Genomic DNA, 41,707 nt, shown 5'->3' with positions numbered 1-41,707 from the left:
CCGCTACGCCAAACGGGCATCCCTCTACCGAGCCAGCCTGGTCCTCGTCGCCGCTGTCATCTGGCTTCCATGATCGACAGGACAGGCCCTAGGCGACCGGCTGCCCGTGCCGGCGGGCCAGCGCGGTCAGGTCCGGCTCGCCGAACCGCTCGACGAGCGCCGTGAACCGGGCGACCTTGTCCGCCCCGAACCGCCCCACCGTGGCGGCGTAGCCGGCCGCCGAGACGAACGTGGGCGGGGCGGTCTTGCTGTGGAACTTGTCGGCGTACATGACCAGGTGTTCCTCGCCGGTGCCCGGCGTGTGGTCGGCCACCGGGAGCGGCAGGCGCTGCCGGAGCACGTCCTCGCGGGTGATCCCCACCCCGGTGTGCCGGGAACAGAACCGGCCGAGCGCGTCGGGCAGGCCGGCGTCGCGCAGCAGCGCGTGCCCCAGCACCCCGTGCCGGACGTAGTTCCGCTGGTCCAACCGCCCGTCGGCGTCGTACAGGCGGTAGACGCCGATGTCGTGCAGCAGGCAGCCGGCCCGCACCAGCGCGCGGTCGAGGCCGGTGTCGTGCCGGTCGAGCAGGTGTTCCGCGATCTCGCAGACGATCCGGCAGTGCGTCCAGACGAGCGCGAACGCCTCCGCCGTCGGCGCGTACCGCTCGTGCAGGGAGCGGATCCGCTCGTCGGTCGGCACCGCCGTCCGGTGGTCGATCGTCACGTCGGCGCCCCTTCCACGGGCGGGGCCCGGCGCCCCCGCGGGGATGCCGGGCCCGACCGGGTCGTTCCGGGGGTCACCAGCTCAGGTAACCCGCCTGGGTCTGCACGTTCAGCTCGGGCACCCGGATGAGCTGGGCCAGCCAGGTGCGCGGGTCACGCAGCTCCAGCACGTCCAGTCCCTTCTGGATGTCGCTGGAGTAGATGTGGCCGTTGTACCAGTAGGCCGACCAGGAGCCGCCGGTGCGCAACTGGGCGGCGTCCAGCGGACCGCGCTCCCAGTAGGCGATCTCCTTGGGCTTGGCCGAGTCGGTGAAGTCCCACACCGAGATGCCGCCCTGGTACCACGCCTGGACCATGATGTCGCGGCCCGGCACCGGGATCAGCGAGCCGTTGTGCGCCACGCAGTTCTCGGTGTCCGCGTTGATCCGCGGGATCTTGTAGTAGCTGCGGAACGCCAGCTTGCGGGCGTCGCCGCGGCCGGTGATGTCGTAGATGGCGTCCGCGCCACGGTCCGGCCCGACCACCTCGTTGCAGGTCGCCGCGCCGCCGCCGCCCAGCTCGTCGGTGAAGACGACCTTGGTGCCGGCGTTGTTGAACGTGGCCGAGTGCCAGAACGCGAAGTTCACCGCGTCGGTGACCCGTTCGATGACCCGCGGCGCCTCCCGGTCCTTGATGTCGAGCAGGATGCCGTCGCCCATGCACGCGCCGGCGGCCAGGTCCTTCGACGGGTACGCGGTGATGTCGTGACAGCCGGTGGTGGCGGACGTCTGGCCCGGGATGCCCGGGTAGCCGCCGTCCGGGAAGAGGTTCGGGGTGGCGACCACCGAGGCGGTGGTGGGGTTCTTCACCGGCACCTTGACGATGGAGATCGAGTCGTGCGGCGGCTGGCAGTCCGGGAACTCGGCGCGCGGGCTGTACGAGGAGACGTACAGGTAGAGGTTGCGCTTGTCCTTGCCGGGCACCAGCGTGTGGGTGTGCGAGCCGCACGCCGTCTCCACCGACTTGATGTAGCGCGGGTTGCGCTTGTCGCGGATGTCGAAGATCTTGATGCCCTCCCAGGACTCCTTGACCGACGCCGGCTGGGCGGTGCTGGCGCAGGAGTCGTCGCTGCGGGAGGAGTCGGTGGACAGGAACAGCAGGTTCCCGCTGACCGAGATGTCGTTCTGCGAGCCGGGGCAGAGCACCTGCGACACGATCGTCGGCCGGCTCGGCCGCGACACGTCGTAGATGACGAATCCCTCGTAGTTGCCGGCGAACGCGTACCGGCCCTGGAAGGCGATGTCGGTGCCGAGGGCGGTCGTGGTGTCGAACGGGGCCTGCTTCGGCAGGTTGGCCACCTGGCGCAGGTTGGGGCTGCTGGAGATCTCGTCGACCCCGGGGACGGCGCTGTCCACGGTGGCCGGCGCGGCCTGGTTGCGGGGGATCTCCTGGGCGCTGCTCGGTGGCGCGGCGATCACGCCGGCGAGCAGCAGGCCGGCGGCGGCGAGGCTGACGGTCCGGGCATGGGACATGTGGATGTTGATCATCGGCAACACCCTTCGAAAGGGGATGATGATTCGGCACACCTTACCGACATGTGACCGTCATCAATGTGACGCCGATCACATCCGGGAACTTTCGTCTATGGATAGGATCGCTGTCACCTCGACCGGAGGGAGGGCCGTGTGACCGGTCGACCGGCACGTGCGTGGCTTCCCGTCACAGTCCTGGCCGCGCTCCTGACGATCGGCGGCCCGGCGCTGGCCGGCTGCGACGACGACCGCCGCCCGGCGGCGGACGAGCCCCGTCCGAGCACCGCCGCCCCGGCCACCCCGAGCCCCACGGGCACCGTCTCGGCGCCGCCGGTGCTCGTCCCCGGCCGCCCCGGCGAGCCGGCGGCCACCCGCCCCGGCGGGCAGGTCCGCGACGCGGCGAAGCCCCGCTACAACGGCCTCGACGTCTGGTACGTCCGGATGATGATCCCGCACCACGAGCAGGCCCTGGAGATGGCGAAGCTCGCTCCCGACCGGGCCGCCGACCCCCGGATACGCGCCGTCGCCGACCGGATCCGGGCCGCCCAGGGGCCGGAGGTCGGTGTGCTGCGTGCCTGGCTCGGCACCCGCGACCTGCCCGCCGAGGTCGCCGGGCACGACCACGCCACCATGCGCGGGATGCAGTCCGCCGAGGCGATGCGACAACTCTCCGACGCGCGCGGCGCGGCGTTCGACAGGCTCTTCGTGCGGATGATGACCGCCCACCACGAGGGCGCCGTGGTGATGTCCAGCGACCTGCTCAAGGTCGGCGTCGACCAGACCCTGCAGGAGTTCGCCACCGGGGTGGCCGTCGAGCAGTCCGCCGAGATCACCCGGATGCGCGCCCTCGTCACCCCCTGACCGGGCCGAGGAGACACCGGTCACCCCCGTACGCTGGGTGACCGTGGACCGCCTGATCCTCGGCCGCCCGCTACGGGGCGTCGCGTTCGACGCCGCCGTCTCCGGGCTGGTCGCCGTCTTCGCCGTGCTCGGCCTCCTGGCCGAGCAGGGCGGCCTGCCGGCGTTCGCGGTCGGCGTGGCGATGGCGGCGGCGCTGTTCTTCCGGCGCACCCACCCGTCCGCGGTCGCGGTCGCGGTGGCCGCGCTGGCACTGCTCCAGGTGATCGTGGGCTGGGGTCCGCTCGGCTACGACATCGGCGTGCTGATCGCGCTCTACAGCGTGGTCAAGTACGCCGCCCGGTCGCGCGACGGCATCCTGGCCGGCATCGGCGCCGCGATCGGCGTGTTGCTCTCCGCGCTCTCCTGGCCCGGTCCGTCGCCCTGGTGGGCCGGCGCGCTCTACTACGGCCTGATCACCGGCGCGGTGTGGCTGGTCGGGCTGAACGTGCGCACCCGCCGCCTCTACGTGCTCAGCCTGGAGGAACGCGCCGCGACGGCGGACCGGGAACGGGAGGCGGAGTCCCGGGCGGCGGTGGCCGAGGAACGCACCCGCATCGCTCGCGAGCTGCACGACGTCGTCGCGCACAGCCTGGCCGTGATGATCGTGCAGGCCGACGGCGTGCGGTTCACGCTCGACCGGGACCCGGCCACCGCGCGGGAGGCGGCCAAGGTGGTGGCGGACACCGGCCGGCAGGCGCTGGAGGAGATGCGGCGGCTGGTCGGGGTGCTCCGGGAGCCCAGCCGGCCGGAACCGGTGGCGGTGGCCGAGGAGCCCGCCGGCGAGCCGGCGCACCGGCGGCCCGCGCTGGTGGAGCTGCCCGCGCTCCTGGACCGGTTCCGGGCCGCCGGGCTGCGCGTCGACCGCGGCGGCGCCGGTGACCCGGTGGCGCTGCCACCCGGTCTGGAGCTGACCGTCTACCGGGTGGCGCAGGAGAGCCTGACCAACGCCCTCAAGCACGCCGGGGTGGGCGCATCGGTCGAGGTGACGCTCGACTGGGGCGCCGACGCCGTCGCGGTCCGGGTCGTCGACGACGGTCGCGGCCGTCCGCTGGTCCGGCCGGCGCCGTCCGGCGGGCACGGCCTGGTCGGCATGCGGGAGCGGGTCGGGGTGTACGACGGCGAGCTGACCGCCGGACCCACGCTGGCCGGCGGCTGGCGGGTCGAGGCGCGCCTGCCGCTGCCCGAGGCGACCGGCACCGAGGAAGGGAGCGCGGCCGCGTGACCGTGCGCGTGATGATCGTCGACGACCAGGCGCTGGTGCGCGCCGGCTTCCGGATGGTGCTCGACTCGCAACCCGACCTCACCGTGGTCGGCGAGGCGATCGACGGCGCGGACGCGCTGCGGGTGCTGGACCGGGTCGAGGCCGACGTGGTGGTGATGGACCTGCGCATGCCCACCATGGACGGGGTGGAGGCGACCCGGCGGATCTGCGCCCGCTCGGCCGGCACGCGACCACGCGTGCTGGTGCTGACCACGTTCGACACCGAGGCCGACGCGTTCGCCGCGCTGCGCGCCGGGGCGAGCGGCTTCCTGCTCAAGAACGTGCCGCCGGAGGAGTTGCTCGCCGCGATCCGGGTGGTCGCCGAGGGCGACTCGGTGGTGGCCCCGTCGATCACCCGGCGGCTGCTCGACCGGTTCGCCGGGCAGCTCGGCCCGACGCCTGCGGAGGACCCGCGGCTGGCCCAGCTCACCGAGCGGGAGCGGGAGGTGCTGCTGCTGGTGGCGCAGGGGCTGTCCAACGCCGAGATCGCCGCCCGGGTGCACGTGGCGGAGGCGACCGTGAAGACCCACGTCGGGCGGATCCTGGCCAAGCTCCAGCTCCGCGACCGGGTCCAGGCCGTGGTGCTGGCGTACGAGAGCGGGCTGGTCACCCCCGGCGACTGAGCCGGCGTACGCCGCAGGTCGTACGGGTCCGCCCGGTCGGGGACGACCGGGGGAGTACCGAGGTCGAGCGCGCAGGTGGAGATCGCCGGCCGGGCGCCGGCCATAGCGTCGGAAGGGTCCCCAGACCGCCTCCGACGGGAGTTCCACAGTGTCCGCAACCCCGACCACTGGCGTCGCCCTGGCCGCCCGTGACCTGCGCCGGGAGTACGGCGTCGGGCAGTCCCGCGTCGTCGCCCTCGACGGCGTCGACCTCGACCTGGCCGCCGCCCGGTTCACCGCCGTCATGGGCCCGTCCGGCTCCGGCAAGTCCACCCTGCTGCACTGCCTCGCCGGCCTCGACCGGCCGTCCGCCGGCACCGTGCGCGTCGGCGAGGCGGACCTGGCCGGGCTGGACGACCGCCGGCTCACCCGGCTGCGCCGGGACCGGATCGGCTTCGTCTTCCAGAAGTTCAACCTGCTGCCCACGCTGACCGCGGGAGAGAACATCGTCCTCCCGCTGAGCCTCGCCGGCCGGCGGCCCGACCCGGCCTGGCTGCGGCAGGTGGTGGCCGCGGTCGGGCTGACCGACCGACTCGGGCACCGCCCGGCCGAGCTGAGCGGCGGCCAGCAGCAACGGGTCGCGGTGGCCCGGGCGCTCGTCACCCGCCCCTGGGTGGTCTTCGCCGACGAGCCGACGGGCAACCTCGACTCCCGGGCCGGGGCGGAGGTGCTGCGGCTGCTCCGCGAGGCGGTGGACACCCTGGGTCGGACCGTCGTCATGGTCACCCACGATCCGGCGGCCGCCGCGTACGCCGACCGGGTGGTCTTCCTGGCCGACGGCCGGCTGGTCGACGAGCTGCACCGGCCGACCGCCGGCGCGGTCCGCGACGCGCTCGCCCGGCTCCACCCGGCCACGGCCGGAGCGCGGCGGTGACCGGGATGCTGCGCCTGACCCTGCGCCAGGTCCGCGCCGACGGCCTGCGCCTGCTGCTCTCCTCGCTGGCGATCGTGCTCGGCGTCGCGTTCGTCGCCGGCACCCTGATGTTCACCGACGGCATGCGGGCCGGCGCGTACCAACGGGCCGGCGCGTTCGACAGGCACACCGACCTGGCCGCGTACGCCGGCGCCACGCCCCTGCCGCCGGCGCTCGTCGACCGGGTGCGCGCGCTCGACGGGGTGGCCGCCGCCGCGGGGGAGCTGACCGGCACCGCAGGCGTGGTCGGCGCCGACGGCCGTCCGGTGCTCGGGTACGCGGTCCTCGCCGCGATCCCCACCGAGCCGGCCCTGCAGTCCTACGACGTGGTCGCCGGCCGGCTGCCGCAGCGCCCGGGCGAGGTGGTGCTGGACGAGCGGACCGTCGCCGAGCAGCGCTTCGCCGTCGGCGGCCCGGTGTCGGTAGGCGGCGCCGCCGGCGCGGCCCGGTCGTACACGCTTGTGGGCGCCGTCGACGTGGCCGGCAGCGTCCGCGACGTCGGCGGCCCGTTCATCGGCCTGACCGGCGCGGACGCCCTCGCCGTCGGCGGCGGGCGCGGCTACGGGCGGATCATGGTGGCCACGCGGCCCGGCGTGGACGTGACGGCGCTCGCCGAGCGGGTGCGGGCCGCGGCGGAGCCGGGCGTCACGGTGCGGGACCGGGCCGCGATCCTCGACGCGGCGGTCACCGACGCGGTGCGCGACCTGCGCCAGTTCGAGTTGATGCTGGGCACGTTCGCCGCTGTCGCGGTGGTGGTGGCCGGCTTCGTCATCGCCAACACCTTCGCGATCGTGCTGGCCCAGCGGTCCCGGCGCACCGCGCTGCTGCGGCTGGTCGGGGCGACCCGTGGGCAGGTCCACCGGGCCACGCTTGTCGAGGCGGCGCTGACCGGCCTGGCCGCCTCCGCGATCGGCGTGCTGGTGGGGACGGCGCTGGCCGCCGCGCTCGGCGCGCTGCTGGGCGGCGTCGGGGCGCCGGCCGGCGGCGGGGTGACGGTGACCCTCCGGACCGTGCTGCTCTCGCTGGCGCTGGGCACGGCGCTCACCGTGGGCGCCGCCGCGCTCCCGGCGTGGCAGGGCACCCGGATCGCGCCGGTGGCGGCGTTGACCGACGCGGCGACGCGTCCCGCCCGCCCGGCCGGGCGGGTCCGGCTCGTGGTCGGCGCGCTGGCCCTCGCCGCCGGGGTGGCGTCGTTGTGGGGCGCCGGCGCCACCGGCCAGGTGCCGCTGGTGGCGGCCGGCGGGCTGCTCGCCTTCGGTGGGGTGGTGGCGTTCGGCCCGGTGCTGGTGCCGGCACTGGTCCGGGTGCTCGGCGTGCCGGCCCGCGCGCTGTTCGGCGCCCCGGCCGCGCTGGCGGTGGCGAACGCGGTACGCAACCCGCGCCGGGTCGCGGCCACCGCCACGGCCATGGTGATCGGGATCGGGCTGGTCTCCTCGTTCGTGGTCGGCGCGGGCAGCGTCAAGGCCGGCATCGAGCGGGCGGTGGACGCCCGGGTCGGAGTGGACTTCCTGGTCACCGGCATCGGCGGGGACCTGCCCGCGCCGCTCGCCGCGGAGTTGGCCGCCCGACCCGAGCTGGGCGTGGTGCACGAGCAGCGCAGGCGGGTGACCGACGGCGTCGAGGTGCGGGCCGCGCACCCGGCGTTGGTCCGCCGCACCCTGTCCGGGGTGGACGCCGGCGACCCGGGCGCGCTGGGGCCGGGCGCGGTGCTGGTGCACCGCGAGCTGGCCGCCGCCCGGGGCTGGGCCGTGGACGACACGGTGACCGTCGCCGGCCGGCCGTTCCGGGTCGCCGCCGTGGTGGCCGACGACCGGCCGGTCCCGGGCGGCGGCCGGGTCCGGCGAGGGTTCGTGGTGGAGATGGCGGACGCGGACTTCGGCCGCCTCTTTCCCGCCGAGCGCGGCTACCTGGCCGAGGTGGACCCGGCCGACGGGGTGGGCGCGGACGCCGCCCGGGTCGCGGTCGAGTCGGTGATCGCGCGCTATCCCACGGTCAACCTGATGGACCAGGCCGCCTACAAGAGGATGCTCACCGGCACCGTCGACATGGTGCTGGGCTTCGTCACGGCGCTGCTCGGCCTGGCCGTGGTCATCTCGCTGGTGGGCGTCGCCAACACGCTCAGCCTGTCGGTGGTGGAACGCACCCGGGAGAACGCGGTGCTGCGTGCGGTCGGCCTGAGCCGGGCCGGGATGCGCGCGACGCTGGCGGTCGAGGCCGTGCTCACCGCGCTCGTCGGCACCCTGATCGGCGTCGCGCTGGGCATCGGGGTCGCGGCCGGGGCGATGGCGGTGGTGGCCCGCGTCGGCGGTGAGTTCACGCTGGTGCTGCCCTGGGGGCGGCTCGGCCTGATCGTCGCGGTGGCGGGGCTCGCCGCGCTGCTCGCCTCGGTCCTGCCGGCGCGGCGCGCGCTGGCCCGGCCGGTGGTGGCGTCGCTCGGCGCGGACTGAGCCCGCCCCGGCCCGGTCCCGCCTCGCGCGGGTCCGGGCCGGATTCGGTCAGGGCAGGGTGACCGGCTGGCCGCCGGTGTCGCCGCCGCCCCCGTCGCCGCCGGCCGGGGCCGTCGTGGTCGTGGTGGTCTCGGTCGGCGCAGTGGTCTCGACCGGGGGCGCGGTGGTCGTCGGCGCGGTGCTCGGCGCGGTCGGCGCCGTCGACGGAACCCGGGACGGGCTCGGCTGCACCGATCCGCTCGGCGAGGTGCTCGGCGACACCGAGGTCGAGGCCGAGGGTCGGCCGCTCGACCCGGCCGGCCGCCAGTTGTTGTCGTCGACGCTTGCCGGCGGCTCGCCGGTGACCGCGGTGTCGGCGACCGAGTTGCTCGGCGCCACCGCCGGCCTGGTGGAGTCGATCTGGGTGGCCGGGGCCTCGGCGTCCTTGGCCGCGGCGAGCATCGCGCCCAGCGCGGTCATCGCCACCAGCACCGCGCCCAGCGCGCCGACGAGCGCGCCGCGTCGACCCCGGCGGCGGGGGGCCGGGGCGGCGGCCGCCGACCGCACCACCGGCTGGTCGCCGCGGGTGGGCGCCGGAGCGGCCGCGCCGCGCAGCGCCGCCGGCACCGTGGCGGTGGGTGAGACGGTCCGCGCGGCCCGGGCGGCGTCGGCCATCGCGGCGGCGCTCGGGTAGCGGTCGGCCGGGTCCTTGGCCAGGGCCCGGGCCACCAGCTCACGGACCGGGGCGGGGATCTCCGCCGGCAGCTCCGGCGGCTCGTCGTCGAGGTGACGCACGGCGACCTGGAGCGGGTTGTCGCCGGTGAACGGCGGGCTGCCGGTCAGGCAGCAGTAGGCGACCGCGCCGAGCGCGTAGACGTCGGTGGCGCCCGAGACCGGCCGGCCGGCGGCCTGCTCGGGCGCCATGTAGAGGGCGGTGCCGGGCACCGCGTTCGTGCTGGTGATGCTGGTGACGTTCGTCGAGCGGGCGACCCCGAAGTCGACCAGGACCACGGTGCCGTCGTCCTGCACGAGCAGGTTGCTCGGCTTCACGTCGCGGTGGACGATGCCCCGGCCGTGCGCGCCGTGCAGCGCCTGCGCCACCTGGGCCACGATCGACATGGTCTCGGCGACCTCGAGCTGGCCGGCGTCCTCGATCCGCCGGGACAGCGGCTCCCCGTCGACGAACTCCATGACCAGGTAGTCGGCGCGGCTGCCGTCGGGCAGCTCGTCCTCGCCGCAGTCGAAGACCTGGACCACGCCGGGGTGACGCAGCGAGGCCATGATCCGTGCTTCGGAACGGAACCGGGCGATGAAGTCGGGGTCGTTCACCAGCGCCGGCAGGAGCACCTTCACCGCCACCTGACGGCCGAGCACCAGGTCCTTGGCACGCCAGACGTCGCCCATGCCGCCGGTGGCGACACGGTCATCCAGGCGGTACCGACCGCTGAGTACGACGTCGGAGGAGAGCATCCCCATACCGTACCCACAGCGGTCCGGAAGTATTTCCGGCGATCTCTCCGGTCACGCTCGGCGAGCGGTTGCGGACCGCTCCGCCGAACGGCGGAGGGTGAGGCGGCCGGTGGGCTGACCGTAACCGACCGGGTACGATGGGCCAGAAAATGCCGGCGTGCCGACGGGTGTCCGCTTCGCCGGCAGGAATCCGCCCCCGTTGTGACGGGGTGCAGCGCCCGCGTGGTGTCCTTCGTTACACCGACACGCCGAGAGCGCGGGTAGACATTTCTCTCGCTTTTCCGCCGGTCCGGGCCCCGTGGGCAGGCTGTTCACCCCGCGCCGGACGGCCGGGCTCCCGGTCGTCCGACGACGCCGGTACGGTATGTCCCGCCCCGGCCGTACCGGCGGCGATGTCCAGTGGCGCGCCGGTCCGTGAGGCCGGCGCCGATCAGCTCGACGGGGGGCCGTGATGCGGATGGCGGTGTGGTCTCCCGCGTCGGCGAACCGGCGGCCCGCGCCCCAGGCCCACCCCGGGCGGCGACCGTGACCGGAGAGCTGAACGAGGCGGTCGCCGCGGCGCAGGCCGGTGACGAGGAGGCGTTCCGCTTCCTCTACCGCAGCCTGCAACCGGCCCTGCTGCGCTACCTGACCGCGCTGGTCGGTGGCGACGCCGAGGACGTGGCCTCGGAGACCTGGCTGCAGATCTCCCGGGACCTGCCGTCGTTCACCGGTGGCGAGTTTCGGGCCTGGTCGGTCACCATCGCCCGGAACCGGGCCATGGACCACCTGCGCCGGCAACGACGGCGGCCGGTGGTCCCGGTGCCCGTGCAGGCCCTCACCGACCTGGCCGCGGACAGCGACACCGCCGACCATGCCGGTGAGGCCATCGGCACCGAGAGCGCACTGGCGCTGATCCGCACGCTGCCGCCGGCCGAGGCCGAGGCGGTGATGCTGCGGGCCGTCATCGGCCTCGACGCGGAGACCGCCGGGCGGGTGCTGGGCCGCCGGGCCGGCGCGGTACGCACCGCCGCGCACCGCGGGCTGCGCCGGCTGGCGGCGATGCTGGAGCGCACCGCGGAGGGCGCGCCGGAGCAGGCGGGCGCGCTCCCGCCGGAGACCCGCGATGCCGCACCGCCCCGGCCCCGCACCGACCGCCCGGCGCCGCACGCGCCCGAGGCCGAGCCGGCGGAGGGCTGACGTGAGGGGAAACGGCATGAACTCTCCCGGGCCCGCCGACCGGGCCGAATCCGACCGGCGCCTGGACGCCGCGCGCGCCACGACGCCTGCCGACGCGGACGCGCTGACCCGGCTGCTCGCCGCCGCGGCGGCGCCGCCCACCGGGCGCGAACTCGACGGTGAGGAGCGGGCGCTCGCCGCGTTCCGGGCCGCCCGCGCCGCCCCCGCGACCACCGCCCCGGCGTCCGCGCGTCGCCCGCGCCGCCGCCTGCGACTCGCCGCCGCGTTCTCCGGCCTCGCCGCCACCGCGGTCGCCGGGGTGGCGTTCGCCGCCGTGCGGCTGGACCGGAGCCCGGAGCCGGTGGTCCCGCCGGTGTCCACCACCGCCGGCACCGGCCCGACCGGCGCCGGGCCGTCGCGCCCGGCGCCCAGCGGCCCGGCCGGCGAGGCGAGCGCCGCGGTGCCGTCGCCCACCCCGCCGTCGACCGCCCCGTCGCCCTCGGCCACGCCGACCGGCGGATCCACCACCCCGCCGGTCGAGGGCAAGCTCGCCGGCCAGTGCCGCGCCTACCTGGCCAAGCCGGAGCGGCAGCGGGCCAAGGCCCTGACCAAGCCGGGCTTCGCCGACCTGGTAGCCGCCGCCGGGGGCGCCGACCGGGTGGAGAGCTACTGCCGGGGGAGCGAACCGACGCCGGCGGCGCCGATCCCGCCCGACCCCAAGTCGAAGAAGTCGCCGGGCGACGAGGCGCGCAAGCCCGGCCCCGGCGACGAGGACGACGACTGAGCGGTCCGGCACGCCCGGATTTCGGACAAAAATTCATCTCACCGGGCGCGCGATTTCCGTCTGCTAGACAGAGGATGGGGGGACGCGCGGACCCGCGCCGTCCCACCGGGTCCCGGGCGACGCCGTGGTCGCCCGTCTCCGCGAGAGGAGCCGTCACGTGGTGATGTCGCCGGAGCTGGACCGCGCCAGCGTCCTCGGGGACGAGGCGGCGGCCCGCGGGCACCTGGCCCGCATCTGCTTCAAGACCGGTCCGCCCACCCTCACCGGCGTCGAACTGGAATGGACCGTGCACGACGCCGCGGACCCGACCCGCCCGGTCGGCCGCGAGCGACTGTGCGAGGCGCTGGGCCGGCACCGCCCGGTCACCCTCGACCCCACCAGCCCGGCCGACGAGCTCCGGCACGGCGGCGCCGTGACCGTGGAGCCCGGCGGGCAGGTGGAGATCTCCGCCCCGCCCCGACCGTCCGTCGGCGCGCTCGTCCGCGCCACCGAGGCCGACGTCGACGAGCTGCGCGCCCTGCTGGACGCCACCGGCCTCGTGCTGGGTGGCACCGGGATGGATCCCTGGCGCGCACCCGAACCGGTCGTCGACACCGCCCGCTACCGCGCCATGCGCCGGGTCTTCGACAGGCGCGGTCCGGCCGGGCGGGCCATGATGTACAGCACCGCCGGGCTCCAGGTCTGCCTGGACGCCGGCGAGCCGGACCGGCTGGCACAACGGTGGGCCGCCGCGCACGCCGTCGGGCCACCACTGCTTGCCGCGTTCGCCACCGCCGACCGGCACGCGGGCCGGGCCACCGGCTGGGCGTCCGCCCGGATGGCCACCTGGCTGGCGATCGACCCGGCCCGCACCCGCCCGGTCTGGTCACCGGCCGCCGCCGACGAGGACCCGGTGACCGCCTGGACCGGCTACGTGCTCGCCGCGCCGCTGCTCTGCGTACGCGGCGACGGCCCCGACTGGACGCCGCCGGAGGGCGTGACGTTCGCCGACTGGCTGGCCGGGGCGTTGCCCCACCCGCCCACCACCGACGATCTGGACTATCACGTCAGCACGCTCTTCCCGCCGGTCCGCCCGCGCGGCTACCTGGAGCTGCGCTACCTGGACGCCCAGCCGGGCAGGGAGTGGACCGTACCGCTGGCGGTGTTGGCCGCGCTCTTCGCCGACCCGTCGACCACCCGCGACGCGCTCGCCGTCGCCGCTCCGGTCGCCGACCGCTGGCAGGCGGCCGCCCGGCGCGGGCTGGCCGAGCGTCCGCTGGCGAGCGCCGCGTCGGCCCTGCTCGACCTGGCGCTCGCCGCCCTGCCCGAGCTGGACCTGCCGGCCGGGACCCACGACCAGATCCACCGAGCGATCCGGCGGCGCCGCGCCGCCGCGGAGAGGGGACACCGGTGACCACCACCGAGCAGCCGGGTACGGACGCCGAGCGGCTCCGCGCCCGGATCGCGGCGGAACTGGCGCGCACCCGCGCCCGCACCGCGTCACTGACCGACGCGGTCGACGACGCCGACCTGGTCCGGCAGCACTCCACCCTGATGTCGCCGCTGGTCTGGGACCTGGCGCACGTCGGCAACCAGGAGGAGCTGTGGCTGGTGCGCGACGTCGGCGGGCGGGCGCCGGTGCGCCGCGACATCGACGACCTCTACGACGCGTTCAAGCAGCCCCGCAAGGACCGGCCGGCGCTGCCGCTGCTGCCCCCGGCCGAGGCGCGCGCCTACGTCCACACGGTGCGCGACAAGGTGTACGACCTGCTGGACGGCATCCGCTTCACCGAGCGCCGGCTGGTCCACGACGGCTTCGCGTTCGGCATGATCGTGCAGCACGAGCAGCAGCACGACGAGACCATGCTCGCCACCCACCAGTTGCGCGCCGGTGAGCCGGTGCTGGCCGCCCCGCCGCCGCCCGAGCCCGCCGCGACCGTCGGCGGCGAGGTGCGGGTGCCCGCCGGGCCGTTCACCATGGGCACCTCCACCGACCCCTGGGCGCTGGACAACGAACGCCCGGCGCACACCGTGGACCTGCCCGCCTACCTCATCGACGCGGCGCCGGTGACCAACGGCGACTACCGCGCCTTCATCGCCGACGGCGGCTACGAGCGGTCGGGGCTGTGGAGCGAGGCCGGTTGGCGGCACCGGGTCGAGGCGGGGCTGTCCGCGCCGCTGCACTGGCGGCGCGACGGCGACGGCTGGGCGTACCGGCGGTTCGGCCGCTGGTCGCCGGTGCGCGACGACGAGCCGGTGGTGCACGTCTGCTGGTACGAGGCGCAGGCGTACGCGACCTGGGCCGGCAAGCGGCTGCCCACCGAGGCGGAGTGGGAGAAGGCGGCCCGCTGGGACCCGGAGACCGGCCGGTCCCGCCGCTACCCGTGGGGCGACCAGGACCCGACCGACGCGCACGCCAACCTGGGGCAGCGTCACCTGTGCCCGGCGCCGGTGGGCGCGTATCCGGCCGGCGCCTCGCCGCTGGGCGTGCACCAGTTGATCGGCGACGTGTGGGAGTGGACCGCCGACACGTTCCGAGGGCATCCGGGCTTCACCGCGTTCCCCTACCGGGAGTATTCGGAGGTCTTCTTCGGCGACGACCACCGGGTGCTGCGCGGCGGCTCGTTCGGCACCGACCGTTCGGCCTGCCGGGGCACGTTCCGCAACTGGGACTACCCGATCCGGCGGCAGATCTTCAGCGGCTTCCGCTGCGCCCGCGACGCCGGGGAGTGAACCGGCCCGATGTGTCGTCACCTCGCCTACCTCGGTCCACCGGTCACCCTGCGGAGCCTGCTGCACGACCCTCCGTACGGGCTGCTGCGCCAGTCCTGGGCGCCGCGCGACATGCGTGGTGGCGGCACCATCAACGCCGACGGTTTCGGCGTCGGCTGGTATCCCGACGGCGGGGACCCGGTCCGCTACCGGCGGGCCCAGCCGATGTGGAGCGACACCACGCTGCCCGAGCTGGCCGCCGTCACGTCCGCCCCGGCGGTGCTGGCGGCCGTGCGTTCGGCGACGGTGGGCATGCCCCTGCACGAGACCGCCGCCGCGCCGTTCGCCGAGGGGCGCTGGCTGTTCAGCCACAACGGCGTGGTCCGGGGCTGGCCGGACAGCCTGGCACCGCTCGCCGCCGAGCTGCCGGTCCGCGACCTGCTCACCCTGGAGGTGCCGACCGACTCGGCGGTGCTCTGGGCGCTGGTCCGGCACCGGCTGCGAGCCGGGGAGACGCCCGGCGAGGCGGTGGCCGGCACGGTCGCGCGGGTCGCCGCCGCCGCGCCCGGCTCACGGTTGAACCTGCTGCTCACCGACGGTTCAACGGTGGCGGCGAGCGTGGCCGGGCACGCGCTGTCGGTGCGGCGCGGCCCCGGTTCGGTGGTGCTGGCCTCCGAGCCGTACGACGACGACACCGCCTGGCAGCCGGTGCCGGACGGGCGGCTGGTGCTGGCTACCGCCGCCGGGCTGGACGTCCGCGAGCTGACCACCGCCTGACCCATCCGACCCATCCGCACAGCAGAGAGGACAGTCGATGAGCGCGGAGCCGCTGGAGATCCACCTGGAGGAGCAGGACCTGGACCGGGCGCTGCGGGAGGACGTACGGGTCGGGTTGACCGCGTCGCCGAAGTGGTTGCCGCCGAAGTGGTTCTACGACGCCCGGGGCAGCGAGCTGTTCGAGGAGATCACCAGGCTGCCGGAGTACTACCCGACCCGGGCCGAGCGGGCGGTGCTGGCCGCGCACGCCGACGACGTGGCGGCGACGACCGGGGCGAAGACGCTGATCGAGCTGGGGTCCGGCTCGTCGGAGAAGACCCGGCTGCTGCTGGACGCGTTCACCCGCCACGGCGACCTGGGCACGTTCGTGCCGCTGGACGTCTCGGTCAGCGCGCTGCGCTCCTCGACCGCCCAGATCGCCGCCGCGTACCCGGGCCTGCGGGTGCGGGGCATCGTGGGTGACTTCACCCGTCACCTGGACCGGCTGCCCACCGGCGGCCGGCGGCTGGTGGCGTTCCTCGGCGGCACGATCGGCAACCTGTTGCCGGCGGAGCGGGCCGGGTTCCTCGCCGCCACGCGCGCGGCCCTGGAGGCCGGCGACTGGCTGCTGGTCGGCACCGACCTGGTGAAGGACCCGGGTGTGGTCGTGCCCGCCTACGACGACGCGGCCGGGGTGACCGCCGAGTTCAACCGCAACGTGCTGCGGGTGGTCAACCGGGAGCTGGGCGCGGACTTCGACGTGGACGCCTTCCGGCACGTGGCGGTCTGGGACCCGGAGCGGGAGTGGATCGAGATGCGGCTGCGCGCGGAGCGTCCGGCCCGGGTGCGGGTGGCGGCGCTGGACCTGGACGTGGCGTTCGCGGCCGGGGAGGAGCTGCGGACCGAGGTCTCGGCGAAGTTCCGGCCGGCCGGGATCGCCGACGAGCTGGCCGCGGCGGGGTTCGCCCGCGAGGCGTTCTGGACCGACCCGGACGGCCTGTTCGGGGTGAGCCTGGCCCGCGCCGAGTGAGGCCGGGTGGCCCCGGACACACCCGGCGGGCGGGTCCGGCGGTGATCGGCTAGGCTGGTCGGCGCGAAGGGGAGTAGCCCCCAATGTCGTGGTCGACACACTGGTGCGTTCCGCATCCGGCCACGCGGCCCCGGTCCCCGGGGCGGGCGAGACCTTCGACTCAGGCTGTCGCAGCCGGGTCGAGGGCGCCCCTGTCTCTCCTCCCGGCTTGATCGGGAAGGTTCACATGGAGGGTTTCCTCGTCGCGCTGGTGATCAGCTTCGGCGTCATCTTCGTCGCCGAGCTGGGGGACAAGTCCCAGCTCATGGCCCTGACGTTCGCCACGCGTTTCCGCCCCCTGCCGGTGCTCATCGGCATCACCATCGCCACCGCGATCGTCCACCTGGCCTCGGTGGCCATCGGTGTCGGTCTCAACGCGGCCCTGCCCACGGGCTGGATCTCACTGATCGCCGGTCTGGCGTTCCTCGGCTTCGGCGCCTGGACGTTGCGGGGCGACAAGTTGACCGAGGAGGAGAAGCGCAAGGCCGAACGCAGCACCAAGTCCGCGATCGTCGCGGTCGGCGTCGCGTTCTTCCTGGCCGAGCTGGGCGACAAGACCATGCTCGCGACCATCACGCTGGCCACCAAGTACGGCTGGTTCGGCACCTGGCTCGGCTCGACGCTGGGCATGGTCGCGGCCGACGCGCTGGCGATCCTGGTGGGTCGGATGCTGGGGCGGCACCTGCCGGAGCGGGCGATCCGCTACGGCGCGGCAGTGCTGTTCGCCATCTGCGGCCTCTGGCTGATCTTCGAGGCGATCTCCGAGTTGACCTGAGCGTCGGCGATGATCGGGCGCGCTCGGTGTGGGTAAGGGACCTGGTGGTGGCGTCGTGACGCCGCCACCAGGATTCGGACGACCGGGAGGTTCCGCGCATGAGCAGGCACGACGAGCCCAACGAGTACGGCTTCGCCGGGGGCGCCACGGCGCCGGAGCCGCCGGCCGGCGGCCGCGCGGACGAGCAGGACCGCGCCGAGCAGGTCGCGGTGCCCGGTGACGACTTCACCGAGCCGTTCGCCGACGCGCTGGAGGAGACCGAGGACGAGCGCGCCGAGCGCCGCCGCTGACCGCCGGGCGCCGGCCGCCGCCCCCGACCGGGGACGGCGGCCGGCGCCCGTCCGTCTCAGGCCCGCCGCTCCTGGTAGACGTCCGGGATGCCGTCGCCGTCGTCGTCGCGGCTCTCCCGTTCGCTGATCCGTCGGTGGACCCGGTTGCGGCGCAGCAGCACCACCGCGGCCAGGGCGGCGGAGATCAGCGAGCCGGCCAGCACCGCCGCCTTGACCCGCTCGTCCTCCGGGCTGCCCGGGCCGAACGCCAGCTCGCCGATGAGCAGGGACACCGTGAAGCCGATACCGGCCAGCAGCGCCAGCCCCAGCAGGTCCGCCCAGGTGATCTCCTCGTCCAGCTCGGCGCGGGTGAACCGGGCGAGCAGGAACGTCGAGCCGAACACCCCGATCACCTTGCCGAGCACCAGGCCGCCGGCCACCCCGAGCACCACCGGGTCGCGTACCACCGCGCCCAGGTCGACGTCGACGAGCGAGACGCCGGCGGCGAAGAACGCGAAGATCGGCACGGCGAGGCCGGCGGAGATCGGCCGCCAGCGGTGTTCCAGCCGCTCGGCCAACCCGGGCTCGCCGGCGCGTCCGGCGAGCACCGGCACGGTGAAGCCGAGCAGCACCCCGGCCACGGTGGCGTGCACGCCGGAGGCGTGCACCAGCACCCAGGCGCCCACCGCGAGCGGGATGAGCGCCCACCACCAGGTGCGTCGCCGCTGCACCAGGAACGCGAACCCGGCGATCGGCAGCAGCGCGCCGAGCAGCGGCAGGGGGTGGAAGTCGGCGGTGTAGAACACCGCGATGACGGTGATCGCCAGCAGGTCGTCGACCACCGCGAGGGTGAGCAGGAACGCGCGCAGGCCCTGCGGCAGGTGCGAGCCGATCACGGCGAGCACGGCGAGGGCGAAGGCGATGTCGGTGGCGGTGGGGATCGCCCAGCCGCGCATCCCGGCGTCGCCGGCGCTCGCGGTCACCGCCAGGTAGACCAGCGCCGGCACCACCATGCCGCCGACGGCGGCCACCACCGGCAGCGCGGCCCGCCGGGGGTCGCGCAGGTCACCGGCGACGAACTCGCGCTTGAGTTCCAGCCCGACCACGAAGAAGAAGATCGCCAGCAGCCCGTCGGCGGCCCAGGCGCCGAGGTTGAGGTCGAGATGCAGCGCGGCGCCGCCGGGCCACGGCACCCAGTCGCCCACCGCCGCGTACGCCGCGCGCCACGGCGAGTTGGCCCAGACCAGGGCGAGAACCGCGCCGAGGAGCAGCAGCCCGCCGCCCACGGTCTCGGTGCGCAGCACGTCGGCCAGAAAGCGGGCCTCCGGCCAGGACCGCCGGGACAGCAGGCGGGAGCGGGGAGGATCGTGAGGCACGGGGTGTCCGTTCGGGAGAGGGGTCGGCTGATCGCATCGCCGACCAGGCTTCCCGGCACACCGTGGTCAACCCTACCGTCGCCGCCGGCCGGACGGCGAGTCGAACCGGTGCGGGCGCCACCTCCGCGCGCCCGCACCGCTCACGTGGCTCAGCGCTGCCCGGGCAGCGCCGGCGCGACCGCGCCGACCGTCTCGCAGAACGCCGCCAGCCGTTTGACCAGCTCGTCCGGGTCGGCGTACGGGTCCAGCCCGCGCACCTCGTCCGGGTCGAGCGGGGGCACCGGCACGTAGGAGATGAGCGGGTGCAGCGGGCGGGTGTCCGACTCGTCGGCGCCGAAGAGGTGCTCGTGCAGCTTCTCGCCGGGCCGCAGCCCGGTGTAGACGATGTCGACCGGGTGGTCCGCCTCGGCGGCCAGCCGGCGTGCCACGTCGGCGATGCGTACCGGCTCGCCCATGTCGAGCACCAGCGCCTCGCCGCCGCGGCCGATCGTGGCGGCCTGCAGGACCAGGTGCACCGCCTCCTGCACGGTCATGAAGTAGCGGGTCACGTCGGGGTGGGTGACGGTGATCGGCAGGCCGGCGCGGATCTGCGCCTGGAACGCGGTGAGCACCGAACCGCGGCTGCTGAGCACGTTGCCGAACCGGACGCTCAGGTAGGCGCCGCCGAGGTGCCCGGCCTGGTGGGCGGTGAGCCGCTCGGTGATCCGCTTGGAGTAGCCGAGGACGCTCGTCGGGTTGGCCGCCTTGTCGGTGGAGATGTTCACGAACTGGGCGACGTCCCGGCAGGCCGCCAACACGTTGAGGGTGCCCCAGATGTTGGTCATGATCGCCTCGCCGGGGTGGCGCTGGAGCATGGTGAGGTGCTTCAGCGCGGCGGCGTGGAAGACCACGTCGGGCTGCCGGTCGGCGACCACCCGGGCGATGCCCTCGGCGTCGCGGATGTCGGCCAGGATCAGTTCGGGGCCGTCCAGCAGTGCCCGGCCGTGCAGGGACATCTGCAGCGCGTGCAGCGCGGACTCGTCCCGGTCGAGCATCATCAGCTCGTCCGGCTCACACCTGGCGATCTGCCGGCACAGCTCGGAGCCGATCGAGCCGCCGGCGCCGGTGACCAGCACCCGGCGACCGGCCAGCCCGCCACGCTCGACGGTCAGCTCGGCGACCCGCTGGGCCCGGCCGAGCAGGTCGGTGATCTGCAGGTCGCGGACGTCGGTGGCGGCGACCGGCCGGTCGAGCAGTTCCCGCACCGGGGGCAGGACCTTGAACGCCGCGCCGGCCTCCAGCGTGCGGGTGCGCACGTCGCGCAGCAGGCCCGCGTCGGCGCAGCTCATCGAGAAGATGACGGTACGGGCCTGGGTGGCCCGGACGACGGCGCCGACCTGGTCCCGGCCGCCGAGCACGCGTAGCCCCTCCAGCCGGAGTCCCCGGCTGTCCGGGGCGTCGTCGAGCAGGCCGACCGGCCGGTAGTTGCTCTCCGGGTCGTGCAGGAGCACCCGGACCAGCCGTTCGCTTGCCGCGTCCACGCCGTAGACCAGGCACCGCTCGGCGTGCGGGGTGGCCGGGTGGCGCCGGTCGGCGTGGGCGCGCCAGAGCCCGCGGCCGGTCGCCATCAGCACCAGCGCGACCGCGCCGCCGACCAGTGGGGTGGTCGCCGGGACGGGGCGGTCGGCCCAGGGCAGCACGCCGACGAGCGTGACCAGGACGGCGATTCCGACGGCGCCGGCCAGGCCGCGGGCGTCACCGGCGCTGCCGATCGGGTAGCGGCCGTAGACCCGGGTCCGCACGAACGTGAGGAGCGTGTAGAGCGCGGCGCAGGCGAGCGCGACGCCGAGCACCCGGGCGCCCCGGGCGGCGGTCAACTCGAACTCGTAGCGGGTCCAGGCGGCGCCGAGAAATCCTCCGCACCACGCGGCCGTGTCCAGCGTTAACAGGGAGAGGGTGGCGGCGCGGTGGGTGATCCGGCGGCGGGGTCGCACGACGTCTTCGGCGGCGGTGGCTTCACGGTCCATGGTTGCCCTCGTCAGTCTCTCCGGAATCGGCGGATTCACATCTTCCGTGCACGTCTGTTCGTTTACATTCGTCTGGTCACCTAACGTGGCGAATAGGCGATTCGATCCTGGCACGGCGACTTGGGCTTTTAGGGGGCATTCGTGCAGTTTCATCGGCAGACCGGCGTGTCGCGAGGGGGAGAGTGATGGACGTTCTCGGCTACCTGCGCCTGGTCCGACGCCACTGGTGGATCGTGCTGGTGACGGTGATGCTCGCCGTGGGCGTCGCGGCCCTGGTGACGGTCCGCACGGCGCCCCGCTACCAGGCCTCGGTGACGTTCTTCGTCACCACCCCCAGCCAGGGGGTCACCGACGCCTACCAGGGCAGCCTCTTCCTCCAGCAGCGGGTCAAGTCCTACGGCGACCTGCTCACCAGCGACCGGCTCGCGCAGAGCGTGGTCGCGGACGCGCCGCTCGGCCTCACCGCCGACCAGGTCCGCAGCCGGATCACCACCGCCACGACGGTCGGCACGGTGCTGCTCAAGGCCACCCTGACCGACACCGACCAGACCCGGGCGCTGAAGACCACCGAGGTGCTCTCCGCCAAGTTCATCGAGCTGGTCCGCAAGGTGGAGACGCCCCCGGACGGCAAGGCGCCGCCCATCAAGATCGAACTGGTCAGCGGCCCCCGGGTCACCTCCAACCCGGTCTCGCCGCAGCCGGTGCGCAATCTGGTCGTCGGCGGCCTGCTCGGCCTGCTGGCCGGCGTCGGCCTGTCCGTGCTGCGCGGCCTGGCCGACGTGCGGATGCGCGACGCGGTGGCGCTGCAACGGGTGACCGGCAGCCCGCTGCTCGGCGAGATCCCGTTCGAGTCCGGGGCGAAGGCGGCCCCGCTGATCGTCGGCGACGCGGCCACCTCGGCCCGCGCCGAGGCGGTTCGCAAGCTGCGCACCAACCTGCGTTTCGTGGACGTGCACGAACCGGCCCGGGTCATCGCGGTCACCAGCGCCCTGCAGGGCGAGGGGAAGACCACCATGGCCTGCAACACCGCCATCGCGCTGGCCGAGGCGGGGTGGCGGGTGCTGCTCATCGACGCCGACCTGCGACGCCCCAAGGCGGCGGACTACCTCGGCCTCGACGGCGGTGTCGGGCTCACCGACGTGCTCGTCGGCGACGTGCAGGTGGGCGACGTGGTGCAGCGCTGGGGCGAGAAGTCGCTGCTCGTGCTGCCCAGCGGCGCCACCCCGCCGAACCCGAGCGAACTGCTCGGTTCCAAGGCGATGGCGGACCTGCTGGTGGCGCTGCGCGAGTCGGCGGACATCGTCATCATCGACACCGCGCCGCTGCTGGCGGTCACCGACGGCGTGGTGGTGGCCGTGCAGGCCGACGGCGCGCTGCTGGTGACCCAGCAGGGACGGACCTCGCGCGGTCAGGTGGCCGCGGCGGCCCGGGCGCTCAGCTCGGTCTCGGTGCGACTGCTCGGCTGCGTGCTCAACATGGCCAAGGTGGGCAAGGCGGACTCCTACCAGTACGAGACGTACAAGGTGGTGGTGCCGCCGGCCCCGGGCGCGGTGCCCGCGGACCGGGCCGAGGCGTCCCGGCGCGACGCGCAGGCTCCCACCGGGGACCGGACGCAGGAACTCACGCGGCTGTCGCGATGAGCGTGAGCACGGATCGGATCGACCGCTCGATCTCCTCGGCACACCGGCGGAAGTCGGCCGGGGAGCCGCCGATCGGGTCCCACAGGTCGTCCGCGCCGGGGGCGGCGGGTTGCATCCGCCCCCGGGCGCGGACGGCCGCGCCCAGCGCCGCGCGCAGCGGCGTCCCGCCGTCCGCGGCGGTCGGTGTGGCCGCCGCGGCGAGCCGGGCGAACTGGTGCAGCGTGAACGCGCGGCCCAGCGCGGCCGGCGCCAGCGCGGTGCAGACGGAGCGCTGCCGCCGGGTCGCGGTCAGCACGAGCGTGGCCGCGGTCAGGTGCTCCGGCCGCAGCCGGCGGGTGCGGAAGGCGGCGGCGTCCGCGCCGGCCACCTCGACCGCGTACGGGTGCATGGGGGCGCCGTCGACCGCGTCGGTGCCGGCGCTGGTCGCCACCACCGGCAGGTCGGCCAGCAGCCGGCGGGCGAGGAACTCGGCCATCGGTGACCGGCACATGTTGGCCTGGCAGACGAAAAGCACCCTGTCGAGCATCTGCACCCCTCTGGTCGGCGCGGTGGCGCCGGGTGGTGCCGCGACGGCGGACGTCCGCCGGTCGCGGCCGGTGGCAGAGGGGATGCCGGCATCGTACGCGGCGCCGGCCCGCGCGGTCCGTCCGGCCGCGCCGGGAGGCCGGCGATGAGGATCGGCATCCTGTCGTACCACTTCCCGCCGGAGCCGGCGTTCATCCCGGGCAGCCTGGCCGAGGAGTTGGCCGCCCGGGGCCACGAGGTGCGGGTGCTCACCGGCTTCCCGGACTACCCCGGCGGGCAGGTCTATCCGGGCTGGCGTCAGCGGTGGCGACACCAGACGCGCAGCGACCGGCTGACCGTCCGTCGGGTGCCCCGCTACACCGGCGGCGGCTCGGCCCGGGGCGCCACCTGGCTCTCCTTCGCCGGCAGCGCCGCGCTGGCGGGCCGCCGCTACCTCCGCGACCTCGACGCGCTCTACGTCTTCCAGCGCCCGGCGGTGACCCTGGCCGCCACCTCCCTGCTCCGGCTGCTCGGTCGGGTGCCGACCGTGCTGCACGTGCAGGACGTCTGGACCGGGGAGGACCCGGCCCGGCCGGCGGAGTCACGCCGGTGGGCGGGCCGGCTGGAGGCCGGTCTGCGCCGGTTGTACCGGGAGGCGGGCGTGGTCGTGGTGGGCGCACCCTCCATGCGCGAGCTGGTGCTGGCCGGCGGCGCCGAGCCGGACCGGGTGCGCACGGTGCTGAACTGGACCGACGAGCGCCTGTTCCGACCGGCCGAGCCCGGTCCGGCCGCGCGTCGGCTGGTCCGCCGGGACGACCGCTGCGTGGTGATGCACGCCGGCACGATCGGCGTACGGCAGGGTCTGGAGACCGCGGTCCGGGCGGCGGCCGCCCTGGGCGACCGGATGGACCTGGTCCTGGTCGGGTCCGGCAGCGAGGAGCGGCGGGTACGCGGGCTGGCCGCCGAGCTGGGCGCCGACAACGTCCGGTTCGTCGAGCGGTGCTCGCCGGCGGACATGCCGCAGCTCTACGCGGCCGCCGACTACCAACTGGTCATGCAGCGCGACCTGCCGGAGCTGCGTGGCGCGGTGCCCGGCAAGCTGCCGGCCGCGCTCTCCTGCGCCGCGCCGGTGGTCGCCTCGGCCGGTGGTGACACCGCGGAGCTGGTGGAGCAGGCCCGGGCCGGGCTGTCCTGCCCGCCCGAGGACTGGGCCGCCCTGGCCGACCGGTTCTGGCTGGCCGCGGCGATCCCGCGGGACGCCCGGCGCGACATGGGCCGGCGGGGCCGGGACGCCTACCTGGGACGGATGTCGCTGCGCGCCGGCGTCGACCGGATCGAGGACTGCCTGCGGGCGGTGACGTCAGATCGGATGAAAAACCTGAGAAACGGCTGAAAGCCGCGATCGGCGCAGTCATGATGTTAGCCGGAAAATGAACGGTAGATTGTGCTACAAACCAGGCTTATGTCCGATTAGCGAAGAGGGAGAGTGGTGTGACGCAACGCGATGCTCCGCATCGTCGGCACCGACGCTCGCGGCGCCGCCGTCGAGCCCGCGTCCGCCGGGTCCTGCTCGTCGGACTGGTCGTCGTCTCGGTGCTGCTGACCGCCGGCGGCTGGGTCACGCTGCGGGGCTGGCAGGCCCGCTCCCACCTGGTGAACGCCGCGGGGCTCGCCAAGGACCTGAGCGCCCAGGTGCTGGACGGCGACATCGAGCGGGCTCGGCGGACGCTCTCCGCGTTGCAGCAGCAGGCGACCGCCGCCCGCGGGGCGACCGGGGACCCGGTCTGGTGGCTCGGCCAGCGGACCCCGTACGCCGGGGACGACCTGACGGCGGTCCGCCAGATCTCGGTGGCCGTCGACGACCTGGCCCGGCTGGCCTTTCCCACCCTGCTCCGGGTCGACCTCGCCTCCCTGGTGCCGACGCAGGGGCGGCTCGACGTGAACCGCCTGCGCGAGGTCTCGGCCGAGGTGTCCCGGGCCGACCAGGCGGTCCGGCGCAGTTCCGAGCGGTTGCGGGCGGTACCGACCGGCGGCCTGGTGGCCCAGGTGCGGGACGCGGTCACCGCCCTGCGGGCGGAGCTGGACCAGCTCGGCGACCTCACCTCGGCCGCCGACCGTGGCGCCCGGCTGTTGCCGCCACTGCTCGGGGCCGACGGCCCGCGCAGCTACCTGCTCGTCTCGCAGAACCCGGCCGAGTTGCGCGCCACCGGTGGCATGTTCGGCGCGTACGCCGTGCTGCGCGCGGACGACGGCCGGATCCGGCTGGCCGGGCAGGGCAACTCCAGCCAACTGCCGCTGTTCGACCCCCCGCTCAAGGTCGATCCGGAGGCGCGTCGACTCTGGTCCGACCTGCCGGGGATGTATCCCGCGGACGTCAACCTGAGCCCGGACTTCCCGACCGCGGCGGCGCTCTACCGGGAGATGGTCCGCCGACGCACCGGCACCAGCGTGGACGGTGTGCTGGCGGTGGACCCGGTGGTGCTGTCCTACCTGCTCGGCGTGATCGGCCCGGTCACCGTGAAGGACGGGCCCGCGCTGACCGGCGCCACCGCGGTGCGCACGCTGCTCAGCGACTCCTACCGGGACTTGGACGCGGACGCGCAGGACACGTTCTTCGCCCGGGCGGCCGCGGGCGTGTTCACCGCGCTGTTCACCAAAACGGTGGACGCGAAGGCGCTTCTGACCGTTATCAGGCGCTCAATACAGGAACGTCGGATATTGTTCTGGAGTGTCCGATCTGACGAGCAGCGCGCGCTGGCCGGCACCCGGCTGGCCGGGCAGCTCCCGGAGCAGGACACCGTGCCCACGGTCGGCGTGTTCCTCAACGACGGCAGCGGCGCGAAGCTCGGCTACTACCTCAGGTTCTCAGCCACCCTGACGGTCGGCGCATGCCAGCCGGACGGGCGCCGGGAACTGCGGCTGCGGGTCACGGTGCGCTCCACCGCCCCGCGGTCGGGCCTCACCGAGTCGGTCACGGGCCTGGCCCTGTCCGGCGACAAGTACACCGCGCGCACCTTCGTCTCGGTGCACACACCGAGCGGAGGCGCTGTCCTCGCCGGCCGACTGGACGGGCGGGACACCGCGATGGGCGGCGGAACCGACCGCCGCCGCCAGGTGGCGGTGGCGAACGTCGAGGTCGCCCCGGGGCAGACCCGGACCCTCGACGTCACGCTGCTCACCGGCCAGAACGGCGCGGGCACGGCCGACCTGGTGCTCACACCCACCGTCACCCCGTGGACCACCCAGATAGTCACCGCACCCAGATGTGAACAGTAGGAGGGAAACCATCATGCGGCTATCCCGCATCATCATGGCGCTCACGGTGGGCCTGGCCGTCGCGGCCGCGCCGACCGCGGCCGGGGCGGCGCAGCCGCAGCCACCGGTCTACCCGCCGCCGGTCGTCTCGCTGACGCTCGACGACCCGACCATCGTCCTCGGTGAGACCTTCACCCTGCGGGGCCGCGGCTTCGGACCCAACGAGACGGTGTCGATCGACGTCACCATCTCCGGACTCCCGGCCGCCGCTCCGGCGGAGGGGACCGCGCGGCGCAGCGACGGCAGCACGGTGGCGATGGCGGCCGTGGCGTACACGCCGAACCGGGCCGCGCCGCAGCCGGCGCCGACCCACTTCACGGTGCAGGCGGACGCCAGCGGCAACTTCACCGTCACCTACCGCCCGACCCGCCCCGGTCGCTACACGTTCACCGCCACCGGTGAGACGACCGGCCGGACCGCGAGCACGACCGGCACCGTACTCCCGGTGCGAGGCACCCAGTCGCCGCGCCCGCCGCACCACGGCGGACACCTGCCCGTCACGGGCGGCAGCATCGGCACGCCGCTGAAGCTCGGCGGCGGCCTGGCCGGCGCCGGCGCGGTGCTGCTCCTGGCCTCGCTGGCCTGGCGCCGCCGTCGCCTCGGCTGACCTGAGGCGCACGCCGGGGTGACCCGGTATGTCGTGAGTGCCCGCCGGACCTCGTCCGGCGGGCACTCACGCGTCCTCGGGGTGCCCGACAATGACGTGATGGACCCGACGACGCCGTGGACGGACCCGGTCGGTCTGCTCACCCTGCCCGGCGGCGCCACGGTGCGCGGCCGGCGGGTCGCCGCGCCGGCCTCGCCCGCCGACTTCGCGCTGGTGCTGGCGCCCGGGCCCGACCCGGGGTGGCCGGCCCGGCGGATCCGGTGGCCCGACTTCTGGGTGCCGACGGACCGCGCGGACGCGCTCGACGCCCTGCGGGAGGCGTGGCGACGCGCCTACGCGGGCCAGCGGGTCGAGGCCGCCTGCCACGGTGGCGTCGGCCGGACCGGCACCGCGCTCGCCGCGCTCGCCGTGCTGGACGGGCTGGACCCCGGCCCGGCGGTGGCCTGGGTGCGCGCGCACTATCACCGGCGCGCGGTGGAGACGCCCTGGCAACGGTGGTGGCTGCGCGGCGTCCGGTGACCGCGCGGGGCCACCGGATCGGCACAGCGTCACCGGGTCGGTGAGCCACGCCGACCCGGGCGCCGCGCTCGGTATGGTGCCTCTTCATGAGAGACCGGGTCCTGGCCGCCATCACCGCCGTCACGCTGCTCGTCGCCGGGACACCCACCCCGGCCGCCGCCGCGCCGCCGGCCGCCGCGGCCCCCGGCGTCGCCGCGCCCTGCCCCCGCCTCCCGGCGGCCAAGGTCACCCGGCCGCCCCGCCCGGTCCCGCCGCCGTCGGTGCCGGAACAGCAGGTGGTGGGCGGCGAGGCGCTTGCCGCGCCGGGCCTGGTCACCCCGCCCGGCGCGCCCCCGCCGCCGGCGCTCACCGCCACCACCTGGCTGGTCGCCGACCTGGACAGCGGCGCCGTGCTCGGCGCCTGCGGGGCGCACGTGTACGGCACGCCGGCGAGCACCCAGAAGCTGCTGCTCGCCGCCACCATGCTCAAGCGCCTGGACCCCAGACAGGTGGCCGTGGCCACCCGCGAGGACCTGGACATCGAACCGGGCAGCTCGGCCGTCGGCCTGCTGGTGGGCGGGCGCTACGCGGTGGAGACGCTCTGGCTGGGGCTGCTGCTGCAGTCCGGCAACGACGCGGCGAACATGCTGGCCCGGCTGGGCGCCGGCAACGCCCGGGCCGGGGTCGCCGAGATGAACGCCGAGGCCCGCCGGCTCGGCGCGTTGCAGACCCACGCCGTCACGCCGTCCGGCCTGGACGGCCCGGGGCAGTTCACCAGCGCGTACGACCTGGCGCTGATCGCCCGGTCCTGCTTCGCCGACCCCCGCTTCGACAGGTACGCGCTGACCGAGCGGGCGCAGATCCCGGCCCAGCCCGCGCTGAAGAAGGGCGGGTTCCAGATCCAGAACGAGAACCAGCTCATCTACCGCTATCCCGGGGCGCTCGGCGGCAAGACCGGCTTCACCGAGTTGGCCCGGCACAGCTACGTCGGGGCCGCCCAGCGCGGCGGACGCCGGCTCGTGGTCACGCTGCTCGGCGCCGAGGCCCGGCCGGTCCGGGGCTGGCAGCAGGGCGCGCAACTGCTCGACTGGGGGTTCTCGCTGCCCCGGGACGCGTCAGTCGGCGAGCTGGTCGAACCGGGCGAGCTGGACGCCGCGAGGGCCGAGCCGGCCCGGAAGGCCCCGGAGGCCGCCGCTCCGGCCCGACCCGACGCGGGACCATGGCGCGGGCCGGGCGGCACCGCGCTGCGCCGCATGGCGGACGGGGACTGGCAGGTCATCGTGCCGGCCGCCGGGCTCCTGGCGCTCACCGTCGGTGGCCTGGCGGCGGTACTCGCCGCCCGCACCCGGTCCCGCCGCTGCGGCCGTCGCCGCGCCTGACCGCCCCGGGGGTCCCGTCCGTCCCGCCGGTCCCGTCCGTCCCGCCGGCCCCCGTCCGGTCGTCCGTTCCCGGCGGGCGCGGGAGCGTCGCCTCGGCACGGCTCGTTCGGGTCCCGGGGTCGAGCGGGGAGTGGGACCGCCCCGGCCGGTCGCGTGGACGCCTGCTGCGTGGGTATGCGCCGCTCATGGAGCACCCGGGACGCATCGTGGTGATCTCCGCGGACATCGGCGCCGGGCACGACCGGGCCGCCGACGAGTTGGCGGCGCGGCTGCGCGGGCGGGGCTTCGAGGTGGACCGGCTGAACCTCCTGCACCTGCTGCCCGGCCCGCTCCACCGGGCGGTGCGGGAGACGTACCGGGGGGTGCTGGACCGGCTGCCCTGGGGCTACCACCTGCTGTTCCGGCTCACCAGCCGGTCGCGGACGTCGGTGCGCGCCATCCGCGCGCTGATGCGTCCGTTCCGCGCCCGCATCCGCCGCCGCATCCCCCCGGACACCCGGGCGGTGGTGACCACCTATCCGTTCGCCAACCAGCTCCTCGGCCCGCTGCGCCGCCGTGGGCGGCTCGGTGTCCCGGTGCTCACCTACGTGACCGACCTGGTGGTGCATCCGACCTGGCTGGCGCCGGGTGTGGACGTGTACTGCACGGTTCGGCACGCCGAGCTGCGCCGCCCCGACGACGTCGACGTCACGGTGGTCCAGCCGTTGGTGTCGCCGGCGTTCGCCGACGGCGGCGCGGTCGACCGGCGGCGGGCCCGGCAGCGCTTCGGCCTGCCGCAGGACGCTGCGCTCGCCCTGATCGTGGCCGGCTCCTGGGGCGCCGGCGAGGTGGCGGCCACGACCGCCGAGGTGGGTTCCACGGGCTTACAGCCGGTGGTGGTGTGCGGCCGGAACCGGACGTTGTACCGGCGGTTGCACGGCGCCGGGTGGCACGTGCTGGGCTGGGTGGACGACATGCCGGCGCTGATGCGCGCCGTCGACGTGGTGGTGGAGAACGCCGGCGGGCTGACCTGCCAGGAGGCGCTCGTCGCCGGCGTACCGGTGGTCACCTACCGCCCGCTGCCCGGGCACGGCCGGGCGAACGCCACCATCCTTGCCCGGTCCGGCCTCACCCGGTGGGCCGGCACGCCCGACCAGCTCGGTCCGGTCCTCGCGGCGGTGGTCGGGACCGCGCCGCCGGCCGCAGCGGGGGACGGTCCGCCGCCGGATGACCCGGCCGGGCTGGTCGTCGAGGCCGCCCGCCGGGCCGCGCCGGCCGGTCCGGCCGAGCCGGAGCGCCGGTCGCTGCTCGACCCGGTCGGCGACGCGGTCGCGGTCGTCGCCGCGCTGCTCCAGTCGACCGGCGGCCTGCGGTGAGTCCGGCCGCGCGGCCCCGGGCGGCCGGTGGTCTGCGGTGAGTCCCGCCGCGCGGCCCTGGCGGCCCGCGGTGGGTCCCGCCGCGCTGGCCCGGGTCGCGGCGGTGGCGCTGCCTGCGGTCCAGGTGGCGCCGGTGGCGACCGCGCTGCCGGCGCTGCGCCGGCGGCTGCTGCCCGGCCTGCACGGCCTCGGGGCGCCCGACCGGGTCGCGCTGACCTTCGACGACGGGCCGGACCCGGAGTCGACGCCGCACTTCCTGGACGTGCTCGCCGCGCACCGGGTCCGGGCCACGTTCTTCGTGCTCGGCGTCATGCTGCGCCGACACCCGGACCTGGGCCGCCGGCTGGTCGCCGCCGGCCACGAGGTGGCCCTGCATGGCTGGGCGCACGACAACCTGCTGCTGCGCGGACCGGCCGGCACCGTGCGTGACCTGACCCGCGGGTACGACCTGGTCACCGACGTGACCGGCCGGCCGCCGGTGTTCCTGCGCCCGCCGTACGGCGTGCTGACCGGCGCGACCCTGCTGGCCGCCCGGCGGCTGCGGCTGCGCCCGGTGCTGTGGAGCTGCTGGGGGCGGGACTGGACCGCGTCGGCCACCGGGGATACCGTCCTGCGGCGGGTGCTGGCCGGCCTGCACGGCGGCGGCACCGTGCTGCTGCACGACTCCTCCTGCGCCGCCCAACCGGGTGCCTGGCGGGCCGCGCTCGACGCGCTGCCGGGGCTGCTCGCGGCGTGCCGCCGTCGCGGCTGGCACGTCGGCCCGCTCGCCGCCCACGGCCTCGACATTCGCTGAGGTGCCCGGCCCGCTCGCCGGCCACGGCCTCGGCGCGAGTCGAGGTGCCCGGTCCGGCGCGCGGCCCGGGCGGGGGAGCGGACCACCGTACCCGGCGCCACCGGCCCCGGGACGCGAATCCCGGAGCCGGCGACCCGTTCGGGTCGGCGTGGCTAGCGTGCGGGGCATGAGGACCTGGGGACCGTCCGTGGCGCTGGCCGCCGCCCTGATCCTGCCGCTGTCGGCGCCGGCCGCGCCCGCCGTGGCGGGAGTCCGGCACGCCGCCGCGCCGGGCCGCCGGCTGCCCGGCGGCGCGCCACCGTGCCCGAACGTGCCGGCGCCGGCGACCCGGCCACCGCAGGCCCCGCCGGCGGCCGATCCGGCGGCCCGGTCGGTCGGCGGCGCCGCGCTGGACACGAGCGGGCTCGTCGTCCCGCCCGTGGCGAGCGCGCCGCCGCCGGTGACCGCGACCTCGTGGCTGGTCGCGGACCTGGACACCGGCGCGGTGCTCGGGGGCTGCGGCCCGCACGAGTACGGGGTGCCGGCAAGCGTGCAGAAGCTGCTGCTGACCGCGACGATGCTGCCCCGGCTGGACCCGAACCGGGAGGTCACCGTGACCGCCGGGGACGTGGCGATCGAGCCGGGCAGCTCGGCGGTCGGGCTGGCCGAGGGCGGCCACTACCGGATCGAGACGATCTGGCTGGGTCTGCTGCTGAAGTCGGGCAACGAGGCGGCCAACACGCTGGCCCGGCTCGGTGGCGGCCCGGACGGGCTGGCCGGCGGCGTGCGGGCGATGAACGCCGAGGCGCAGCACCTCGGCGCCCGGCAGACGCACGCGGTCACCCCGTCCGGTCTGGACGGGCCGGGGCAGTTCACCAGCGCGTACGACCTCGCGCTGATCGCCCGGGCCTGCTTCCACGAACCGGCGTTCCGCCGCTACACCGCGACCCGGACCGCGCAGGTGCCGGCCCAGCCGGCGTTGCACGAGAAGTCGTTCCAGATCCAGAACGACAACATGCTGCTGGACCACTACCCGGGCGCCATCGGCGGCAAGACCGGCTTCACCGACCTGGCCCGGCACACGTACGTCGGCGCGGCCGAGCGGGGCGGGCGCCGGCTGGTGGTGACCCTGCTCGGCGCGGAGATCCCCACGCAGCGGGGCTGGCAGCAGGGCGCGGCGCTGTTGGACTGGGGTTTCGGGCTGCCCCGGGACGCGGCCGTCGGCCGGCTGGTGGAACCGGGCGAGCTGGACCGGCCGGCGTCCCCGACCGCTGCGGCGTCGGCCCTGGCCGGACACGCCGACCTGGGCGCCGGCGCGGCGGCGTCCGGCACGCGGCGGGGCGTCGGCGTGCCGGTCGCGGTGGGCGCGCTGCTGGTGGCCGGGGGAGCGGTGCTGCTGGCCCGACGGCGCCGGCACGCGGCGGCGGTGGCCATGTCGACCGGGTCCGTCCTGCGGGAGCCAGAACTTCCGGAAGACGGCTGAGAACGACCGATCCGGCTACCGGCCGGCGGGGCCCGCGGTGCTGTCCCGCACCACCAACTCGGTGGCCAACTCGATCCGCGGCGACTCGATCTCCTCGCCCTGGGCCAGCCGCAGTACGGTGCGGGCGGCGAGCCGCCCCATCTCCACCAGCGGCTGGCGCACGGTGGTCAGCGGCGGTGAGGCCCACCGGGCCTCCGGCAGGTCGTCGAAGCCCACCACGGACACGTCGTCGGCGACCCGCAGCCCGCGCCGGCGCACCGCCTCGTAGACCCCGAAGGCCATCTGGTCGCTGGCCGCGAAGATCGCCGTGGGCGGGTCGTCCAGATCGAGCAGCGCGCCGCCGGCCGTGTAGCCGGAGGCGTGGTAGAAGTCGCCGGGGTGGACCAGCCGGTCGTCGGCCGGCACGCCGGCCGCCGCGAGCGCGGCCCGGTAGCCGTCCAGCCGGGCGCGGCTGCACAGCAGGTGCGGCGGGCCGGCGACGAAGCCGATCCGCCGGTGGCTCAGCGTCAACAGGTGCTCGGTGGCGGACAGGCCGCCGGTCCAGTTGGTGGCGCCGATCGCCGGCACGTCCGTCCCGGCCACCCCGGCGTCCGGGTCGACCACGACCATCGGCACGTTGAGCCGGCGCAGTTGCGCCTGCACGGCGGGGCTCAGGTGCGAGGTCACCACGATCACCCCGTCCGAGGCGCGGGCGCGCAGGTTGTGCAGCCATTGCCGGGTGGAGCTGGACTCCCGGTGCACGGCCGAGATGACGACGCCCACTCCGGCGGCGTGGCCGACGTCCTCCACCCCGCGGATGATCTCCACCGCCCAGGGGCTGTCCAGGTCGTTGAAGACCAGGTCGACCAGGTCCGCCCGGCGCACCGTGCGGCTGCCCCGACGCCGGTAGCCGTGGTGGCGCAACAGCTTCTCGACCCGCTCGCGGGTGTCCGGGGCGACGTCGGAGCGCCCGTTGAGCACCCGCGACACGGTGGGCACGGAGACGCCGGCCTCCCGTGCGATCGCGGTGATGGTCACCCTGCGCTCGTCGTCCCCGCTCACCCGTGTTCCCTTCGCCGGCTGCCGGAACCGACCGGAAAACCGTTCCGCCCCCCGCACATCTTGCCGTACGCCGAGGGCTTGACGACAGGTCGGTCCGGTCCTAGCGTTCGGTCAAGTTACGGAAATATTCCGGAAACACGCCGGATTCCGGCGCGGCGACGCGCCGGCGCCGGCTCCACGGACGACCAGGAAGCCGAGGCGTGTTCACCGACCTGCCCGAGGCGGAACTCCGCCAGCACCGCAGTGACCTGTGCGAACCGTCCGACTTCGACTCCTTCTGGGCCGACACGCTGGCCGAGGCGCGCTCCTGCGGCGACCCGGTGGCGGCGACCCCGGTGTCGACCCCACTGACCGGAGTGGACGTCTTCGACGTGACGTTCCCCGGCTTCGCCGGGCAACCGGTGCGGGCCTGGCTGCGGGTGCCGCGCGGCGCGGCCGGGCCGCTGCCGACGGTCGTGCAGTACGTCGGCTACGGCGGCGGGCGTGGCCACCCGTTGGAGAACCTGCTCTGGTCCGCCGCCGGCCTCGCCCACCTGCAGATGGACACCCGGGGTCAGGGCTCCGGGTGGAGCCGCGGCGACACGCCGGACGTGGCGGCCGCCGGGCCGCAGGCGCCCGGGATGGCGACCCGGGGCGTGGAGGACCCGCGCCGTTACTACTACAGGCGCTTCCTCACCGACGCGGTACGCGCCGTCGACGCACTCGGCGACCTGCCGGCGGTCGACCCGGACCGGGTGGCCGTGCTCGGCCACAGCCAGGGCGGGGCGGCGGCGCTGGCCGCCGGCGCGCTGGCGGCCCGGGTGCGGGCCGTGGTGGCGCACGTGCCGTTCCTCTGCGACGTCGCGCGCGCCGTCACGCTCACCGACTCGGCTCCCTACCGGGAGATCCGGGACTACCTCGCCGTGCACCGGGACGCCGAGGAGCAGGTGCTGCGCACGCTCTCCTACGTCGACGGAGTGGCGTTCGCCCGACGCGCCACCGCGCCCGCCCGCTTCTCCGTCGCGTTGATGGACGAGATCGTCCCCCCGTCGACCGTGTACGCCGCCTACCACGACTACCGGGGCGACAAGGAGCTGACGGTGTGGCGCTACAACGGCCACGAGGCGGGCGCCGTCGACGACGACGCCGCCGCGCTCGACTTCCTCCGCGCGACGCTCACCCCGTGATAGAACCGGGAGGGTGCGCAGGGCGGTGGCGGGGGTGCTGGTCGTGGCGGTCGCGGCGGTCGCGACCGCCTGCCACCGGCCCGCGCCGGGCCCCACGCCGTCGCCCACCCCGACCGGCCCGCGCGCCCCGGCCGACGTCGTCGATCTGGCCGCCGTCGACCCGACCGTCCACACCGACATCCGGTACGCCTCGGCGCACAATTTCGTCGGCCGCCCGATCGACGGCTACCCCGAGCCGCTCTGCCTGCTCACCCGGCGGGCGGCGGACGCGCTGCACCGGGTGCAGACCGCCGCGCTGGCCCAGGGCCGCAGCCTGAAGGTGTACGACTGCTACCGCCCGCAGCGGGCCGTGAACGAGTTCGTGGCCTGGGCGAAGCTCCCCCGGGAGCAGCAGATGAAGGGGGAGTTCTACCCGGACCTGCCGAAGGACCGGCTCTTCGCCGACGGCTACATCGGCGCGCCCACCGCGCACAGCCGGGCCAGCACGCTCGACCTGACACTGGTCCCGGTGCCCACCCCGGCGCAGCCCGACTACACGCCCGGTGAGCCGTTGCGGCCCTGCACCGCCCCCGCCGGCCGTCGCTTCGCCGACGACTCGGTCGACATGGGCACCGGGTTCGACTGCTTCGACCCGCGCGCCCACACTGCCGACGCGCGGATCACCGGCGCCGCCCGGACGAACCGGGAGCTGTTGAAGCGGTTGATGACCGCGCAGGGGTTCGAGAACTACCCGCGCGAGTGGTGGCACTACCGGTACGTGGACGAGCCGTACCCGGACACCTGGTTCGACTTCCCGGTGGCCCGCTCGTCGCTGCGGTAACCCGGTTGCGTCATGATCCACAACGGTTAGGCTCCGGACGACCGCACGCCCACCCGGAAGGATGCCCCGTGGAGACCGAACGGATCGGCCCGCCGCTGCTGGCCGGCGAGCGGGAGACGCTGCGCGCGTTCCTCGACTTCCACCGGGCCACCCTGGCCCTCAAGTGCGAAGGGCTGACCGACGAGCAGTTGCGCCGGCGGTCGTCGCCGCCGTCGACGCTGTCCCTGCTCGGCCTGGTCCGGCACATGGCCGAGGTGGAGCGCACCTGGTTCCGCCGGGTCGTCGCCGCCGAGGACGTGCCGCTGGTGTGGTCGGACAACGGCGACTTCCAGGTGGCGTACGACGCGGCCGAGGCCGACGTGGCCGAGGCGTTCGAGGCGTGGCGGCGCGAGGTCGAGCACGCCCGCCGGATCGAGCGGGAGGCCGAGTCGCTCGACGTGACCGGCCACCAGGCCCGCTGGGGCGAGGACGTCTCGCTGCGTCTGGTGATGGTGCACATGCTGCACGAGTACGCCCGGCACAACGGTCACGCCGACCTCCTCCGCGAGGCCGTCGACGGCACCGTCGGCGTGTAAGGCGGGGCCCCCTGTTAACGCCTGCGGTAGAGAAGGTGCCCCCTCTCAACACTCGATCATGAGGCGCGGGACCGAGGTCCCGGCCACCGGGCCCTCCGGCCCTGCCACCTGCCCACCGCCGCGAGAAGCGTGGGAGGTGACAGCGGCGTGAGGAGGAATCATGAAGGCACTCGTGTACGGCGGGCCGGGCGTGAAGTCCTGGTCCGAGATCCCGGACCCCACGATCGCCGACCCGCGTGACGCGATCGTCCGGGTCGACGCGGTCACCATCTGCGGCACCGACCTGCACATCCTCGGCGGTGACGTGCCCGAGGTCGAGCCGGGCCGGGTGCTCGGCCACGAGGCGGTCGGCACGGTCGTGGCGGTCGGCGAGGGCGTTGCCAACCTGACCCCGGGAGACCGGGTCCTCGCCTCCTGCATCTCCGCGTGCGGCGTCTGCCGCTACTGCCGCGACGGCGTCTACGGGCAGTGTCTGGGCGGCGGCGGGTGGATCCTGGGGCACACCGTCGACGGCGTGCAGGCCGAGTACGCCCGCGTCCCGTTCGCCGACCTGTCCACGTACCGTCTGCCGGAGGGCGTCTCCGACGAGGCGGCCGTGCTGCTGGCCGACATCCTGCCCACCTCGTACGAGGTCGGGGTGCTCAACGGCGGGGTGCGGCCCGGCGACACCGTCGTGGTGGTCGGCGCCGGCCCGATCGGCCTGGCCGCGATCCAGACCGCCCGGCTCTTCTCGCCCACCCACGTGATCGCCGTCGACAAGGCCCGGAGCCGGCTCGACGCGGCCAAGCGGTTCGGCGCCGACCTGACCGTGCTCGCGGACGACGACCCGCTCGACGCGGTCCGCTCGGTCACCGGCGGGCTCGGCGCGGACGTGGCGATCGAGGCGGTCGGCGTGCCGGCCAGCTTCGAGTTGTGCACCACGCTGGTCCGTCCCGGCGGGCGGGTCGCCAACATCGGCGTGCACGGCGCGCCGGCCACGCTGCACCTCGAGCGGCTCTGGATCCGCGACGTCACCATCACCACCGGCCTGGTCGACACCCGCACCACACCGAAGCTGCTGGACATGCTGGTAGCAGGCCAGCTCGACACCGCGCACATGGTGACCCACAGGTATCCGCTGGACGAGATCGTCGAGGCGTACGACGTGTTCGCCCGCCCGGCCGAGACCGGCGCGCTCAAGGTCGTGCTCTCCCGCTGAGGGGTGTTAAGCGGGGCCCCCTCCTCTACCGGAGGCGTTAAGAGGGGGCCCCGCCTTACCCCGCAGGGGGAGCCAGGCGAGGACGGCGGCGATCTGGGCGTCCCAGTACGCCCAGTCGTGGTCGCCGGGGCCGAAGTCGACGGTGAGCGGCCGGCCCAGGCGGCGCGCGGTGTCGACGAAGCGCACGTTGTCCTCGTACAGGAAGTCCTCGGTGCCGCAGGCGACGTAGAGCGCGGGCAGGTCGTCGCCGGCCCGCTCCAGCAGCGCGACGGTGTCGTCCTCGTCCGGCGGTGGTCGCTCGCCCCAGACGGTGTGCCACACCGCCGGGTCGACCGGGCTGGACGGCTGGTGGCGTCGCCGCACCACGTCGAGCGCCCCGGAGAGGCTGGCCGCGGCGGCGAACCGCTCCGGGTGGCGCAGCGCCCACTTCACCGCGCCGTAGCCGCCCATCGACAGGCCCGCGACGAACGTGTCCTCCGGTCGGGTGGAGAGGCGGAAGAACGACCGGCACACCTCGGGCAACTCCTCGCTGAGGAACGTCCAGTACCGGTTGCCGTGCTCCTCGTCGCGGTAGAAGCTGCGCTGCACCTGCGGCATCACCACGGCCAGCCCCAGCGGGGCGACGTAGCGCTCGATCGACGACCGCCGGGTCCACGCCGTGTCGTCGTCGGTGAGGCCGTGCAACAGGTAGAGCACCGGCGGGTCACCGTCGACGGCGGCGCCCGCCATGCCGATGCCGGCCGCGCCACGGTCGGGCAGCAGCACCGTCATCGAGGTGCCCATGCCGAGCGCCTCGGAGAAGAAGTCACAGCGGATCCGAGCCATGGAACGGCAGCGTACCGGCGGCCCGATCAGGGGTGGATGGACAGTTCCTATTGCCCCGGGCCACCCGGCGGGACAGGATGGGCATGCGTGCCGGAAACGTGTTCGTAACCTGCGCGCTGCTGGTCTCTGTCACGAGGAAGTGGGAGTCAGGCATGAGCGACGTCTCGGCGGCACTGGGTGTGCGCCTCTACCCGGACCTAGTCGAGCCCGGCGGTTTGGCTCCCGCGCTCGCGCAGACCGCCACCGCCCACCAGCTCGACGTCGGCCAGGTGACCGCTCCCGAGCAGGGCCGCGGCCGGTTCACCTCCGCCGAGCTGACCTCGCCGCGGGGCGTCGTCTGTGTCCACCTCGGCTCTCAGGCCCGCTACTTCATGATCGACCTGCGGGTCGACGGCGAGGTCGAGGCCCGCGGCGACGCCACCGACCTGCTCCAGGTCGCCCAGGTGGCGGCCGCCTGGCGGGCCGGCACCACGGTCACCGACCTCACCGCGCGCTTCCCCTTCATGGAGCAGATGAGGCGCCACCCGGTCACCCAGGCCGGCTAGGTCGGCTCACGGCAGGAGCGCCGGCGCGCGAAGCCGCGCCGGGGACTGCTTCCTGCCCTCTTTCACCGTGCCGGCCGCCCGGACGGCGAGACGACGCCGACGAGATCCCGGCGGAGGGTGCGGGCTCGCCGAAGCGGGACGCTCCGATCCCGACGGACGCCCGTGGTCTTCGGATCCCTGCAGTCCGCACGCTCCTGCAGTCGTGTCTGTCCGACTCGGCCTTTCGGCCGGAGTCTCCGTCCGGTGCGGTACGTATGTCCGACGGCCGGGACGTGACAAGTCGTGAGGGCGCGACTACCGTGTAGTTTCGCGTTGTCGACGCGCGCGCAAATCTTCGAATTGCATCGCAGATCCGCTGCGTAGGTGGCAAGAGGGGTGTGTCAATGAACGAGTTCACCGAGCACACATTGCCTGCCGCGGTGCAGTGGCTGTTCGAGGCCAACGGTTACCTGGTCGAGGGCCCGATCCATCATTTCGGCGCCGAGGTCGACCTGGTGGCGACCCAGCTCGCCGGCTTTGCCAGCGCGAAGGTCTACATCGAGGTCACCGTCCAGTACGTGGACACCGCCAAATATGGCAAGGACCTGACCAAGCTCGATATGTTCAGAAACGAGCCCGGAGCGCAGCGTCTCATCGTCTCCTCCAAGGGCTTCACGCCGGACGTCCGGGAGAGGGCGGCCGCGTCCGGCATCACCACCATGACCTACGAGGAACTGTTCAGAAACTTCGAGAAGTGTGATCCCTACATAAACTCCGTGCTTCGGAACGGCGACACCGCCAGCGCGTTGGCGGCGCTCGACGAGGTTTATGAGGAGCCGGTCTTCGATGACGAGATGGGCCAGTCCACCGCGACGGCGTACCTCACGGACTGGGCGCGGTCACCGGATTCGCACCGGTGGCTTGTCGTGGTCGGGGAGTACGGCACCGGAAAGACGGCCCTGACGCGGGTGCTGCAAAGGCGCTGGACGCGAGACTACGCCAACGGCGTCGGCACGGCGATTCCCTTCCGCATCGAGCTGAAGGACTTCTCGAAGCAGTTCGACGCCCGTGGCCTCCTGCATCACTTCCTGGATCGGAACGAACTCGCGCATCTCCCCATCCAGTTCGTCGAGAGCATGATCGCCCAGGGTCGGGTCGTGCTGCTTCTCGACGGTTACGACGAGATGGCGCAGTATCTGAACGTCCGGGAACGGCGCGCCTGCCTCGAAGCCCTCACGGACCTGGCCCAGGGCGGCGCTCGCGGCATTCTGACCAGCCGCCCCAACTACTTCACCGAGGCCGAGGAACTGCGGGTCTTCGAGGCGCTGTACAAGCGGATCGACCATCGCTATTCGAGGTCTACGTCGGTGCTGGACCGGAGCATCGCCGAACACGAGCGGCGGGTCGACGAGGCGCTGGACGAGTTCGTGATGAAGCGCCTTGAACGACAACTCAAGGACCTGGACCGAACGCAGGCGGTCAGACTGGTCGAGCGTCATCTGAAGGACGACCGCGCCGGCGCGGCAGTCGTGGTCAGCATCCTGGACCGCGTCTTCCGGACGGAGACGTCCCGAGAGGCCGTCTCCCTGTCGGGCAAGCCGGTGATCGCCAGCTATCTCCTCGAAGTGGTGGAGGAGTTGAAGAAGGATCCACAGGCCGCCGGCGGTGAGAACAGCGTGCTCTCGGAGTACCAGATCTTCGAGCTGATCATCGACAAGCTCATGCTGCGAGACTACCGGCGCACGACCGAGATCCTTCCGGGGGAACGCAAGCGTTTCCTGCAACAGCTCGCGATCGAGCTGACCAGTAATGAGCAGAAGGTTCTCAAGGAGCCCGAATTCCGGAAGGTCGTCGCCCGGGAGTTCAAGACCAAGATAAAGCAGCGCACGGCGGACGGGGTCGAGGATGTGGGTCAGGCGCTCTTCGACGACCTGCGTTCCTCCACCACACTGACCCGGGCCCGCGGCCGGGACGGGTTCGGCTGGAACTTCTCGCACAGCACCCTTCGGGAATTTCTCCTCGTCGAGGAACTTCTCGGCGCCCTGATCGAGGAGAAGCCGATCGCGAAGAGGATTCCCCTCACCGAGACCATGCGGCTGTTCGTCCGTTCCATGCCGGCCGACCGGCTGGAAGAGCTCATCGTGTCGCTGTCGGCGACCTGGCACAGCAGGACGACTCTTCCCGGGCTCGATCAGGTCTTCAGCCTCGCATGGCCAGGGATCCGCCGCCAGGGCGCCGACAAGGACGTGCGCGCCGGCCTGCAGCGGATAACCGGCCCAGGACTCGACCTGTCGCACGGCGCGTTTCAGGGACTGGCCCTGGAAAGCCAGGAGACGCCGGTCGACCTGCGCGGGCTGAACGGGGCCGGGAGTGAATTCGTCGAGTCCGACTTCACCGGCAGCGATCTGTCCGGTGCATCCTTCGCCGGTGCCGGTCTCGACGGCTGCATCCTTCGGGAAGCATCGGTGCGGGGCGCGAGCTTCGTCGGCTCCTACATGCTCGACTGCGATCTGACCGGCATCGACTGCGTCGGCTCGGACTTCCGCCAGTTGGACCGTGATTCCACCGCGGTCGTCGTCATCGGCGACAAGTCGGTTTATCTGGAGAAGGCCCGGCTGACGGGCTACCTGCGGTTCCGGGGTGCCCAGACGGACGAGGTGGATCTCTACAACGTCGTCAGCAACGACCAGAACTTCGAGATCGCGGCGAAGATCGCACGGCATCTCGCCGCCGACACCTGGTGCCAGCGGCGAGGTCTCGAGCAGCGCGGCGCCTCCGCGAAGAACGTGTCGTACGCGAAGAGTTTCGTCAAGCACCTCATTTCGATCGGCTACGTGCAGGAAAAGGGTGGCCGGGCCGATCTCGTGGGGGCGACCGGACCGGGAAAGGCGGCCTTCATCAATTTCACGAACAACCAACAGATCGATGAGGCCCTGGCGGGGTACTTCACGTACTGACGTGGCGGGCGCGGCCGCAGGCGGGTGGAGGGATATCCGATTGTGTGCCGGTGTCGATGCTCGTACGGTGAGCCGGCCACGTCGAACTGATCCAGTGGGGGAGCGCACCGTGTCGCAGCAGAATCGGAACCGAGCCGGGCAGCCCGCCCCCCGCGCCGGTGCCCTGCTGCCCGAACCGGGCGCGGCCCGCCGCCGTCGGCAGTGGCAACCAGGGTGGTGGCGCGTCTAAGGCGTGTTTCATAAGCCGGTCAGAGCCACTCGCAGATGATGGTGATGGTCAGGCTGGCCTGGAACCGGACGGCCAACTTGTCGTAGCGGG

Annotated in this window: 36 protein-coding genes; 28 read left to right on the top strand and 8 right to left on the bottom strand. The window is 74.4% G+C overall.

Features of this window, described 5'->3' with window-relative positions; translation table 11 throughout:
- Positions 1 to 88: 88 nt before the first annotated feature.
- Both ACIA5A_RS28735 and ACIA5A_RS28730 read right to left on the bottom strand, forming a co-directional pair.
- A complete protein-coding gene (locus ACIA5A_RS28735; RefSeq protein WP_396767557.1) occupies positions 89 to 703 on the bottom strand; it encodes an HDIG domain-containing metalloprotein in 615 nt (204 codons plus the stop codon).
- Positions 704 to 776: 73 nt separating this feature from the next.
- Positions 777 to 2,213 carry an LVIVD repeat-containing protein gene (locus tag ACIA5A_RS28730; RefSeq protein WP_396767559.1) on the bottom strand — a complete coding sequence of 479 codons (1,437 nt, stop codon included), beginning with the start codon at positions 2,211 to 2,213 and terminating at the stop codon, positions 777 to 779.
- A gap of 207 nt (positions 2,214 to 2,420) precedes the next feature.
- Here ACIA5A_RS28730 and ACIA5A_RS28725 point away from each other — a divergent pair, with 207 nt between their 5' ends.
- The 5 genes from ACIA5A_RS28725 to ACIA5A_RS28705 all read left to right on the top strand — a co-directional run bounded on the left by ACIA5A_RS28725 (position 2,421) and on the right by ACIA5A_RS28705 (position 8,396).
- Positions 2,421 to 3,074 (top strand): DUF305 domain-containing protein, encoded by a 654-nt coding sequence (locus ACIA5A_RS28725; protein ID WP_396767558.1) that lies wholly within the window; start codon positions 2,421 to 2,423, stop codon positions 3,072 to 3,074.
- A gap of 37 nt (positions 3,075 to 3,111) precedes the next feature.
- On the top strand, positions 3,112 to 4,335 hold the full coding sequence (locus ACIA5A_RS28720; protein ID WP_396767556.1) for a sensor histidine kinase: 1,224 nt from the start codon (positions 3,112 to 3,114) through the stop codon (positions 4,333 to 4,335).
- Positions 4,332 to 4,997 (top strand): response regulator, encoded by a 666-nt coding sequence (locus ACIA5A_RS28715; protein WP_396767555.1) that lies wholly within the window; start codon positions 4,332 to 4,334, stop codon positions 4,995 to 4,997. Before ACIA5A_RS28720 ends, ACIA5A_RS28715 begins: the two co-directional genes overlap by 4 nt.
- 148 nt (positions 4,998 to 5,145) lie before the next feature.
- Positions 5,146 to 5,910: an ABC transporter ATP-binding protein gene (locus ACIA5A_RS28710; protein WP_396767554.1), complete on the top strand. Its 765-nt coding sequence runs from the start codon at positions 5,146 to 5,148 to the stop codon at positions 5,908 to 5,910.
- Between the two features lie 5 nt (positions 5,911 to 5,915).
- On the top strand, positions 5,916 to 8,396 hold the full coding sequence (locus ACIA5A_RS28705; RefSeq protein ID WP_396767553.1) for an ABC transporter permease: 2,481 nt from the start codon (positions 5,916 to 5,918) through the stop codon (positions 8,394 to 8,396).
- A gap of 48 nt (positions 8,397 to 8,444) precedes the next feature.
- On the opposite strand, the gene ACIA5A_RS28700 is transcribed toward ACIA5A_RS28705, so the two are convergent.
- Entirely contained in the window at positions 8,445 to 9,845 is a 1,401-nt protein-coding gene (locus tag ACIA5A_RS28700) for a serine/threonine-protein kinase (protein ID WP_396767552.1), read from the bottom strand.
- 525 nt (positions 9,846 to 10,370) lie between these two features.
- Between ACIA5A_RS28700 and ACIA5A_RS28695 the strand changes: the two genes are divergently transcribed.
- The 8 genes from ACIA5A_RS28695 to ACIA5A_RS28660 all read left to right on the top strand — a co-directional run bounded on the left by ACIA5A_RS28695 (position 10,371) and on the right by ACIA5A_RS28660 (position 17,368).
- Entirely contained in the window at positions 10,371 to 11,024 is a 654-nt protein-coding gene (locus ACIA5A_RS28695) for an RNA polymerase sigma factor (protein ID WP_396767551.1), read from the top strand.
- A gap of 16 nt (positions 11,025 to 11,040) precedes the next feature.
- The gene (locus ACIA5A_RS28690) at positions 11,041 to 11,787 is read left to right on the top strand and encodes a hypothetical protein (protein ID WP_396767550.1); all 747 of its coding nucleotides are present in this window, start codon (positions 11,041 to 11,043) and stop codon (positions 11,785 to 11,787) included.
- A 157-nt stretch (positions 11,788 to 11,944) separates the two neighbouring features.
- Positions 11,945 to 13,180, top strand: a complete 1,236-nt coding sequence (gene egtA, locus ACIA5A_RS28685; protein WP_396767549.1) for an ergothioneine biosynthesis glutamate--cysteine ligase EgtA — start codon at positions 11,945 to 11,947, stop codon at positions 13,178 to 13,180.
- Positions 13,177 to 14,499 carry an ergothioneine biosynthesis protein EgtB gene (gene egtB, locus ACIA5A_RS28680; protein WP_396767548.1) on the top strand — a complete coding sequence of 441 codons (1,323 nt, stop codon included), beginning with the start codon at positions 13,177 to 13,179 and terminating at the stop codon, positions 14,497 to 14,499. The genes egtA and egtB overlap by 4 nt, the downstream gene beginning before the upstream one ends.
- Positions 14,500 to 14,508: 9 nt before the next feature.
- On the top strand, positions 14,509 to 15,255 hold the full coding sequence (gene egtC / locus ACIA5A_RS28675) for an ergothioneine biosynthesis protein EgtC (protein WP_396767547.1): 747 nt from the start codon (positions 14,509 to 14,511) through the stop codon (positions 15,253 to 15,255).
- Between the two features lie 37 nt (positions 15,256 to 15,292).
- Complete coding sequence (gene egtD / locus ACIA5A_RS28670; RefSeq protein WP_396767546.1) at positions 15,293 to 16,264, top strand: L-histidine N(alpha)-methyltransferase; 972 nt, start codon at positions 15,293 to 15,295, stop codon at positions 16,262 to 16,264.
- Positions 16,265 to 16,490: 226 nt separating this feature from the next.
- Entirely contained in the window at positions 16,491 to 17,078 is a 588-nt protein-coding gene (locus tag ACIA5A_RS28665) for a TMEM165/GDT1 family protein (RefSeq protein WP_396767545.1), read from the top strand.
- A gap of 98 nt (positions 17,079 to 17,176) precedes the next feature.
- Positions 17,177 to 17,368, top strand: a complete 192-nt coding sequence (locus ACIA5A_RS28660; RefSeq protein WP_396767544.1) for a hypothetical protein — start codon at positions 17,177 to 17,179, stop codon at positions 17,366 to 17,368.
- Positions 17,369 to 17,424: 56 nt separating this feature from the next.
- On the opposite strand, the gene nhaA is transcribed toward ACIA5A_RS28660, so the two are convergent.
- A complete protein-coding gene (gene nhaA / locus ACIA5A_RS28655) occupies positions 17,425 to 18,723 on the bottom strand; it encodes a Na+/H+ antiporter NhaA (protein ID WP_396767543.1) in 1,299 nt (432 codons plus the stop codon).
- Positions 18,724 to 18,872: 149 nt separating this feature from the next.
- A complete protein-coding gene (locus tag ACIA5A_RS28650) occupies positions 18,873 to 20,729 on the bottom strand; it encodes a polysaccharide biosynthesis protein (protein WP_396767542.1) in 1,857 nt (618 codons plus the stop codon).
- Positions 20,730 to 20,914: 185 nt separating this feature from the next.
- On the opposite strand from ACIA5A_RS28650, the gene ACIA5A_RS28645 reads away from it, so the two are divergent.
- Entirely contained in the window at positions 20,915 to 22,369 is a 1,455-nt protein-coding gene (locus ACIA5A_RS28645; RefSeq protein WP_396767541.1) for a polysaccharide biosynthesis tyrosine autokinase, read from the top strand.
- Here the strand turns inward: ACIA5A_RS28645 and ACIA5A_RS28640 are convergent.
- Positions 22,350 to 22,895 carry a low molecular weight phosphatase family protein gene (locus ACIA5A_RS28640; RefSeq protein ID WP_396767540.1) on the bottom strand — a complete coding sequence of 182 codons (546 nt, stop codon included), beginning with the start codon at positions 22,893 to 22,895 and terminating at the stop codon, positions 22,350 to 22,352. The genes ACIA5A_RS28645 and ACIA5A_RS28640 overlap by 20 nt on opposite strands.
- Before the next feature lie 144 nt (positions 22,896 to 23,039).
- Here ACIA5A_RS28640 and ACIA5A_RS28635 point away from each other — a divergent pair, with 144 nt between their 5' ends.
- The 8 genes from ACIA5A_RS28635 (at position 23,040) to ACIA5A_RS28600 (ending at position 32,282) form a co-directional block, all read left to right on the top strand.
- On the top strand, positions 23,040 to 24,266 hold the full coding sequence (locus ACIA5A_RS28635; RefSeq protein WP_396767539.1) for a glycosyltransferase family 4 protein: 1,227 nt from the start codon (positions 23,040 to 23,042) through the stop codon (positions 24,264 to 24,266).
- A 98-nt stretch (positions 24,267 to 24,364) separates the two neighbouring features.
- On the top strand, positions 24,365 to 26,149 hold the full coding sequence (locus ACIA5A_RS28630) for a DUF4012 domain-containing protein (RefSeq protein ID WP_396767538.1): 1,785 nt from the start codon (positions 24,365 to 24,367) through the stop codon (positions 26,147 to 26,149).
- 13 nt (positions 26,150 to 26,162) lie between these two features.
- Entirely contained in the window at positions 26,163 to 26,795 is a 633-nt protein-coding gene (locus tag ACIA5A_RS28625) for a hypothetical protein (RefSeq protein ID WP_396767537.1), read from the top strand.
- Between the two features lie 99 nt (positions 26,796 to 26,894).
- Positions 26,895 to 27,314, top strand: coding sequence for a protein phosphatase (locus tag ACIA5A_RS28620; protein ID WP_396767536.1), 420 nt, complete (start codon positions 26,895 to 26,897; stop codon positions 27,312 to 27,314).
- Positions 27,315 to 27,400: 86 nt separating this feature from the next.
- Positions 27,401 to 28,672, top strand: a complete 1,272-nt coding sequence (locus ACIA5A_RS28615; protein ID WP_396767535.1) for a D-alanyl-D-alanine carboxypeptidase family protein — start codon at positions 27,401 to 27,403, stop codon at positions 28,670 to 28,672.
- A gap of 185 nt (positions 28,673 to 28,857) precedes the next feature.
- The gene (locus ACIA5A_RS28610; protein ID WP_396767534.1) at positions 28,858 to 30,027 is read left to right on the top strand and encodes a UDP-N-acetylglucosamine--LPS N-acetylglucosamine transferase; all 1,170 of its coding nucleotides are present in this window, start codon (positions 28,858 to 28,860) and stop codon (positions 30,025 to 30,027) included.
- 37 nt (positions 30,028 to 30,064) lie between these two features.
- The gene (locus ACIA5A_RS28605) at positions 30,065 to 30,820 is read left to right on the top strand and encodes a polysaccharide deacetylase family protein (protein ID WP_396767533.1); all 756 of its coding nucleotides are present in this window, start codon (positions 30,065 to 30,067) and stop codon (positions 30,818 to 30,820) included.
- 166 nt (positions 30,821 to 30,986) lie between these two features.
- The gene (locus ACIA5A_RS28600; protein ID WP_396767532.1) at positions 30,987 to 32,282 is read left to right on the top strand and encodes a D-alanyl-D-alanine carboxypeptidase family protein; all 1,296 of its coding nucleotides are present in this window, start codon (positions 30,987 to 30,989) and stop codon (positions 32,280 to 32,282) included.
- A 15-nt stretch (positions 32,283 to 32,297) separates the two neighbouring features.
- Here ACIA5A_RS28600 and ACIA5A_RS28595 read toward each other — a convergent pair whose 3' ends face one another.
- On the bottom strand, positions 32,298 to 33,323 hold the full coding sequence (locus ACIA5A_RS28595; protein WP_396767531.1) for a LacI family DNA-binding transcriptional regulator: 1,026 nt from the start codon (positions 33,321 to 33,323) through the stop codon (positions 32,298 to 32,300).
- Between the two features lie 200 nt (positions 33,324 to 33,523).
- Between ACIA5A_RS28595 and ACIA5A_RS28590 the strand changes: the two genes are divergently transcribed.
- The 4 genes from ACIA5A_RS28590 (at position 33,524) to ACIA5A_RS28575 (ending at position 37,082) form a co-directional block, all read left to right on the top strand.
- Positions 33,524 to 34,489 (top strand): acetylxylan esterase, encoded by a 966-nt coding sequence (locus tag ACIA5A_RS28590; protein ID WP_396767530.1) that lies wholly within the window; start codon positions 33,524 to 33,526, stop codon positions 34,487 to 34,489.
- Positions 34,490 to 34,502: 13 nt separating this feature from the next.
- Entirely contained in the window at positions 34,503 to 35,309 is an 807-nt protein-coding gene (locus ACIA5A_RS28585) for a M15 family metallopeptidase (RefSeq protein ID WP_396767529.1), read from the top strand.
- 68 nt (positions 35,310 to 35,377) lie between these two features.
- Positions 35,378 to 35,884 (top strand): DinB family protein, encoded by a 507-nt coding sequence (locus ACIA5A_RS28580; protein ID WP_396767528.1) that lies wholly within the window; start codon positions 35,378 to 35,380, stop codon positions 35,882 to 35,884.
- Between the two features lie 160 nt (positions 35,885 to 36,044).
- On the top strand, positions 36,045 to 37,082 hold the full coding sequence (locus ACIA5A_RS28575; protein WP_396767527.1) for a zinc-dependent alcohol dehydrogenase family protein: 1,038 nt from the start codon (positions 36,045 to 36,047) through the stop codon (positions 37,080 to 37,082).
- A gap of 6 nt (positions 37,083 to 37,088) precedes the next feature.
- Here the strand turns inward: ACIA5A_RS28575 and ACIA5A_RS28570 are convergent, their stop codons facing one another.
- Entirely contained in the window at positions 37,089 to 37,907 is an 819-nt protein-coding gene (locus ACIA5A_RS28570; protein ID WP_396767526.1) for an alpha/beta hydrolase, read from the bottom strand.
- Positions 37,908 to 38,059: 152 nt separating this feature from the next.
- On the opposite strand from ACIA5A_RS28570, the gene ACIA5A_RS28565 reads away from it, so the two are divergent.
- A complete protein-coding gene (locus tag ACIA5A_RS28565) occupies positions 38,060 to 38,452 on the top strand; it encodes a hypothetical protein (protein ID WP_396767525.1) in 393 nt (130 codons plus the stop codon).
- A gap of 383 nt (positions 38,453 to 38,835) precedes the next feature.
- Complete coding sequence (locus ACIA5A_RS28560; protein WP_396767524.1) at positions 38,836 to 41,388, top strand: NACHT domain-containing protein; 2,553 nt, start codon at positions 38,836 to 38,838, stop codon at positions 41,386 to 41,388.
- The last annotated feature ends 319 nt before the right edge of the window (positions 41,389 to 41,707 follow it).

This window comes from Micromonospora sp. NPDC051300 (assembly GCF_044455315.1).
GTDB classification, from domain to species: domain Bacteria; phylum Actinomycetota; class Actinomycetes; order Mycobacteriales; family Micromonosporaceae; genus Micromonospora; species Micromonospora robiginosa.
This window is presented reverse-complemented; position numbering and strand designations above follow the sequence as displayed.

Coding starts and splice junctions, on each gene's coding strand:
- ACIA5A_RS28730 (WP_396767559.1), bottom strand. CDS start 2,213: ATGTCCCATGCCCGGACCGTCAGCCTCGCCGCCGCCGGCCTGCTGCTC.
- ACIA5A_RS28705 (WP_396767553.1), top strand. CDS start 5,916: ATGCTGCGCCTGACCCTGCGCCAGGTCCGCGCCGACGGCCTGCGCCTG.
- ACIA5A_RS28700 (WP_396767552.1), bottom strand. CDS start 9,845: ATGCTCTCCTCCGACGTCGTACTCAGCGGTCGGTACCGCCTGGATGAC.
- ACIA5A_RS28690 (WP_396767550.1), top strand. CDS start 11,041: ATGAACTCTCCCGGGCCCGCCGACCGGGCCGAATCCGACCGGCGCCTG.
- egtC (WP_396767547.1), top strand. CDS start 14,509: ATGTGTCGTCACCTCGCCTACCTCGGTCCACCGGTCACCCTGCGGAGC.
- egtD (WP_396767546.1), top strand. CDS start 15,293: ATGAGCGCGGAGCCGCTGGAGATCCACCTGGAGGAGCAGGACCTGGAC.
- ACIA5A_RS28665 (WP_396767545.1), top strand. CDS start 16,491: ATGGAGGGTTTCCTCGTCGCGCTGGTGATCAGCTTCGGCGTCATCTTC.
- ACIA5A_RS28660 (WP_396767544.1), top strand. CDS start 17,177: ATGAGCAGGCACGACGAGCCCAACGAGTACGGCTTCGCCGGGGGCGCC.
- ACIA5A_RS28650 (WP_396767542.1), bottom strand. CDS start 20,729: ATGGACCGTGAAGCCACCGCCGCCGAAGACGTCGTGCGACCCCGCCGC.
- ACIA5A_RS28645 (WP_396767541.1), top strand. CDS start 20,915: ATGGACGTTCTCGGCTACCTGCGCCTGGTCCGACGCCACTGGTGGATC.
- ACIA5A_RS28640 (WP_396767540.1), bottom strand. CDS start 22,895: ATGCTCGACAGGGTGCTTTTCGTCTGCCAGGCCAACATGTGCCGGTCA.
- ACIA5A_RS28635 (WP_396767539.1), top strand. CDS start 23,040: ATGAGGATCGGCATCCTGTCGTACCACTTCCCGCCGGAGCCGGCGTTC.
- ACIA5A_RS28625 (WP_396767537.1), top strand. CDS start 26,163: ATGCGGCTATCCCGCATCATCATGGCGCTCACGGTGGGCCTGGCCGTC.
- ACIA5A_RS28620 (WP_396767536.1), top strand. CDS start 26,895: ATGGACCCGACGACGCCGTGGACGGACCCGGTCGGTCTGCTCACCCTG.
- ACIA5A_RS28615 (WP_396767535.1), top strand. CDS start 27,401: ATGAGAGACCGGGTCCTGGCCGCCATCACCGCCGTCACGCTGCTCGTC.
- ACIA5A_RS28610 (WP_396767534.1), top strand. CDS start 28,858: ATGGAGCACCCGGGACGCATCGTGGTGATCTCCGCGGACATCGGCGCC.
- ACIA5A_RS28600 (WP_396767532.1), top strand. CDS start 30,987: ATGAGGACCTGGGGACCGTCCGTGGCGCTGGCCGCCGCCCTGATCCTG.
- ACIA5A_RS28575 (WP_396767527.1), top strand. CDS start 36,045: ATGAAGGCACTCGTGTACGGCGGGCCGGGCGTGAAGTCCTGGTCCGAG.
- ACIA5A_RS28570 (WP_396767526.1), bottom strand. CDS start 37,907: ATGGCTCGGATCCGCTGTGACTTCTTCTCCGAGGCGCTCGGCATGGGC.
- ACIA5A_RS28565 (WP_396767525.1), top strand. CDS start 38,060: ATGAGCGACGTCTCGGCGGCACTGGGTGTGCGCCTCTACCCGGACCTA.
- ACIA5A_RS28560 (WP_396767524.1), top strand. CDS start 38,836: ATGAACGAGTTCACCGAGCACACATTGCCTGCCGCGGTGCAGTGGCTG.